This is a genomic window from Tatumella terrea, assembly GCF_039523755.1.
Lineage (GTDB): Bacteria > Pseudomonadota > Gammaproteobacteria > Enterobacterales > Enterobacteriaceae > Tatumella > Tatumella terrea.
The window spans coordinates 57,672-115,224 of the sequence record NZ_BAAAFX010000026.1 but is presented as its reverse complement, the minus strand read 5'-3'; the positions used below and the strand labels follow the sequence as shown (position 1 = coordinate 115,224).

53 protein-coding genes and 2 pseudogenes (1 of these 55 running past the window's edge) are annotated in these 57,553 nt (G+C 52.1%); 31 read left to right on the top strand and 24 right to left on the bottom strand.

The window, feature by feature from the left end:
* The first annotated feature begins 60 nt into the window (after positions 1–60).
* Together galU and ABD035_RS17250 are read left to right on the top strand one after the other, a co-directional pair.
* The gene (gene galU / locus ABD035_RS17255) at positions 61–957 is read left to right on the top strand and encodes a UTP--glucose-1-phosphate uridylyltransferase GalU (RefSeq protein WP_343871339.1); all 897 of its coding nucleotides are present in this window, start codon (positions 61–63) and stop codon (positions 955–957) included.
* Between the two features lie 225 nt (positions 958–1,182).
* The gene (locus tag ABD035_RS17250; RefSeq protein ID WP_343871338.1) at positions 1,183–2,190 is read left to right on the top strand and encodes an NAD-dependent epimerase; all 1,008 of its coding nucleotides are present in this window, start codon (positions 1,183–1,185) and stop codon (positions 2,188–2,190) included.
* A 79-nt stretch (positions 2,191–2,269) separates the two neighbouring features.
* Here the strand turns inward: ABD035_RS17250 and hns are convergent, their stop codons facing one another.
* Entirely contained in the window at positions 2,270–2,674 is a 405-nt protein-coding gene (hns, locus tag ABD035_RS17245) for a histone-like nucleoid-structuring protein H-NS (protein WP_343871337.1), read from the bottom strand.
* A 266-nt stretch (positions 2,675–2,940) separates the two neighbouring features.
* Between hns and ABD035_RS17240 the strand changes: the two genes are divergently transcribed.
* A complete protein-coding gene (locus tag ABD035_RS17240) occupies positions 2,941–3,561 on the top strand; it encodes a thymidine kinase (RefSeq protein WP_343871336.1) in 621 nt (206 codons plus the stop codon).
* A 55-nt stretch (positions 3,562–3,616) separates the two neighbouring features.
* Here the strand turns inward: ABD035_RS17240 and adhE are convergent, their stop codons facing one another.
* Positions 3,617–6,295 carry a bifunctional acetaldehyde-CoA/alcohol dehydrogenase gene (gene adhE / locus ABD035_RS17235; RefSeq protein WP_343871335.1) on the bottom strand — a complete coding sequence of 893 codons (2,679 nt, stop codon included), beginning with the start codon at positions 6,293–6,295 and terminating at the stop codon, positions 3,617–3,619.
* A gap of 386 nt (positions 6,296–6,681) precedes the next feature.
* Here adhE and ABD035_RS17230 point away from each other — a divergent pair, with 386 nt between their 5' ends.
* The 6 genes from ABD035_RS17230 to oppF all read left to right on the top strand — a co-directional run bounded on the left by ABD035_RS17230 (position 6,682) and on the right by oppF (position 13,395).
* Complete coding sequence (locus ABD035_RS17230) at positions 6,682–7,338, top strand: YchE family NAAT transporter (RefSeq protein ID WP_343871334.1); 657 nt, start codon at positions 6,682–6,684, stop codon at positions 7,336–7,338.
* A 480-nt stretch (positions 7,339–7,818) separates the two neighbouring features.
* The gene (locus ABD035_RS17225; protein WP_212712601.1) at positions 7,819–9,459 is read left to right on the top strand and encodes an ABC transporter substrate-binding protein; all 1,641 of its coding nucleotides are present in this window, start codon (positions 7,819–7,821) and stop codon (positions 9,457–9,459) included.
* A gap of 86 nt (positions 9,460–9,545) precedes the next feature.
* Positions 9,546–10,466, top strand: coding sequence for an oligopeptide ABC transporter permease OppB (gene oppB, locus ABD035_RS17220; RefSeq protein ID WP_212712602.1), 921 nt, complete (start codon positions 9,546–9,548; stop codon positions 10,464–10,466).
* Between the two features lie 15 nt (positions 10,467–10,481).
* Complete coding sequence (gene oppC, locus ABD035_RS17215) at positions 10,482–11,390, top strand: oligopeptide ABC transporter permease OppC (protein ID WP_343871332.1); 909 nt, start codon at positions 10,482–10,484, stop codon at positions 11,388–11,390.
* An 11-nt stretch (positions 11,391–11,401) separates the two neighbouring features.
* Positions 11,402–12,391, top strand: coding sequence for an oligopeptide ABC transporter ATP-binding protein OppD (gene oppD, locus ABD035_RS17210; protein ID WP_212712604.1), 990 nt, complete (start codon positions 11,402–11,404; stop codon positions 12,389–12,391).
* Positions 12,388–13,395, top strand: a complete 1,008-nt coding sequence (gene oppF / locus ABD035_RS17205; RefSeq protein WP_212712605.1) for a murein tripeptide/oligopeptide ABC transporter ATP binding protein OppF — start codon at positions 12,388–12,390, stop codon at positions 13,393–13,395. The genes oppD and oppF overlap by 4 nt, the downstream gene beginning before the upstream one ends.
* A 769-nt stretch (positions 13,396–14,164) precedes the next feature.
* Here the strand turns inward: oppF and ABD035_RS17200 are convergent.
* A complete protein-coding gene (locus ABD035_RS17200; protein ID WP_029990344.1) occupies positions 14,165–14,488 on the bottom strand; it encodes an HI1450 family dsDNA-mimic protein in 324 nt (107 codons plus the stop codon).
* A gap of 39 nt (positions 14,489–14,527) precedes the next feature.
* Complete coding sequence (gene cls, locus ABD035_RS17195; protein ID WP_212712606.1) at positions 14,528–15,988, bottom strand: cardiolipin synthase; 1,461 nt, start codon at positions 15,986–15,988, stop codon at positions 14,528–14,530.
* A 137-nt stretch (positions 15,989–16,125) separates the two neighbouring features.
* Here cls and ABD035_RS17190 point away from each other — a divergent pair, with 137 nt between their 5' ends.
* The 5 genes and pseudogenes from ABD035_RS17190 (at position 16,126) to ABD035_RS17170 (ending at position 21,079) form a co-directional block, all read left to right on the top strand.
* Complete coding sequence (locus ABD035_RS17190) at positions 16,126–16,323, top strand: YciY family protein (RefSeq protein WP_212712607.1); 198 nt, start codon at positions 16,126–16,128, stop codon at positions 16,321–16,323.
* A gap of 1,641 nt (positions 16,324–17,964) precedes the next feature.
* Positions 17,965–19,557 carry a rhamnogalacturonan lyase B N-terminal domain-containing protein gene (locus tag ABD035_RS17185; RefSeq protein WP_343871330.1) on the top strand — a complete coding sequence of 531 codons (1,593 nt, stop codon included), beginning with the start codon at positions 17,965–17,967 and terminating at the stop codon, positions 19,555–19,557.
* 510 nt (positions 19,558–20,067) lie between these two features.
* Complete coding sequence (locus ABD035_RS17180; protein ID WP_343871329.1) at positions 20,068–20,253, top strand: hypothetical protein; 186 nt, start codon at positions 20,068–20,070, stop codon at positions 20,251–20,253.
* A gap of 2 nt (positions 20,254–20,255) precedes the next feature.
* Positions 20,256–20,671 (top strand): annotated as a pseudogene (locus ABD035_RS17175) (terminase); the annotation flags it as partial.
* Between the two features lie 225 nt (positions 20,672–20,896).
* On the top strand, positions 20,897–21,079 hold the full coding sequence (locus ABD035_RS17170; RefSeq protein ID WP_343871328.1) for a hypothetical protein: 183 nt from the start codon (positions 20,897–20,899) through the stop codon (positions 21,077–21,079).
* A 133-nt stretch (positions 21,080–21,212) separates the two neighbouring features.
* Here ABD035_RS17170 and ABD035_RS17165 read toward each other — a convergent pair whose 3' ends face one another.
* The gene (locus tag ABD035_RS17165; protein ID WP_343871327.1) at positions 21,213–21,509 is read right to left on the bottom strand and encodes a YciI family protein; all 297 of its coding nucleotides are present in this window, start codon (positions 21,507–21,509) and stop codon (positions 21,213–21,215) included.
* Positions 21,510–21,660: 151 nt separating this feature from the next.
* On the opposite strand from ABD035_RS17165, the gene ABD035_RS17160 reads away from it, so the two are divergent.
* The gene (locus tag ABD035_RS17160; protein WP_343871326.1) at positions 21,661–22,461 is read left to right on the top strand and encodes a TonB family protein; all 801 of its coding nucleotides are present in this window, start codon (positions 21,661–21,663) and stop codon (positions 22,459–22,461) included.
* A gap of 103 nt (positions 22,462–22,564) precedes the next feature.
* Here the strand turns inward: ABD035_RS17160 and yciA are convergent, their stop codons facing one another.
* Genes yciA through ABD035_RS17145 form a run of 3 tightly spaced genes read right to left on the bottom strand, consistent with a single transcriptional unit; the run spans position 22,565 to position 24,344 of the window.
* A complete protein-coding gene (gene yciA, locus ABD035_RS17155; protein WP_343871325.1) occupies positions 22,565–22,984 on the bottom strand; it encodes an acyl-CoA thioester hydrolase YciA in 420 nt (139 codons plus the stop codon).
* Between the two features lie 36 nt (positions 22,985–23,020).
* Positions 23,021–23,557 (bottom strand): septation protein A, encoded by a 537-nt coding sequence (locus ABD035_RS17150; RefSeq protein ID WP_343871324.1) that lies wholly within the window; start codon positions 23,555–23,557, stop codon positions 23,021–23,023.
* A gap of 52 nt (positions 23,558–23,609) precedes the next feature.
* Positions 23,610–24,344, bottom strand: a complete 735-nt coding sequence (locus ABD035_RS17145; RefSeq protein ID WP_212712611.1) for a YciC family protein — start codon at positions 24,342–24,344, stop codon at positions 23,610–23,612.
* Between the two features lie 369 nt (positions 24,345–24,713).
* On the opposite strand from ABD035_RS17145, the gene ompW reads away from it, so the two are divergent.
* Positions 24,714–25,346 (top strand): outer membrane protein OmpW, encoded by a 633-nt coding sequence (gene ompW, locus ABD035_RS17140; RefSeq protein ID WP_212712612.1) that lies wholly within the window; start codon positions 24,714–24,716, stop codon positions 25,344–25,346.
* Positions 25,347–25,415: 69 nt separating this feature from the next.
* Here the strand turns inward: ompW and ABD035_RS17135 are convergent, their stop codons facing one another.
* The 6 genes and pseudogenes from ABD035_RS17135 to ABD035_RS17110 form a co-directional block, all read right to left on the bottom strand.
* Positions 25,416–25,730 (bottom strand): BON domain-containing protein, encoded by a 315-nt coding sequence (locus ABD035_RS17135; protein WP_212712613.1) that lies wholly within the window; start codon positions 25,728–25,730, stop codon positions 25,416–25,418.
* A 122-nt stretch (positions 25,731–25,852) separates the two neighbouring features.
* Positions 25,853–26,668 (bottom strand): tryptophan synthase subunit alpha, encoded by an 816-nt coding sequence (gene trpA, locus ABD035_RS17130; RefSeq protein ID WP_343871322.1) that lies wholly within the window; start codon positions 26,666–26,668, stop codon positions 25,853–25,855.
* Positions 26,668–27,858, bottom strand: a complete 1,191-nt coding sequence (gene trpB / locus ABD035_RS17125) for a tryptophan synthase subunit beta (protein ID WP_343871321.1) — start codon at positions 27,856–27,858, stop codon at positions 26,668–26,670. Before trpB ends, trpA begins: the two co-directional genes overlap by 1 nt.
* A 39-nt stretch (positions 27,859–27,897) precedes the next feature.
* The gene (trpCF, locus tag ABD035_RS17120) at positions 27,898–29,259 is read right to left on the bottom strand and encodes a bifunctional indole-3-glycerol-phosphate synthase TrpC/phosphoribosylanthranilate isomerase TrpF (RefSeq protein WP_343871320.1); all 1,362 of its coding nucleotides are present in this window, start codon (positions 29,257–29,259) and stop codon (positions 27,898–27,900) included.
* A 2-nt stretch (positions 29,260–29,261) separates the two neighbouring features.
* Positions 29,262–30,852, bottom strand: a pseudogene (gene trpD, locus ABD035_RS17115) (bifunctional anthranilate synthase glutamate amidotransferase component TrpG/anthranilate phosphoribosyltransferase TrpD).
* Positions 30,852–32,414 carry an anthranilate synthase component 1 gene (locus tag ABD035_RS17110; RefSeq protein ID WP_343871319.1) on the bottom strand — a complete coding sequence of 521 codons (1,563 nt, stop codon included), beginning with the start codon at positions 32,412–32,414 and terminating at the stop codon, positions 30,852–30,854. Before ABD035_RS17110 ends, trpD begins: the two are co-directional and overlap by 1 nt.
* Positions 32,415–32,650: 236 nt before the next feature.
* Between ABD035_RS17110 and rnm the strand changes: the two genes are divergently transcribed.
* The 4 genes from rnm to tnpA all read left to right on the top strand — a co-directional run bounded on the left by rnm (position 32,651) and on the right by tnpA (position 36,067).
* Complete coding sequence (gene rnm, locus ABD035_RS17105) at positions 32,651–33,592, top strand: RNase RNM (protein WP_343871317.1); 942 nt, start codon at positions 32,651–32,653, stop codon at positions 33,590–33,592.
* Positions 33,589–34,209, top strand: a complete 621-nt coding sequence (locus ABD035_RS17100) for an L-threonylcarbamoyladenylate synthase (RefSeq protein WP_212712621.1) — start codon at positions 33,589–33,591, stop codon at positions 34,207–34,209. The genes rnm and ABD035_RS17100 overlap by 4 nt, the downstream gene beginning before the upstream one ends.
* 169 nt (positions 34,210–34,378) lie before the next feature.
* Positions 34,379–35,314: a 23S rRNA pseudouridine(2605) synthase RluB gene (rluB, locus tag ABD035_RS17095; RefSeq protein ID WP_343871316.1), complete on the top strand. Its 936-nt coding sequence runs from the start codon at positions 34,379–34,381 to the stop codon at positions 35,312–35,314.
* Positions 35,315–35,632: 318 nt separating this feature from the next.
* On the top strand, positions 35,633–36,067 hold the full coding sequence (gene tnpA / locus ABD035_RS17090) for an IS200/IS605 family transposase (protein ID WP_343871356.1): 435 nt from the start codon (positions 35,633–35,635) through the stop codon (positions 36,065–36,067).
* 355 nt (positions 36,068–36,422) lie between these two features.
* Here the strand turns inward: tnpA and ABD035_RS17085 are convergent, their stop codons facing one another.
* Positions 36,423–37,184 carry a YciK family oxidoreductase gene (locus ABD035_RS17085; RefSeq protein ID WP_343871315.1) on the bottom strand — a complete coding sequence of 254 codons (762 nt, stop codon included), beginning with the start codon at positions 37,182–37,184 and terminating at the stop codon, positions 36,423–36,425.
* A 172-nt stretch (positions 37,185–37,356) separates the two neighbouring features.
* Between ABD035_RS17085 and sohB the strand changes: the two genes are divergently transcribed.
* A complete protein-coding gene (gene sohB / locus ABD035_RS17080; protein ID WP_343871314.1) occupies positions 37,357–38,403 on the top strand; it encodes a protease SohB in 1,047 nt (348 codons plus the stop codon).
* Positions 38,404–38,453: 50 nt separating this feature from the next.
* On the opposite strand, the gene ABD035_RS17075 is transcribed toward sohB, so the two are convergent.
* The gene (locus ABD035_RS17075) at positions 38,454–38,705 is read right to left on the bottom strand and encodes a DUF2498 family protein (RefSeq protein WP_212712950.1); all 252 of its coding nucleotides are present in this window, start codon (positions 38,703–38,705) and stop codon (positions 38,454–38,456) included.
* Here ABD035_RS17075 and ABD035_RS17070 point away from each other — a divergent pair.
* The 4 genes from ABD035_RS17070 to ABD035_RS17055 all read left to right on the top strand — a co-directional run bounded on the left by ABD035_RS17070 (position 38,704) and on the right by ABD035_RS17055 (position 43,146).
* Positions 38,704–38,976 (top strand): hypothetical protein, encoded by a 273-nt coding sequence (locus tag ABD035_RS17070; protein WP_343871313.1) that lies wholly within the window; start codon positions 38,704–38,706, stop codon positions 38,974–38,976. The two genes, ABD035_RS17075 and ABD035_RS17070, sit on opposite strands and share 2 nt — an antisense overlap.
* A 92-nt stretch (positions 38,977–39,068) precedes the next feature.
* Positions 39,069–41,666, top strand: coding sequence for a type I DNA topoisomerase (topA, locus tag ABD035_RS17065; RefSeq protein ID WP_343871312.1), 2,598 nt, complete (start codon positions 39,069–39,071; stop codon positions 41,664–41,666).
* A 201-nt stretch (positions 41,667–41,867) separates the two neighbouring features.
* Positions 41,868–42,842 carry an HTH-type transcriptional regulator CysB gene (gene cysB, locus ABD035_RS17060; protein ID WP_212712947.1) on the top strand — a complete coding sequence of 325 codons (975 nt, stop codon included), beginning with the start codon at positions 41,868–41,870 and terminating at the stop codon, positions 42,840–42,842.
* A gap of 139 nt (positions 42,843–42,981) precedes the next feature.
* Positions 42,982–43,146, top strand: coding sequence for a hypothetical protein (locus ABD035_RS17055; protein WP_343871310.1), 165 nt, complete (start codon positions 42,982–42,984; stop codon positions 43,144–43,146).
* Between the two features lie 115 nt (positions 43,147–43,261).
* Here the strand turns inward: ABD035_RS17055 and ribA are convergent, their stop codons facing one another.
* Complete coding sequence (gene ribA, locus ABD035_RS17050) at positions 43,262–43,864, bottom strand: GTP cyclohydrolase II (RefSeq protein WP_343871309.1); 603 nt, start codon at positions 43,862–43,864, stop codon at positions 43,262–43,264.
* A gap of 217 nt (positions 43,865–44,081) precedes the next feature.
* Between ribA and ABD035_RS17045 the strand changes: the two genes are divergently transcribed.
* From ABD035_RS17045 to yciH, 5 genes are all read left to right on the top strand, one after another.
* Positions 44,082–44,810, top strand: a complete 729-nt coding sequence (locus ABD035_RS17045; RefSeq protein WP_343871308.1) for a phosphatase PAP2 family protein — start codon at positions 44,082–44,084, stop codon at positions 44,808–44,810.
* A 147-nt stretch (positions 44,811–44,957) separates the two neighbouring features.
* A complete protein-coding gene (locus tag ABD035_RS17040; protein WP_212712944.1) occupies positions 44,958–45,266 on the top strand; it encodes a LapA family protein in 309 nt (102 codons plus the stop codon).
* Positions 45,267–45,272: 6 nt separating this feature from the next.
* Positions 45,273–46,442, top strand: coding sequence for a lipopolysaccharide assembly protein LapB (gene lapB, locus ABD035_RS17035; protein WP_343871307.1), 1,170 nt, complete (start codon positions 45,273–45,275; stop codon positions 46,440–46,442).
* Positions 46,443–46,622: 180 nt separating this feature from the next.
* Complete coding sequence (gene pyrF / locus ABD035_RS17030) at positions 46,623–47,345, top strand: orotidine-5'-phosphate decarboxylase (protein ID WP_212712942.1); 723 nt, start codon at positions 46,623–46,625, stop codon at positions 47,343–47,345.
* Positions 47,345–47,665: a stress response translation initiation inhibitor YciH gene (gene yciH / locus ABD035_RS17025; protein WP_212712941.1), complete on the top strand. Its 321-nt coding sequence runs from the start codon at positions 47,345–47,347 to the stop codon at positions 47,663–47,665. Before pyrF ends, yciH begins: the two co-directional genes overlap by 1 nt.
* A 50-nt stretch (positions 47,666–47,715) precedes the next feature.
* Here yciH and ABD035_RS17020 read toward each other — a convergent pair whose 3' ends face one another.
* From ABD035_RS17020 to ABD035_RS17010, 3 genes are all read right to left on the bottom strand, one after another.
* A complete protein-coding gene (locus ABD035_RS17020; protein WP_249213476.1) occupies positions 47,716–47,901 on the bottom strand; it encodes a glycine zipper 2TM domain-containing protein in 186 nt (61 codons plus the stop codon).
* A gap of 455 nt (positions 47,902–48,356) precedes the next feature.
* Positions 48,357–50,291, bottom strand: a complete 1,935-nt coding sequence (locus ABD035_RS17015; RefSeq protein WP_212712939.1) for an exoribonuclease II — start codon at positions 50,289–50,291, stop codon at positions 48,357–48,359.
* A 128-nt stretch (positions 50,292–50,419) separates the two neighbouring features.
* Positions 50,420–52,729 (bottom strand): FdhF/YdeP family oxidoreductase, encoded by a 2,310-nt coding sequence (locus tag ABD035_RS17010; protein WP_343871306.1) that lies wholly within the window; start codon positions 52,727–52,729, stop codon positions 50,420–50,422.
* A gap of 240 nt (positions 52,730–52,969) precedes the next feature.
* Between ABD035_RS17010 and ABD035_RS17005 the strand changes: the two genes are divergently transcribed.
* Complete coding sequence (locus ABD035_RS17005; protein WP_343871305.1) at positions 52,970–53,887, top strand: LysR family transcriptional regulator; 918 nt, start codon at positions 52,970–52,972, stop codon at positions 53,885–53,887.
* Here ABD035_RS17005 and ABD035_RS17000 read toward each other — a convergent pair.
* From ABD035_RS17000 to sapD, 4 genes are all read right to left on the bottom strand, one after another.
* A complete protein-coding gene (locus tag ABD035_RS17000) occupies positions 53,869–54,867 on the bottom strand; it encodes a hypothetical protein (RefSeq protein ID WP_343871304.1) in 999 nt (332 codons plus the stop codon). The genes ABD035_RS17005 and ABD035_RS17000 overlap by 19 nt on opposite strands.
* Before the next feature lie 193 nt (positions 54,868–55,060).
* Positions 55,061–55,849, bottom strand: coding sequence for an enoyl-ACP reductase FabI (gene fabI / locus ABD035_RS16995; protein WP_025903097.1), 789 nt, complete (start codon positions 55,847–55,849; stop codon positions 55,061–55,063).
* 141 nt (positions 55,850–55,990) lie between these two features.
* The gene (gene sapF / locus ABD035_RS16990) at positions 55,991–56,797 is read right to left on the bottom strand and encodes a putrescine export ABC transporter ATP-binding protein SapF (RefSeq protein WP_212712935.1); all 807 of its coding nucleotides are present in this window, start codon (positions 56,795–56,797) and stop codon (positions 55,991–55,993) included.
* 4 nt (positions 56,798–56,801) lie between these two features.
* Positions 56,802–57,553: the 3' portion of a putrescine export ABC transporter ATP-binding protein SapD gene (gene sapD / locus ABD035_RS16985; RefSeq protein ID WP_212712934.1), read on the bottom strand. 241 nt of this gene lie beyond the right edge of the window; only the last 752 of its 993 coding nucleotides appear in the window; its start codon lies off the right edge, out of view; its stop codon occupies positions 56,802–56,804.

Genomic DNA, 57,553 nt, shown 5'->3' with positions numbered 1-57,553 from the left:
ACTCCTTAACGTATAAATTTATAGAACTATTGGGTTCAGGCCCGCGAGTGAGGTAATTTGATGTCTGCTTATAAATCAAAAGTAAAAAAAGCGGTAATTCCGGTCGCCGGATTGGGAACCCGAATGCTACCGGCAACCAAGGCCATTCCGAAAGAGATGCTGCCACTGGTTGATAAACCACTCATTCAGTATGTCGTGAATGAATGTATTGCTGCCGGAATCCATGAAATTATCCTGGTCACGCATTCATCGAAAAACTCGATTGAGAACCACTTTGACACCAGTTTCGAGCTGGAAGCCATGCTTGAGAAACGTGTCAAACGTCAGCTGCTCGATGAAATTCAAAGCATCTGCCCGCCACACGTAACTATCATGCAGGTGCGTCAGGGGGTTGCTAAAGGACTGGGTCACGCAGTGATGTGTGCACACCCGCTGGTCGGCGATGAACCATTCGCAGTGATCCTGCCGGACGTCATCATTGATGAATACGAATCTAACCCGCAACAGGATAACCTGGCAGAGATGCTGCGTCGCTTCGATGAAACTGGCAGCAGCCAGATCATGGTGGAACCGGTTGCAGATGTAACTTCCTACGGTGTGGTCGACTGCAAGGGTGCAGAACTGCAACCTGGTGACAGTGCACCTATGGTCGGTGTGGTCGAAAAACCTAAAGCGCCAGAGGCACCGTCTAACCTGGCCGTTGTCGGGCGTTATGTGCTGTCGGCAGATATCTGGCCTCTGCTGTCGAAAACGCCTCCGGGCGCCGGTGGTGAGATTCAGTTAACAGATTCTATCGCCATGCTGATGGATAAAGAAACCGTGGAAGCCTACCACCTGAAAGGGCGTAGCCATGATTGCGGTAACAAGCTTGGTTATATGGAAGCCTTTGTCGAATACGGTGTTCGCCATCCTGTGTTAGGTGAAGACTTTAAAGCCTGGCTGAAAAAGACCGTCTGATAAGCTTGCGCTGATACGTTTTGCAGGCCATACAACCATGTTGTGTGGCCTTTTTTTTTACCCGGAGGGCGTGAAATGTTTTTTTTCACGGCAGTCCGGGGCGCGAATGAAAACAAACCGTGAACTTTCGCCACGGAAAGCTGTATCATTTGCCCGTCTGAAGAACAGGAATTAACGGTACCCCTGAAAAGGGAGGCCTTATTAGTGGTAAGAGTTGAGGATGATATGAATTATTTGGTCACCGGTGCAGCAGGATTTATTGGGTTTCATGTGAGTCTGAGATTACTCAAGGCCGGTTACCGGGTCGTCGGTATCGATAATCTGAACGACTATTACGATGTGCAGTTAAAAAAGGATCGGGTCCGGTTGCTGGAAGCCTATCCTGATTTCACTTTTCAGCACACCGATATCGCTGACCGTGCCGCAATGGAGCAATTATTTGACCGTTTCCGGTTTGACCGGGTGATTCATCTGGCCGCTCAGGCCGGTGTCCGTTACTCGATAGAGAATCCCCACGCATATGTCGATGCCAATATTGTCGGACATCTGAATATTCTGGAAGGCTGTCGTCAGCAAAAAGTCGGCCATCTGCTATTCGCCAGTTCGAGTTCTGTCTACGGACTGAACCGTAAATTGCCGTTTTCCACCGGGGACAGTGTGGACCATCCGGTTTCTCTGTATGCCGCGACTAAAAAATCGAATGAGCTGATGAGTCATAGTTACGCGCATCTGTATCAGTTACCGGTCAGCGGGTTGCGCTTTTTCACGGTTTATGGTCCCTGGGGCCGCCCTGATATGGCATTATTTAAGTTTACCCGCGCGATGCTGGCCGGTGAGGCGATTGACGTTTATAACTACGGTAAGATGCAGCGTGATTTCACCTATATAGATGATATCGTGGAAGCTATTTTCCGCTTACAGGATAAAGTGCCGACGCCGAAGAGCGACTGGAACGTTGAGTCAGGGTCTGCGGCGATGAGTTCAGCTCCGTACCGTATTTATAATATCGGTAACAGTCAACCGGTGCCGCTGATGGATTATATTTCCGCACTCGAGCAGGCGCTGGGAATGACCGCCAGAAAAAATATGCTGCCATTACAACCCGGGGATGTATTGGATACCAGTGCCGATACCCGGGAACTCTATGATCTGATCAATTTTACCCCGGAAACCCCGGTCATCACCGGCGTAAAGAAATTTGTCGACTGGTACAGAGACTATTATAAGGTATAAAAAAAGGGAGGATATTTATCCTCCCGTTAACAGGGTTATTACCGTTCAGGAAATAACCCTGATGAAACATGGCTCAGACTCAGAGTGCAAAATCTTCCAGTGTTTTTCCGGCTTCTATCGCTTTTCTGATCACGGCAGGTGTGCGTCCCTGACCGGTCCAGGTACGGACTTCACCTTTCTCATCGGTGTACTGGTATCTGGCAGGGCGCGCGGCACGACGGGTCCTGGTGGCAGGTTTGGCTTCTGCCACAGATTGCAGCAATTCACTCGGATCAATCCCGTCAGCGATTAACATTTCACGGTATTGTTCCAGCTTACGAATTTTCTCGGCATTGTGAGCGACAGCATGTGATTCTTCTTCACGGCGTTCGTTGACAATAACTTCAAATTTTTCCAGCATATCTTCCAGCGTTTCGATGCTGTATTCTCGGGCTTGCGCACGCAGTGTACGAATATTATTCAACGATTTAATGGCATCGCTCATTGTCCGGATCTCACAATTTAATTGGTTATTATGCGTAAGGATATAATCATAGTCTGCGGTAAAATTTACTGCAACTGAATACTATGCCGGCGTTTATAAATAAAGCGTAAAGACGTTTTACCGAAGGGGAGGACGGATGAGTCATTTATCCTCAGGCAGGTAATGTAAACCTGTCTTTTAATTACCGGTAAATGCATCATCACATTTTCAGTTGACGATTATGTTAATATAACCGCTATTATTCCTTCCTGATCGGGATCTTTCTGATGGCACAGCTTTACTTCTATTACTCAGCAATGAACGCCGGAAAATCGACATCGTTGCTGCAATCCTCTTATAACTATCATGAACGGGGAATGAAGACGGTTATTTATACCGCAGAAATCGATAACCGGTTTGGTCACGGCAAAGTCAGTTCACGGATCGGGCTGTCGGCAGAGGCGCTGTTATACCGTCCGGGGACAGATATTGCGGAGCAGGTCGCAGAAATACATGAGCGCGATAAAATCCACTGTGTGCTGGTGGATGAAAGCCAGTTTCTGACCCGTGATCAGGTCAGGCAGCTCACCATTGTCACGGATTCGCTGGATATTCCTGTGCTGTGCTACGGATTACGTACCGATTTTCGCGGAGAACTGTTCGAAGGCAGTCAGTACCTGCTGGCCTGGGCAGACAAACTGGTCGAGCTGAAGACCATTTGTCACTGCGGCCGAAAGGCGAGCATGGTACTTCGCCTCGACAGTCAGGGGAAGCCGTTTAAAGAAGGGGAGCAGGTGGTTATTGGCGGGAACGAACGGTATATCTCGGTCTGCCGTAAACATTACTGGCAGGCGATTGATGAGAACAGCACGGATGCGATTTATGGTAACGGGCAACCCCCGCTATAACGACTTTCCCGGTACTGTGCCAGGCTGCCGGTTTACCGGCAGCCTGTGAGCAGGGTTATTTCACTTTTTTACGGCTTTTAGCGGTGGCCGGCTTTTCTTCATTTCTTTGGTCATGATTGTCGGGGACTTCGCTGAATTCACGTCCGTAATAGCTATCCAGCATTAACTGCCTCAGTTCACTGATTAACGGATAACGCGGGTTAGCCCCGGTACACTGATCATCGAAGGCATCTTCGGCCAGCTTATCCAGACGGGCGAGGAAGTCAGCCTCCTGAACACCGGCATCGCGGATAGATTTCGGAATACCCAGGTCCGCTTTAATCTCTTCCAGCCAGTGCAGTAATGCCGTGATCTTGCCGGCAGTGCGATCACCGGGCTGACCTAAGCCCAGATGGTCGGCAATTTCGGCATAGCGGCGGCGGGCCTGCGGACGATCGTACTGGCTGAAGGCGGTCTGCTTGGTCGGGTTATCATTGGCGTTATAGCGGATGACGTTCGTGATCAGCAGGGCATTGGCGAGGCCGTGTGGAATATGGAATTCTGATCCCAGTTTATGCGCCATGGAGTGACATACGCCTAAGAAGGCATTCGCAAAGGCAATACCCGCAATGGTGGCGGCATTGTGCACGCGTTCACGGGCAATAGGATTTTTTGCTCCTTCATGATAACTGGCCGGCAGATTCTCTTTCAGCAGTTTCAGTGCCTGTAATGCCTGTCCGTCAGAATACTCGTTCGCCAGCACAGACACATACGCTTCGAGCGCATGAGTGACCGCATCCAGCCCGCCGAAAGCACACAGTGACTTCGGCATATCCATCACCAGATTCGCATCCACAATCGCCATATCCGGGGTCAGCGCATAATCAGCCAGCGGATATTTTAATCCGGTCGCATCATCGGTCACCACCGCAAATGGCGTCACTTCTGAACCGGTACCGGAAGTAGTGGTAATCGCCACCAGGCTGGCTTTTACTCCCATTTTCGGGAACTTATAGATACGTTTACGGATATCCATAAAGCGTAACGCCAGCTCTTCGAAGTGCGTTTCCGGATGTTCATACATCACCCACATGATCTTGGCGGCATCCATCGGGGAGCCTCCGCCCAGCGCGATTATGACATCGGGTTTGAAACTATGCATCTGTGCAGCGCCCTGGCGCACAATACTGAGCGTCGGGTCCGCCTCCACTTCAAAGAATACCTCAGTTTCCACGCCGTGCGCTTTTAAAACCCGGGTCACCTGATCGGCATAACCATGATTAAACAGGTAGCGATCCGTCACGATAAAGGCACGCCTGGCCCCGTCACTGGCGATCTCTTCAAGAGCAACCGGCAATGAGCCGCGACGGAAATAAATGGATTTAGGAAGTTTGTGCCACAGCATATTTTCAGCCCGTTTAGCGACGGTTTTTTTATTGATCAGGTGTTTCGGCCCGACGTTTTCAGAAATGGAGTTGCCCCCCCAGGATCCACAGCCCAAAGTCAGGGAAGGCGCCAGTTTGAAGTTATAAAGGTCACCGATCCCGCCCTGTGACGCCGGGGTATTGATAAGAATGCGCGCCGTCTTCATCTTTTCGCCAAACAGATTCACTCTTTCTGTCTGGTTATCCTGGTCCGTATACAGGCAGGAGGTATGGCCGATACCGCCCATCTCTACCAGTTTTTCTGCTTTGGTCAGGGCATCTTCAAAACCGGTCGCCCGATACATGGCGAGGGTGGGAGACAGTTTTTCATGTGCAAAAGGTTCGCTTTCATCGATATCCGCCACTTCGCCGATCAGGATCTTGGTATCGGCAGGCACGATAATACCCGCCATTTCGGCGATTTTCGGTGCTGGCTGGCCCACGATGGCGGCATTCAGCGCGCCGTTCTTCAGAATCACTCCACGGACGGCCTGCAGTTCCTCGCCCTGCAGCAGGTAACCGCCATGCGAGGCAAAGCGCTGGCGAACCGCGTCATAAATCTGCGTATCGACAATTACGGACTGCTCAGAGGCGCAGATAACGCCATTATCAAAGGTTTTTGACATCAGAATAGAAGCGACGGCACGTTTTATATCTGCAGTTTCATCGATGACCACAGGCGTATTCCCCGCCCCGACGCCAATGGCAGGTTTACCTGAACTGTACGCGGCTTTCACCATACCCGGCCCGCCGGTCGCCAGGATAAGGTTAATATCAGGGTGATGCATCAACTGGTTCGACAGTTCGACAGAGGGCTCATCGATCCAGCCAATAATGTCCGGAGGAGCACCCGCGGCAATGGCCGCCTGTAAGACAATCTCTGCGGCTCTATTGGTAGCGTTTCTGGCACGCGGGTGGGGGGAGAAAATGAGACCATTCCGGGTCTTCAGACTGATCAGTGCTTTGAAGATAGCCGTTGAGGTAGGATTGGTGGTCGGGACGATACCGCAAATAATGCCGATAGGTTCAGCGATGGTGATGGTTCCAAACGTATCATCGGTCTCGAGGATACCGCAGGTTTTTTCGTCTTTATACGCGTTATAAATATATTCGGAAGCAAAGTGATTTTTGATCACTTTGTCTTCAATGATCCCCATCCCTGATTCAGCAACGGCCATCTTTGCTAAGGGAATTCTGGCATCGGCGGCGGCGAGTGCCGCGGCACGGAAGATCTTGTCAACCTGTTCCTGACTGAATCCGGCAAAGATCCGTTGGGCATTTTTAACCCGCCCGACCAGTGCATTTAACCCGGCAACGTTTGTGACAGTCATGATTATCTCCTGAAGGAAAATTAAACTTTTTAGTAAACAAACGTGAGGGCTATGGGTGCTTCAGGGGTAATACGAATGTTTACTAAAAAGGTTTCACTTCAGCACTGTCGGGTCAGGGATAGAGTATCGGCATCTGCAGGGAGGCATACTGATACAGATCAAGTCAGTGCCAGGCTGATACCATTCAGCGTGAACATTCGCGATGGCCGGGAAGAGGGCGGTTCAGGGGGATAAAATCACGGAGGACAGAGCAGGCGTAACTCCGGTTTGAGGTCACAGAAAAAATAACAGAAGGGGTTGCCTGGCGCCTGTAATAGTGCTTTTCCTGCAGTGTCGACCTGTCTATACTTACGCATCGATCTTCGCCCCCCAGCCTGAGGTACACTTTGTCTTCTTTTCTTTCCGATCTGCCGACTTATATCAAATTCTACATCGGGTTATTTGCGTTGGTGAATCCGGTCGGCATCATTCCTGTGTTTATCACCCTGACCAGTACACAGGGAACCGTCGAGCGCCATAAAACCAACATGACGGCCAACTTATCGGTTGCCATCATCCTGTGGATTTCATTGTTACTGGGCAACAGTATTCTGGCCCTGTTCGGCATTTCGATCGACTCGTTCCGTATCGCCGGCGGTATTCTGGTGGTGACCATTGCGATGTCAATGATCAGCGGAAAAATCGGTGAGGATAAGCAAAATAAACAAGAGAAAGCACAAACCTCAGAACCGCATGAGAATCTGGGGGTCGTTCCGTTAGCCCTGCCTCTGATGGCCGGGCCCGGAGCCATCAGCTCGACCATTGTCTGGGGAACGCGCTATGACTCCTGGATCAATATTCTCTGCTTCTCGGTGATGATTGCACTTTTTGCCGCCAGCTGCTGGTTACTGTTCCGTGCAGCGCCGATGATGGCTCGTGTTCTGGGTCAGACAGGCATCAACGTGATCACCCGAATTATGGGGCTGTTACTGATGGCATTGGGTATCGAATTTATAGTGACCGGTATTCGTGCGTTGTTCCCCGGCTTATCTGTCCTGCATTAACTTAATTCGCGCCAATTTTACACCTCACCAAAATGGGGCACCCTTTTGGTGAGGTTGCACCATGACGCATCCTCGCCATTCCTGCCGGTAATAATTCTCCTGCTGTTATTAGCAGCGTTTCTGATTAAAGATTGTTCGCCTGGTTTTTTACACAAGTCAGAATGTCGGTCAGTTTCCTGACAGATTAGAAATTTTCATTACGGATAACATTTATTGGCATACTTCATGCATTAAATAGTTTTTTATTGTGAACTTTATCGCTTTGTAGTGATTATGTTTCATAATGTTGATTATGTTTCATTGTGTGAAGGTGAATCATTTCTCTGTGAAATTATCCTGCTATCAATACATCAGATTTATTCACGAGTAAAAAAAAGACAGACACAGTAACGACGGTAAGGAAATAATCAGTAAAACACTCCCTGTGTAAGGGGGGCCTGGCCGTCAGACAATAACAAATGCAAACAACGGAGCCGGAAAATGAGCAAATTACCTGGTAAAAAATTACTCGCAGCAGGGATTGTCCTTGCAATGAGCCAGATGGCTATTCAGCAGGCCCTGGCCGCGGACGTCCCGGCCGGGGTCACACTGGCCGCGAAACAGGAATTAACAAAAGGTAATGGCGGGGAAGTACAGTCCCTGGATCCGCATAAAATTGAAGGTAATCCGGAAAGTAATGTCAGTTATGATTTGCTGGAAGGGCTGGCGACTGTCGGAACCAACGGCAAAGTGATCCCCGGGGTGGCAGAAAGCTGGGAAAATAAAGACGGTAAAGTCTGGACCTTCCACTTACGTAAGAATGCCCTCTGGTCGAACGGTGCTCCGGTGACCGCTCAGGACTTCGTGTACAGCTGGCGCAGACTGGTCAACCCAAAAACAGCCTCGCCGTATGCCAGTTATCTGCAATACGGGCATGTGGAAAATGTGGATGACATCATTGCCGGTAAAAAATCGCCGGACCAGTTGGGTGTAAAAGCGCTGGATGATCATACACTGCAGGTGACACTGACCACATCGGTTCCCTTTTTCGATCAGCTACTGACGTATGCCGCACTCTCTCCGGTTTATCCGCCGGTAGTCGAAAAATATGGCGATCAGTGGACATTACCGCAGCATTGGGTCGGAAACGGTGCCTATACCCTGCAGGCCCATATCGTGAACGAAAAAATCGTCGTCGTGCGTAATCCGAAATACTGGGATAATGCCCATACGGTGATCAATAAAGTGACTTTCCTGCCTATCGATTCTGAAGTGAATGACGTCAATCGCTTCTACTCAGCAGATGGCAGTGATGTCAGCTATAACAACCTGCCTATCGAATTATTCCGTAAGCTGAAGCAGGATCACCCGAAAGACCTGCATGTTGACCCTTATCTCTGCACCTATTTCTATGAGCTGAATAATAAGTCTGCGCCATTCAATGATGCCCGCGTCCGTACCGCCATCAAACTCGGACTGGATCGCGATATCATCGTGAATAAAGTCCTGGCTCAGGGACAAACCCCGGCCTACAGCCTGACCGATCCTGCCACCAATGGAATCGATGTGACAAAACCGGCCTGGTTCACCGAAACCCAGGCGCAACGTAATGACGAGGCCAAAAAATTACTGCAGGAAGCCGGTTACGGTCCGGGACACCCGCTGACCTTTACGTTGCTTTATAACACGTCTGATCTGCATAAAAAGCTGGCCATTGCTGCCGCGTCCATCTGGAAGAAAAATCTGGGTGTAAATGTGGTGCTGGAAAATCAGGAATGGAAGACCTATCTGGACTCCCGACATCAGGGAACCTACCAGATGGCGCGTGCCGGCTGGTGTGCGGATTATAACGAGCCAAGCTCATTCCTGAACACTATGCAGACCGGTGACAGTAATAACACCGCGTTCTATTCAGATACCGCTTTCGATCAGGCGCTGAAAGATGCTGCCAATGCCGGCGATGCTGCACAGCGTGCGGCGGATTATCAAAAAGCTGAACAGATCATGGATAAAGATTCCGCTATCGTTCCGGTATTCTATTATGCCAATACCCGGCTGGTGAAAACCTATGTCGGTGGCTACACCGGTAAAGACCCGCTTGACCATGTTTACGATAAAAACTTATATATAATCAAGCACTAATTTATTTTACGGGTCCGGTCTGTGTCTGTGGCACAGGCCGGTTTTCCGGTCAGAAATGTCGGTAGCAATGGAATTAAGGTAATGCCATGTTGAAATTTATTTTGCGGCGGGTCGCAGAGGCGATCCCGACGCTGTTTATATTAATTACTATCTCCTTCTTTATGATGCGGCTGGCCCCGGGCAGCCCTTTTACCGGAGAGCGTAATCTCCCCCCGGAAGTCATGGCGAATATCGAAGCCAGTTATCACCTGAATGAGCCTATCGGCGAACAGTATGTTGACTATCTGGTCAAACTGGCCCACGGCGACTTCGGACCGTCGTTTAAATATAAAGATTTCAGTGTTAACTATCTGATAGGCCAGGCCTTCCCGGTATCTGCGTCGCTGGGGCTGGCAGCCTTCTGTTTTGCGATGGTGTGCGGTATCGGTGCCGGCATTATTGCTGCTCTGCGACAAAACACCTTCTGGGACTATGCTGTGATGGGGGTGGCGATGACCGGTGTGGTGATCCCTTCCTTTGTTGTCGCGCCGCTACTGGTCCTGATCTTCGCTATTACCCTGAAATGGCTGCCCGGCGGGGGATGGAATGGCGGACAATGGCAGTTCGTGTTATTGCCGATGCTGGCCCTGTCGCTGGCGTATATCTCCAGTATTGCCCGCATCATGCGCAGTTCAATGATTGAAGTGATGCATTCTGACTATATCCGTACGGCACGCGCCAAAGGCATGCCGATGCGCCGGATTGTCTTCCGTCACGCCCTGCGTCCGGCATTATTGCCGGTGGTGTCCTATATGGGGCCAGCCTTCGTGGGCATCATTACCGGATCGATGGTCATTGAGTCGATTTTCGGGTTGCCGGGCATCGGGCAGTTGTTTGTGAATGGTGCACTGAACCGCGATTATTCACTGGTACTCAGCCTGACGATCCTGGTCGGGGTGCTGACCATTGCTTTTAACGCCATCGTCGATATTTTGTATGCCGTTATCGACCCGAAAATTCGCTACTGATGGCGGGAGTTAACCATGATTTTATTTAAAAGAAATAAAGAGCTTACGCAAAGTTTACTGGGTGAGAGCCCAATTAAAGGACGCAGCCTGTGGCAGGATGCCGGTCGCCGTTTTATTCATAACCGTGCGGCACTGGTCAGCCTGTTTCTTCTGCTGCTGATCGTTCTGTTCGTGACTTTCGCGCCGCTGTTATCGCCATTTGCCTATGATGATACCGACTGGAATATGATGTCTGCTGCGCCCGATTTAAGTTCCGGCCACTGGTTCGGCACTGACTCATCAGGCCGCGATCTGTTGGTGCGGGTGGCGATTGGCGGGCGTATCTCGTTGATGGTCGGGATAGCGTCAGCGGCGATCGCCGTGGTTGTCGGGACGCTGTATGGGTCGATTGCCGGCTACGTCGGTGGCAAAACCGATGCCTTCATGATGCGTCTTCTGGAAATCCTCAATTCCTTTCCGTTCATGTTTTTCGTCATTCTGCTGGTGACCTTCTTTGGCCGCAATATCCTGCTGATCTTCGTCGCTATCGGGATGGTGTCCTGGCTGGATATGGCGCGTATTGTCCGCGGGCAAACGCTGGCTTTGAAAGGGAAAGAGTATATCGAAGCGGCACGGGTGGCCGGAGTCTCCACCAGCGGCATTGTTATCAGACACATTATCCCGAATGTGCTGGGGGTCGTCGTGGTGTATGCCTCATTGCTGGTGCCAGGAATGATCCTGTTTGAATCCTTCCTGAGTTTCCTTGGTCTGGGGACCCAGGAGCCACTGAGCAGCTGGGGCGCTCTGTTAAGTGACGGGGCAAACTCCATGGAAGTCTCCCCGTGGTTATTACTGTTTCCGGCCAGCTTTCTGGTGGTCACTCTGTTTTGTTTTAACTTTATCGGCGATGGCCTGCGTGATGCCCTCGACCCGAAAGATCGCTAAGGAGCACCGCAATGACTGTTGAACACATCCGGCCGCAGCCGTTACTGGCGGTAAAAGATTTGCGGGTCACTTTCTCGACCCACGATGGTGATGTTACCGCGGTGAATAACCTGAGCTTTGATCTGAACGAAGGCGAAACACTGGGGATTGTCGGCGAATCCGGTTCGGGTAAGTCCCAGACCGCGTTCGCGCTGATGGGCTTACTGGCCAGAAACGGCAAAGTCGCCGGGTCAGCACAATTTCGCGGCCAGGAGCTGCTGAACCTGCCCGAGAAACAGCTGAATCAGTTGCGTGCCGGACAGATTGGTATGATCTTCCAGGACCCGATGACTTCCCTTAATCCGTATATGAAAGTCGGTGAGCAGTTGATCGAAGTGCTGACGCTGCATAAAGGACTGAGTCATAAAACAGCATTTGAAGAATGTGTAAAAATGCTGGATGCAGTGAAAATACCGGCTGCACGCCAGCGTATGAAGATGTATCCCCATGAATTTTCCGGCGGCATGCGTCAGCGGGTCATGATTGCGATGGCATTGTTGTGTCAGCCGCGTTTGCTGATTGCCGATGAACCGACCACGGCACTGGATGTCACCGTGCAGGCGCAAATCATGACATTGCTGAATGAGCTTAAGCGGGAGTTTTCGACCTCAATCATTCTGATCACCCATGACCTGGGTGTGGTCGCCGGGGGCTGTGACAAAGTGCTGGTGATGTACGGTGGCCGCACAATGGAGTATGCCACCGCCAATGAGCTGTTTGCCCGTCCTGCTCACCCCTATACCCGTGGCCTGTTGAAAGCGGTGCCGCGGCTGGATCGTGAGGACAGTGAACTGCGCACCATCCCGGGGAATCCACCTAACCTGCTGAATTTACCTTCCGGCTGTCCGTTCCGTCCGAGATGTGAATTTGCGATGCCGGTGTGTGAAACCTCACCGGCTGCCGTCATGAGTGCAGAAGGCAGGATCAGAGCCTGCCACAGAAGTGTGGAGGAAGTACAATGATAACGGCCAATGAATCCCGGAACCCGTTACTGCTTGAAGTCAAAGGGTTAAAAGTCTGGTTTGATGTCAGACAAAAGAAGCAATGGTTCTGGCAATCTCCGCAAAGACTGAAAGCGGTGGACGGTGTCAGTTTCCGGCTGCATCAGGGAGAAACCCTCGGAGTGGTCGGGGAGTCTGGTTGCGGAAAATCGACGCTGGCACGGGCGGTGATCGGTCTGGTGAAAGCCACCGAAGGCAGTATCTGCTGGATGGGCAAAGAACTTAGCGGCCAGAATGCGGAAGAATGGCAAAAGGCCCGCGGGGATATCCAGATGATTTTCCAGGATCCGCTCGCCTCGCTTGACCCGCGAATGACCATCGGTGACATCATTGCAGAACCGCTGCGCAGCCGGCGTCCGCGGGTTTCCGGCGCAGAAATCAGGGAACGCGTGCAGGCTATGATGCAGAAAGTAGGTCTGCTGCCGAACATGATTAACCGCTATCCTCATGAGTTCTCTGGCGGCCAGTGTCAGAGGATCGGCATCGCCAGGGCGCTGATTCTGGAGCCTAAACTGATTATCTGTGATGAGCCGGTGTCGGCGCTGGATGTGTCTATCCAGGCGCAGGTCGTTAATCTGCTGAAAAAGCTACAACGGGAAATGGGGCTGGCGTTAATCTTTATCGCCCATGACCTGGCGGTGGTAAAACACATCTCCGATAAGGTTATGGTCATGTACCTCGGGCATGCGGTTGAAACGGGTGATGATGACAAAGTCTATACCACACCGGCACACCCCTATACCCGGGCACTGATGTCAGCTGTCCCGCTGCCGGACCCGGAACTGGAAAGGAACAAAACTATTCAGTTACTGGAGGGTGAGTTACCCTCACCGATTAATCCACCCCGGGGTTGTGTCTTCTGTACCCGCTGTCCGCTGGCGGAGGACCGGTGCCGGAATGAGCGACCTCAGATACAGGGCGATGCCACTCATACGGTAGCCTGCCTGAAAGCTGAAGCACTCTGAGAGCTAATATGACGGGTGGCTGATCAACACACTCATAGGAAGCCGGGGTTACCCGGCTTCTTTTCTCCCGATGATTCCATCCCTGACCGTCGGTTCTGTCATCCCCGGCACGACGCCCCCCGAAGAATCGTCCAAATCCTGAAAGAATAAAACCCTGTCATATACTGTACCGCGGGTCTGACGCGACCCGGACTTTGTGGGCCGTTATCAGTCCCTGCCAGCCGATTTCATGTCCCAGCTCTGCGTAAGCCATGCGATGGCGGGGGGACGGGCATGACCTCCCTGAGCGCGCACCCTGGCATTTCTCAGGTCAGACAGCCGAAAGGGCGATACCAGCGGCCATTTTCGGGAGGGCTAAGCGATGGCTCCCCGGGATAAAGGTGCTGCGGCGCCGGAAATCTGGTGACGGAGGCTGTCAGCCTCCATGCCCGTCCGGAACCCGCAGAATAACCGCAAAGACAGAGCCTGAATAAATCACTGGTAAACAGGGCGCAGTAACGCAGTGCCTGCCGGGGGGCTGAAAAAAGCGAACGTATCCGTCGGATGCAGGAAATAAACGTATCCGCTCCCGTATCGTACGTAGTTAACGGCCCGGTTATATCTTAATCGGCGGCGTCACGAATCTTTAAGGATAATAGCCGGAACAGACGGGAGGGCGTTACTGCTATAAACAGGACGGTATTGCGCAGTGTGTATGACACCGGGAGGGTGACACCGCCGGCGGAGCGGCGGTGACAGCGGGCTTATTGGCTGGCAGCCCGGAGAATCCTTACTCACGCCACAGAATATGGCACAGCTTATGATCTTTTTCACGGCAGAGCAGTACACGGGCAAAAATATCTGTCACAGGGTCTGCTTCAGTCTCACCGAGGCCAATAACCACCTCAGCAAAAAAATCAGGATTCAGATCGAAATCGACATGTTCCTGCCAGTCTTCAGCCGGGTCCAGTAATTCAGCGCTGCCACGCTCTTCGAACTGCAGGTTAAACAGAATGATATCTGCCGGTTCCAGGTTATCTCCGGCCAGCTCAAGAAAAATATCGTAAGCCTGCTCCAGCGTTTCATCTTCAGTAAGACGATTATTCAGATCCATATTTAGCCTGTACTTATCAAAAGTGTCTATGCGGCTTTTTTACAGCAAAGGACTAAAGAAGTAAAACAGTCGTTCCAGAATCCGCCGCCAGTATGAGCGTTTCGCCCATTCCGCACCGCTCAGCCGTGTTGAACGCTCAATATAATCCTGCTGTACCAGGTCGACATCATTACCAAAATCGCCATCATCCACCACCAGCGTGACTTCAAAGTTCAGCCACAGGCTGCGCATGTCCAGGTTGACGGTACCGACCAGACTCAGTTCGCCGTCGACGAGCACACTTTTGGTATGCAGCAGACCGTCAGAGAATTGATAAATCTTTACGCCAGCCTCCAGCAGTTCAGTAAAGAATGCGCGGCTAGCCCAGTCGACCAGCATGGAATCGTTCTTTTGAGGAACGATCAGGCGAACATCCACACCACGCAGGGCTGCGGTGCAGATAGCGTGCAGCAGGTCATCACTGGGGACAAAGTAGGGCGTGGTCATGGTCAGTTGTTCACGTGCCGAGTAAATCGCAGTGAGCAGCGCCTGGTGGATCATATCTTCCGGAAAGCCCGGTCCGGAAGCGATGACCTGAATAATGTGGCCGCTGGCTTGTTCAAACGGCATCACGACCTGGTCCGGTTGCGGAGGTAAAATCCGTTTACCGGTCTCTATCTCCCAGTCACAGGAGTAAACGATGCCCAGCGTGATGGCCACAGGGCCTTCCATGCGGGCCATCAGGTCGACCCACTGGCCGACACCGGCATCCTGCTTGAAAAAGCGCGGGTCCACCAGGTTCATACTGCCGGTATAAGCAATATAATTATCGATCAGTACGATTTTCCGGTGTTGCCGCAGATCCATGCGTCGCAGGAAAACCCTCAACAGATTAACCTGTAAGGATTCGACAACCTCGATACCGGCCTTGCGTAGTTTTTTTGGCCACGGGCTTTTAAAAAACTGGCGGCTACCGGCGGAATCCAGCATCAGGCGACAGTGAACACCCCGCTGAGCAGCATCCATAAAGGCTTCGGCCACTTCATCGGCCAGCCCGCCGGGCTGCCAGATATAAAAGACCATCTCGATATTATGGCTGGCCTGGCGGATATCTTTGACCAGCGAAGCCATCACATCATCAGGGTGTGTCAGTAACGTAAGCTGATTACCGCGGACACCGGCAATCCCGTGGCGATGCTCGCACAATTTAAACAGCGCACTGGCGACATCACTGGACCGGGTCGCGAAAATGTGTGAGGACTTTCTTAACTCCGCCAGCCAGCGGGCGGTGGAGGGCCACATCGTTCTCGCGCGTTCTGCACGGCGTTTACCCAGATAGAGTTCACCGAAGCTCAGATAAGCGATAATGCCGACCAGAGGCAGGATATAGATAATCAGCAACCAGACCATCGAAGAGGATACGGTTCTTCTCTTCATCAGGATCCGGAGGGTAACCCCTGCAATCAATAGCCAGTAGCCAAATAATATTAACCCGTTGAGCAGGGAATAGAATGTCGTCATTAAGTGGAAGTCCGGTTCACGCTTTCGTGTAATGAGTTTACGTTGAGTTACGTTATTGTGAAACCTTTTCTAATCGGTCATTGGATCGCCGGGCCATTGGCGTATAATGCCGTGATAACGTGGCAGAGGGTGGGACGATGAAGCGAAGCAGAAATGAAGTAGCCCGGTGGCGGATGGCCCGGCAGAAGAATCGCCGCAAGATACGCTGGCTGGAAGCGCAGTCACGGCGCTATACGCGCATTATTTCTATCCGCCATCAGTTAGCCAAAAAGCAGCGTAGTTCCCTGCTGTTTATCCTCACTCATCCGGCTTCAACGGATAAACATTACTTCTGAGTTTTATCCGGGTGGCAGGGACGTTCTGGCACCCTGACGGCCGGGGATTCCGGGTTAACCGGCCATGGGTCGTTGGTCAGATTTGCGGTATTCAGCATCAGTTAATCTGATATCAGTGCCTGCATCTCCCGGGCGTGATGATGACATTCCATACCAACGTCTGACATCGCTATTTCTCCTGCGTGATACGCTGCATCTCTGCGGACCACCGCGTTAAACATTCCCGCTATAACACCCCCTTAAAGCCCCGATAGGGAGGGAAAGAATTTACATGCTCAATCAGTGAGTAGAAATTACCGGTTCAGTCTGTTGGACAGGGGGTAGCCCACCGATGATAATCTTACAGTGACACACTGACTTTCCCGGGTAGTATTGCTCCGCGCAGCAGCACAACGGCGATGGATCTTAGTGAGAACGACAATCGTTAGGTATTTTAGTTACTGATCTAACATGGACTTAATCGCTTCCATAAGGTGGCTGCCTTATGAAACCTGAGGTTGAGGGAAAATGGTGTAAATTATGTCTTAATTTTATGGGCATATTCTGCTGCAACGCCCAGCGGCTGATGCAAAGAACGTCAAGGTAGCGGGCTGGCCTGTGCCCGGGAGAAGGAAGAAAAGAGCGGGTTACTTACGGAAAAGGAGTATAAGTTCCGGAGATGGCTACACTCGATGACCGGCCTTACCAAGTAACCAGGCGATAAAGTCCCATCTCATCAATAAGCAGTGGCGTTATAAGGTGAGGCTTTATTATGAATCACTGATATCGGATTAGACAAATTGAAAAGTCAGTTCAATAGCAGGTCTGCTCACAGCATCATATGAGTTATCAATAATATAACCCATTTTTACACTTTTTTTATGCCCGAATTTCACCCTTTACCAATCGACAACACGCTAAAACATCTTCTTTGAATAGTAGCGTCGCGTTAACTGCAGCGAGTGTATCCCCTACACCTCAATCCCCATTTGGGGTGACTATAACCGAGAGAAAGAGAAATGCCACAGTTCAATCTGTAGCAGAACAACCAGCCGCAGATGCAATAGCTGAAACTGAAGTGAAAACAGAAGCCGGCCGTGTAGCGACAGTTAAGCACGACCAGGGCCAGTAGTAATCTCACTCCCCAAAGCGGCTTTAACTTGTGGGATTTTTTTATCGAAGCTTAAGGAAGCTGTATCCCTAAATGACAAAGCTCATTACTCAAAAGCTACACCAATGTTAACACCGCAGTAAGTGTCTAATCCATGACCAGTCCAGGCAAGATAAAACTAAATTTACGCGAATATTATCGGTGGCTTTATGCTTTCCATTTTATAAGGTTTAATTCTGTAAGGCAGCATAATCCTGAAGATGAAATAATGACTTTCTTTTGTTTCTGGCGGGATACAACATCATATTAATGCGAGTATAAAAGATGACGTTATAATCTTACTATCTGAGTGTTATTGACTGGAACAAAAAAGATCAGCTTATAATATTTATTCATCTGCGTAGGTTAAAGTCTATGTCTGTATGTACAGGGCAGGTAGTTATTAAATCAATGAGTTTATGTTGAAATGCACTATCTTCTGTTTTTTTAAAGTATTTGGGCTTTCATTACTCTGTGTGTGAGCTCAGGATTATTTAATTTAGGAGTAATTTATGAGTGAGTTTGGTTTGGTTGAGTCAACGGACTTTTATACCATAAGCAATGGTTCTAATCTTACTTTTAAAGTCCGTAAGACTGATAATGGTTCACATTCACAGTCAATTGGTGATATCGCATCATTAAATTATAAAGGGGTTGAGTATCAGGATCAGAGCAGGGGTAGTCAAATCAACTCAGGTTTTGATTATTTGTATAAAGACACTAATAAAGTAATTATTGATGCTAAGGTTGTCAGTGATAGCCACATTAAAATAACTGTTCAGGCAGGAAATTTAACACACTATTATCTCTGCCAGGAAAATGATGATTCAATCTATATGGGGACAGTTATAGATAGTGAGCCAGAGACGCAAGCTCAGTTACGGTATATTGTCCGCTCTTTAGTATCTAAACTCCCTGATGGTCCGACACCATCAGATATTAGAAATAATACGGGAGCAATAGAATCTGGTGATATTTTTGGTTTAGAAAATGGAGAGACGAGGTCTAAGCATTACTCAAATATTCGTCTCTGTGACTGGACACACATTGGTGCCACCGGTAATGATGTAGGTCTGTGGGTGGTTCGTGGCAATTCTGAGGGCATGTCCGGGGGCCCATTTTATCGCTGCTTATTGAACCAGTGCGGAAATACCGACCAGGAAGTTACCTATATGATTAATTATGGGATGTCTCAAACGGAAGGTTATCGATTTGGTATTCTTAATGAGTATGCATTAGTATTCACCGATGGCTCAGAACCTGGAAGCATTGATACGAGTTGGTTTTCAGGTTTAAATCTTAAAGGTTGGGTTTCACCAGATAGCCGGGGAACTGTTTCAGGTACTGTGAGAGCAGTATTAAAATCCAGCTATTCTTACCGGGTTGGATTATCAAACTCAAATGCCCAGTACTGGACCGATGTTGATATTTCAGATAATAGTTTTATGTGTGGAAATATCTTGCCGGGAAATTATACTGTAAAGCTTTATAAAAACGAATTGGAAATTCTAACCACTACTGTTGCAATTACAGCAGGGAACTCTACAACCTTAAATTTGAGTGGCAGTGTTAATGATCCTTCCGATGATGTTGCGCTATGGAGAATTGGGGATTGGGATGGTACTCCCACAGGCCTTCTTAATGCTAATAAGGTCACATATATGCATCCATCGGATACTCGTATCTCCACGTGGGCGCCTGGAATATTTTCGGTGGGTGAGTCTGAAGCTGAAATTTCATTTCCTGCTTATCAGTGGCAGGATATCAATAACTCCCAGCAAATAAAGTTTACGCTCACTGAGGATGAAGTATATGATTACACATTGCGTATTGGAATTACAGTTGCGTACGCCGGCGCCAGACCATCTATCATTTTAAATGAGTGGAAAGGAACTCAAAGTTCAAAAACTCAGCCCGATAGCAGGTCTCTCACAGTAGGAACTTATCGCGGAAATAATCAGTCCTTCCAATTCGCCGTGCCATCAAGTGCGCTAGTGGTAGGTGATAATACGATCACTATCAATGTGAGTAGTGGGAGTGCAGGTGATGATTGGCTAAGCCCGAGCTATGCATTTGATGCTATAGATTTCATAAAATCAAATTGATAGGGTCAAAAATCAGGTATGTATAATACTCCGGTAATTACTCAGGAATAAAATAGTCATTAAATGCCCTGAGTCCGGTAGAGGACCTGGCTCAGGGGGCAGTTGATTCGGGCGGTTATTTTATATCGGCATCACACAGCGTCCGTCCGGATGTTGCTTAGCAATCAATAAGGAATAGAAATGGCAAAACCAGATAGGAGGATCATCGAATCGAATTACCGGGCTGGTTCGTTGTCTATCCGCGTAATAGCGGATGGCCAATAGTCGTATTAAAGACGTTATCCGCAATAGTTGCAAAGCAACACAGGTAGCAGAAAAATGTCACTGACAAGGTGAGAAAAGCGACCAAATAAAGTGTGGTATGCAATGAAATAGCAGAAATGGTACACAGATCGAAGTACGTACTGATGAAGATATTATCGAAGATACGTCAGATCAGATATAGCTGAGATAATTCCTATCCATTGAGAGGGTTTAGCTCCATGGCGCGGAATTACCAATAAGTTTCGTATGTTCCTGGAAGACGCCGAAATCTCCGAAGACAACCTTGTTGCCATGTACCGCTCAATCACCGCAGGTATTGACGCCCGGATTAAGCTCATCAAGGCAGAGTTCGAGGTATACGATACGTACAACACCGACAGCAGTAAGACAGATACGCTGTACGATCTGGTTGAATCATTATGCAGAAGATAGCCATGAAGCCGGAACGACTCACATTACTGTGGGATGAGTTCCGGTGCCTGAATCATCTCTACAGAATAACCAGGAAGGAGGGTAGGCCTGTTCTATTGACGATAATGCCGGAACCGTCCGAAAACTATGAATGGATACACACCCATACTTTCATTCTGAAAGCTCGACAGTCAGGATTTACAACCGAAGTCTGCATTATCCGGTTGGATGCCGCATTATTTGAGGCTGCCAGATAAGATCTGATAGTTCAGGCTCTGAATGATGCAAAACGCCAGTTCAGTGAAAAAATAAATCTGCCTGCGACCGGCTCCTAAATGGAACCAAGGCAGTAAGCCCTGCCAGCAATGACCTCGCCGGCAAACGGGTATTCAGTAAAGGCGCCTCACTCTATATAAGTACACCATTCCGTGGCGACACGGACTCATTGGGAAGTCATGATTCTTCATGTGAAGAAATGTTTTCGAGCGAAAATCAAATATGCTGACCGTCATATTTTTGTTGGCCGGTACTCTGTTCGATAGCTTCAGTTTAAAGACGAAAAAACTGAGTGTAAATCCTTGGACAGTGCCTGCTCTCAGAGACTTGAGTGGTAAAATGACTATCCGAATCATCAATCATTATCCCGACGGATGAACGTTATGCCGTGGCCGAGCCGGGCCTGCGGGCGAAGATCGGGAAGGTCGTTTTACTGGAAGTGTCCGGCCAGAAGTTATTCGCCATAGTGGGTGCCGGCCGGTTTATTACTGACGGTGGAATTATCGAAGGTGACGAACTGGACGATGCCAGGGTGATCGGAGTGGTGACATACTTCGTGGGGAGTGTGTGATGGTGTTAAGGGGGAAAGCCTCAAGGATAAAAATCGGGTAGAAAATATTTTGTGTACCTGATTGTGCACTTTTTTTATTTTATTCCCGATTATCTTTATTCAACCAATTGATTTTGATTGGGTTTATTTTAAATTAAAACACCTGCTTAAAGGGTTTTACGGTGACTTTCTGGTAGACATTCGCGGCAACATAAGGGTCATCATTGGCCCAGGATTCCGCTTCTTCCAGTGAAGTAAATTCAGCAATCACCGTTGAACCGGTAAATCCGGCAGCCCCGGGATCATTACTGTCGACCGCCGGCATGGGTCCGGCAATAACCAGTTTCCCCTCATCCCTAAGTAACTGCAGTCGTGCCAGATGCGCAGGTCTGACAGACTGTCTTTTTTCCAGTGAATCGAGGGTATCCTCTGCATAAATGACATATAACACGTTGATAATCTCTCAGGGCAACAGTTTGTAGCCTTAACGTTAAGCTAACTCTGCGGTCAGTGCAAATAAAATGGCAGGGGCAGGATGGTTATTACTTATTGAAACTGATTGCTATTTGCATTTAGAATGGGGACTTTCAAGAACTGACGCGATGGCTATGAGTACTTTGACCGAAGATTTTCCTAAACGTTTACCGCTGTCTATGCTGGTTTCTGTCGCTCTCCATGGCGCGGTGATTGCAGGACTCTTATTTGCGTCATTTCATCAGGTTATCAATGTGCCACCGCCACAGGCGGTGATCGATGTGTCTATGGTTGCCCCGGAAGTCCAGCCTGAAGCCGCAAAAGCACAGCCTCAGCCCGAACCCCAGCCTGAGACACCGCCGCAGCCGGTGCCGGAACCGCCACAGCCCGCGCCGGAGCCACGGCCAGAGCTTCAGGTCGATAAACCTGTGCCGGTAGAAAAACCCAAACCGGTGGTGAAACCTAAGCCGGTGGTCAGAAAACCACATGAAGTGAAGAAGCCGGTCGTTAAACCTCACCATGAAGTGAAACCGGTGCGTGAACCGGTGAGAGAGACCAAACCGGCACCGTCTGCGGCACAGAATCAGGATAACGCGTTACAGACCAAAGCACAGACGGCTCCGCAGAAATCGAATTCGAATCAGCACAGTATCTCTGACGGTAAGCCTCAGCCACAGAATATTTCCCTGCCGGCATATCCGGCCCGGGCACTGGCGTTCCATCTCGAAGGTCGTGTACAGGTACAGTTCGATGTCGATAATGACGGACGGGTCGTGAACGCCCGTATTATTGATTCCCAGCCGAAGATGATGTTTGACCGTGAGGTCAGGATGGCAATGATGCGCTGGCGCTATAAAAGCGGCAATCCGGGCACCGGTCTGAAGATGACCATTCTGTTTAAGCTTGATGGCAGCTCTTCTGTTCAATAACCGGGTTCGCGGAAATAACGGGTGTCCTCACCGGGAGCCAAAAAAAACGCCTGATGAAGTTATCAGGCGTTTTCACAGCTTCTGTCAGACAAGGGATAACGCGCTACGGAAACTGCTTATTGGCAATCATTTCATTCAGAGGACGCGATTTACCGCTCTCATCGACCGCGACATAGATAAAGACAGCCTCAGTGGTGCAGTAACTCTTACCGATAGGCTCTGAAGAAACTTTCTTTACCCAGACTTCGACGTTAACGGTGATTGAGCTGTTACCGGTGCGAATACAATGGGCATGACAACTCACCACATCACCGATAGCAACGGGTTTCATAAAGGTCATTCCGTCAACGCGTACGGTGACTACCCGGCCATTAGCGATCTCTTTCGCCAGTATGGCTCCGCCCATATCCATCTGTGACATCAGCCAGCCACCAAAAATATCACCATTAGGATTGGTATCTGAAGGCATGGCCAGGGTACGCAATACCATTTCACCCTGTGGCTGTCTAAGTGTATCGGTCATACTTTTCTCTTTTATCCTGTGGCCTGCAAGGCCCGGTTATTTTTCTTCACGAGGCAGGTGGCGCCAGATATACAATCCGCTAATCAGCGTAAACAGTAATGTCAGTGCTGTCAGGCCGAATACCTTGAAATTCACCCACAGCGATTCAGGCAGCCAGAAAGCCACATAAATATTAATCAGGCCACAGATAAAGAAAAACAGAGCCCAGGCAATATTTAACCGGCGCCAGACCGCAGAAGGTAGCACCAGTTCTTTACCCAGCATGGACTGAATAAGCGGGGTTTCCATCCACCACTGACTGAACAGCAGTGCTGCGGCAAACAGGGTGTAGATAACCGTCACTTTCCATTTTATAAAATCATCGTTATGGAAGATCAGCGTCAGGGACCCGAAGACGGTGACCAGCACAAAGGTGATAATGGTCATTTTTTCCAGTTTGCGGTACAGCAGCCAGCTGACAACCAACGCGATGGCCGTTGCTGCTATCAGCGCTCCGGAGGCAACAAAAATATTATAGAGCTTATAAAAGACAAAAAAGACCACAAGGGGCAGAAAGTCGAGTAATTGTTTCATAGCAGGTCCGGTAATACGGCTTAGCGGGTAAGCCGGAAATGAGAAACAGACATTATCGTAATAGCATATACGCACGGTAGAGATAGATAACCAGTGCAGCTGATAATAAATTGCCTAACGTAGTCACAATTAAGGAAGAGAAGGCGACAGGCAAACTGGTCATCGAAGAAAATAGAATAATCAGGATAACTTTCGCCAGTAACCAGCAAATCACCGCCGGAGCCAGTACTTTAAAATTCTTCCAGGCTAAAGGGACACTCTGTTTCATACTGCCGATAAGACCGGCCTGTTTCTGACTCAGTAGCACCGGGGAGAAGGCGAAAAGGATGGTTAAAATGATCCCCGGCACCAGCAGGACCATAAACCCGATCTGGACTATCAGCGTCACCAGAAACGTCTGGATCAGCAATGCCGGAAGAAAGCCCAGCGATCCGCCAATGGCCGCCAGGGCACTGAGGGGTTTACCTGCAGACACCGCTGGCAGCAGGATCAACATTCCTCCCAGTAACAGCGTATTGCCAATCAGCGCCGCGAGTGTGCTGACGGCAGAGCTATGCAGTAATATTTTTTGTTGTTCGGGTGACATCCCCTGCAGCAGACTGATCAGTGACCCGGTGCTGTCACTGTTCTGAGTCAGTGCCGACAATTCATCGGGGCCCGGAGCGAAAACAGTGCCCAGGATCACAGTAACAAAGGCACTGACCAGTGAAATCAGGACGATTGTTTTTGACTGGTGGCGCAAAAAATTTGCGGTATCACGGTATAACGAGCTGGCCGTGAGAGACATGAACACTCCTTTGGAAACAAATGGATTAACCGCCTGATTGTACATGTTTAGCTTCCTTTCTGGCACCCTGACTTACATAACTTTCGGATCTAATCATTACAGGAGAACCCCTGAAGTACTCCCGCACAGCATTGCTGAAAACGTTGCGGGTTTTCCGGTCCCGGACAATTTTTCTTCAAAAAAGGTCATTAAGAACTCCCTTAAAACTTGATCTAAATCAAGGCTTTGTTTTTTCAGGGATTTTTTGTGACGGAAACGAATGATTTTCTCCATGAATCACGATAAACATAGAAACCACAAAGGACAATTCAGACATTGTTCATATTTTCAAAACTAAAAAAGCAAAGCGCGTTCATGAGAGGAGTGGCTATGAAACTGGGAAAAATTGGCTTACTGATTGCTGCACTGTTACCTGCCGTGGCGTCTGCACATCAGGCCGGAGATTTCTTTATCCGGGCAGGCAGTGCAACAGTACGTCCGACCGGTGGATCTGATAATGTGTTAGGCATGGGTGGCTTCGATGTCAGTAATAATACGCAGCTGGGACTGACATTGACCTATATGGCGACCGATCATATTGGTGTGGAGTTACTGGCAGCCACGCCTTTCCGCCATAAAGTCGCTCTGGGACCTACCGGTACGCTGGCCACCGTTCATCAGCTCCCGCCGACGCTGATGGCGCAGTATTACTTCCTGGATAACAGTTCTAAATTCCAGCCTTACGCGGGTGTCGGCGTAAACTACACCGCCTTCTTCAATAACAAATTTAACGATACCGGTCGTGATAGCGGTTTAACGGATTTAAGCCTGAAAAATTCATGGGGTGTTGCAGGGCAGGTCGGTATGGATTATCAGCTGAACCAGCACTGGATGCTGAATGCCTCACTGTGGTATATGAATATCGACACCAAAGTCCGGTTTAAAGCCGCAGGCGAGCAGCAAAGTATCAATACCAATATCAACCCGTGGGTCTTCTTCCTGGGGGCAGGTTACACTTTCTGAGGATCCCGGGCGGGTCACAGACGGAAAAAAGGCCGTCAGACGGCCTTTTTTTATAGCAGCGGGTGAACGCTACTTAATCTGCATATTATTAACCACGGAGGTTACACCCGGTATTCTGCGTGCGACATCGACTGCACGACTGGCTACCTGAGGTGAGGACACAAAACCGCTCAGCTGTACACGGCCTTTGAACGTCTCAACATTAATCTCAGTTGATTTCAGTTCTTTAGTATCCAGCAGTTTGGCTTTAACTTTAGTTGTTATCACTGTGTCATCAATATAGCCACCGGTACCTTCTTTCGTCGGTGTTGGCGCACAGGCCGCGAGTGATAATGCGACCACGGATGCCATAACAGCACTGGCTAAAACTTTAGCAAACTTCATTTAATGCCTCCCTGTATCATGGTGATGATCTGCCGGAGTTTTTCCGGTATGAGTAAGTTTAACCGCATTCCCGGGAACTACCAATTTTAAACGTAATAAGGCACAGGAGTGCCTTTTACACGTCAGGACACGTTCTGTCGGGTCGCCGCTTTCAGTGAGCTGGCAAACCCGGTGAGTTTCTCCAGCATAACGGAGGACTCGTGCTGGTGGGCCTCGATAATTTTCACCACGGCGGAACCGGCAATGGCGCCGGCGGCGCCAGCCTGAATCACCTCACGCACCTGTTCTGCTTTGGAAATACCGAACCCCTGGATAGGGGGGGCCGCATGGTATTCTTTCAGTTTTACGATCAGATGCTCTAAAGGCACCGATGCACTGTTCTCAGCCCCGGTCACCCCGGCGCGGGAAAGCAGGTAGGTATAGCCGCGCCCGTGAGAAGCGATTTCACGCAATAAATCATCACTGGCGTTTGGCGGGCAGATAAAGATCGGTGCGATGTCATGGCGCATAGCCGCCTGACGGAAGGGCTGTGATTCCTCGACCGGCACATCGGCAACCAGCACAGAATCCACCCCGGCCTCGCGGCAGCGGGCATAAAAGGCATCGATGCCCGGACGGAACACCAGGTTGGCATAAATCAGCAAACCGATGGGCAGATCCGGGTATTTGCTGCGGACCTGAGTGATTAATGCAAAGCATTTTTCGGTATTCATGCCGGCACTGAGTGCGCGCAGGTTAGCGGCCTGGATAGTCGGACCGTCCGCCAGCGGGTCAGAAAACGGAAAGCCCAGTTCCAGAGCATCCGCTCCGCCCGCGACCAGGGCATCGATAATTTCCAGAGAAGACTCAAAGGAAGGGTCACCCAGCGTGACAAAGGGGACAAAGGCCCCTTCGCCTTGTGCGGAAAGTCGCTTAAAAAGTTCAGAATAACGGTCCATCAGAATTCTCCACGCTGCTTCAGAATGTCTTGCACAGTAAAAATGTCTTTGTCGCCACGTCCGGAAAGATTCACCACCAGTAATTGCTCTTTTTCCGGATTTTCTCTGGCCATTTTCAGGGCATGGGCGAGTGCGTGCGAAGACTCCAGGGCTGGAATAATCCCTTCGTGGCGTGATAATTCTTTAAATGCCTCAATAGCTTCATCATCGGTAACAGACACATACTCCGCGCGACCAATACTGTTCAGCCAGGCGTGTTGCGGACCGACTGATGGAAAGTCCAGTCCGGCAGAAATAGAATAAGACTCCTCTATCTGGCCGTCGTCGGTCTGCATCATCGGGGCTTTCATCCCGAAATAAATTCCGGTTTTCCCGTACTTCAGCGGGGCGCCATGCTGACCGGATTCAATCCCAAGACCGGCGGGTTCAACGCCAATCAGACCGACGGACGTTTCATCAATGAAATCGGCAAACATGCCAATGGCGTTAGATCCGCCGCCGACACAGGCAATGACCGCATCCGGCAGACGTCCTTCCTGCTCCTGGATCTGGACACGGGTTTCTTCACCGATCATCCGCTGAAACTCGCGCACAATGGTCGGGTAAGGGTGCGGGCCGGCGGCGGTGCCCAGCATATAATGAGCCGTCTCGTAGCTGCCTGACCAGTCACGTAATGCTTCATTACAGGCATCTTTCAGCGTGGCTGACCCGCTATGAACCGGGATCACTTCAGCACCCATCAGGCGCATACGGAAAACGTTCGGAGACTGACGTTCCACGTCTTTCGCCCCCATATAAATACGGCATTTCATCCCCAGCAGGGCGCAGGCCAGTGCCGAGGCGACACCATGCTGTCCGGCGCCGGTTTCGGCGATGATTTCGTTTTTACCCATCCGTTTTGCCAGCAGCGCCTGACCGAGGACCTGGTTAGTTTTATGAGCGCCGCCGTGTAGCAGATCTTCGCGTTTCAGGTAAAGGCGGGTACGTGTGCCGCGGGTCAGATTACGACACAGCGTCAGCGCGGTCGGACGACCGGCATAATTCTTCAGTAATCCGGTGAATTCGGCCTGAAATTCCGGGTCACGCTGGGCGCTGACAAAGGCTTCTTCAAGCTGGCTAAGCGCCGGCATCAGGATCTGCGGAACATACATTCCGCCAAATTCGCCAAAATAAGGGTTCAGTAACGTCATAACTCAATTTCCTGTGTCGTCAGAATGACGAGTCTTTATTTAGTAAGCCCGTAATTGCCGGAATACGTCTGCCAGTTTATCCGTATCTTTGATACCGGGGGCACGTTCGACGCCTGAATTCATATCCAGACCGGCACAACCGGTATCCGCGGCCGCGGCACAGTTCTCAGGGGAGATGCCGCCGGCCAGCATAACATTGCGCAGATCCTGGCCTTTCAGTAAGGACCAGTCGAAGCACTGACCGCTGCCACCGTTACCCTGATCAAACAGATAACGGTCCACACAGGGCAGGTCGCGTGCCGGTAAATGATCACTGATGCTGAACGCTTTCCAGATGGCTACGTCATCCGGCAGTTGCTGGCGCAGGCGGGCTATCAGGTCTGCATCTTCGTCACCGTGCAGCTGTACAGCACTCAGCCCCAGACGGCGGGCGATCCCGGCGATCTGTTCCGGGGTATCATCACGGAAAACGCCGACGAATTTCAGTGGTGCTGCACGGGTCAGCTCTGCAGCCCGGGCTTCGGTGACCTGGCGCGGTGAACCGTTCGCAAAAATCAATCCGCCGTAGACGGCGCCCTGAGTATAGGCCGCTTGCACATCTTCAGGCCGTGTCAGGCCACAGACCTTATTATCGCCGGTCAGGACGCGACGTACCGCCATGTCGAGATTATCTTCCGACATCAGTGACGACCCGATCAGGAAGCCCCCGGCATACTGCCGTAATTCACGAATTTGGGCGTAGTCGTAGATACCGGACTCACTGATAACGATAGCGTCTTCAGGCAGTTGCGGGGCCAGCTGACGGGTTTTATCCAGGTCAATCGACAGGTCGCGCAGGTCGCGGTTATTGATCCCGGCCACCCGGGGCTTCAGTACCCGTGCGCGTTCAAGCTCTTCCTGATTACTGACCTCGGTCAGGATCCCCATATTCAGGGAGTGCGCGACATCGGCCAGCTCACGGTACTGCTGGTCGTCCAGCACCGATAACATCAGTAATATGGCATCCGCCTGATAGTGACGGGCCAGGTAGATCTGATAAGGGTCAATAATAAAGTCTTTGCACAATACCGGCTGGGTAATGGCCTGACTGACGATCGGCAGGAAATCGAAGCTGCCCTGGAAATATTTCTCGTCGGTCAGCACGGACACCGCGGACGCATACTGACGGTAAACGCCGGCGATGGTGGCCGGGTCAAAATCTTCGCGGATCAATCCCCTCGACGGCGACGCTTTTTTACATTCCAGAATAAACGCGCTTTTGTCACGCTGCAGAGCCTGATAAAAATTGCGGGAAGAAGGTGTCAGTGTCTCCCGGAATGTTTCCAGCGGCTGTTGTTGCTTACGTTCGGCAACCCAGATGGCCTTATCGGCAACAATTTTTTCTAAAACGGTACCCTTCATGATTATCCTCTTGCAGCCAATGCGGTGACACAGTCATAAGCCCGCCCGCTACGCAGGGTCGCCATGGCATGTTCAGCATTGTGGCGTAAATCTTCATGACCAAACAGTTTCATCAGCATGGCAACATTGATAGCGATGGCATGTTCATGCGCTGTCTGCCCTTTACCCTGCAGCAGTTGACGCAAAATGTCACGGTTTTCTCCGGGCGTTCCGCCGGCCAGAGATTCCTGCGAATGAAAATCCAGACCAAAATCGGCCGGGCTGACCTCATAGCGGGTGATTTCCCCGTCCCGCAGTTCGGCGACCTGAGTCGTACTGTGGACGGCAATCTCATCCATTCCGCCGCCATGGACCACGGCTGCACGATGATATCCCAGCATCCGCAGGGTTTCAGCCACCGGCTGCAGCAGCTGCGGGCTGTATACGCCGATCAGAGCCAGCGGCGGACGGGCCGGGTTGATTAACGGTCCGAGGACATTGAACAATGTGCGCGTCTGCAGTTGTTTACGCACCGGCATCGCGTAGCGGAAGCCACTGTGATACTGCGGGGCAAACAGGAAGCAGAGATTGTCTTCATCCAGCGCCTGACGAGCGGTTTCCGGACTCATGTCCAGATCGATACCAAATGCAGCCAGTAAATCAGACGATCCGGATTTGCTGGAGACACTGCGGTTGCCGTGCTTGGCGACTTTCAGGCCACAGGCCGCCGCCACAAACGCACTGGCGGTGGAAATATTAATACTGTTGCTGCCATCGCCGCCGGTCCCCACGATGTCAGCAAAGGGGTAATCAGGGCGCGGGAAGGCACGGGCGTTGGCCAGCAGGGCGGTGGCGGCCCCGGCAATCTCCGGGGGCGTTTCCCCGCGGACTTTCATGGCGACCAGGGCGGCCCCCAGAGAGACCGGGTCCATTTCGCCGGTGACGATGGCAGAGAACAGTTGCTCGCTCTCGGCCTGGCTGATGATGTTGCCCTGATACAGTTGTTCCAGAATCTGTTGCATATCCTTGTCCTTAATCGCTGAGCGCCCATACCAGGGTTTGTTCCAGAAGTTTTGCCCCCTGTGTGGTCAGAATAGACTCAGGGTGGAACTGGAAGCCGCAGACCTTGTCTTTATCGTGACGGACTGCCATCACCATGCCGTTAAAGGTGGCATTAACCGTTACCCCTGCCGGGATGTTGCTGCCGACCAGTGAGTGGTAACGGGCCACCGTTAGCGGGTTCGGTAAGCCGCTGAACATATGCTGTCCGTCATGGCTGATGGCGGAAGCTTTACCGTGCAGGATCTCCCCGGCCTGACCCACTTCGCCGCCATAGCTTTCGACGATTGCCTGATGGCCCAGACAGATACCGATAATCGGAACCTTGCCGCGCATTGCTTTCAGCAGGGCGGGCATACTGCCGGCCTCCGCAGGGGCTCCGGGCCCCGGGGATAACATCAGCACCGGGTTTTCCATGCTACGCAGACGTTCTGTCAGCGTGTCGACCGGCAGGTTGTTGCGGTAAACCATCACCCGGTGGCCGAATGTGCGCAACTGGTCGACCAGGTTATAGGTAAAGGAATCAAAGTTATCCAGCAGTAAAATATCAGCCATCAGAAAATCTCCTTGCAGTGATGGGCTGTCGCGATGGCACGTAACACCGCACGTGCTTTATTACGACTTTCGTCCGCTTCTGCCTGAGGTATGGAGTCGAGCACCACACCGCCGCCGGCCTGAACGGTGGCGATACCGTCTTCAACATAAGCTGAGCGGATCACAATACAGGTATCAAAGTCCCCGGTGCCGGTGAAGTAACCTACGGCCCCGCCATAGGAACCCCGGCGGGTCCCTTCGGACTCAGCAATCAGCTGCATCGCACGGACTTTCGGCGCGCCACTCAGGGTGCCCATGTTCATCACCGCGCGGTAAGCATGCAGCACATCGAGATCTTCACGCAGTTTACCGATGACGCGGGAGACCAGATGCATCACAAACGTATAGCGGTCGACTTTCGTCAGGTCGGCCACATGCCGGCTGCCCGGTACGCAGATACGCGCCAGATCATTACGCGCCAGGTCGACCAGCATCAGATGCTCTGCCAGTTCTTTATGGTCGGTGCGCATTTCAAGTTCAATGCGGCTGTCCAGGTCCGCGTCCAGCTCTCCGGCCGCATTACGTCCGCGCGGACGGGTTCCGGCGATCGGGTAAATCTCAATCTGCCGTGTGGTGGCGGAGTATTTCAGTGAGCTTTCCGGCGAAGCCCCGAACAGCGTAAACTCACTGTCCTGCATAAAGAACATGTACGGGCTGGGATTACTGTTTTTCAGGGTCTCATACGCGGCCAGCGGTGACGGGCAGGGCAGAGAAAAGCGGCGGGACGGCACCACCTGGAAAATTTCGCCGATGCGGATAGCATGCTGAAGTTTAGTGACAACGTCACAATAGACTTCGTCGCTCTGATTACAGCTCAGGGTCATCCGTTCCACTTTTTGTGCCACCGGGGTGGCTGCAGGCTGTAACATTTGCTGATGCAGCTGGTGGACGCGCTGTTGCAGACGTTCAAATTCGCTGACCGACGGGGTAAACACACTGGCCTGAACCCGTGACGTCCGCGACTGGTGATCAATGACCAGTAAGGTTTCGGCCAGATAAAAACAATAGTCCGGACAGCGTTGTTCATTGGTCAGTTCCGGCAGGGTTTCAAACCCGGCGACCAGGTCATAGGCAAATAAGCCACCCAGCATCACCGCTTCGCGTTGTTTCGGGTCACTGTTTACCAGGGTCGGGATCAGGCGCAGAGCATCCAGGACAGAAACCGATTTCAGGCGCGAGTCTTCGTCCTGCAACGGGTCAATCGGCGGGAATCGTAGTTCGCGGCCATCGGGTCTGACACCGATCTCCACATCTTCCGGTAAAGCGGCATCCAGTAAAGGTAGCAGGCTGGCGCCGTTTTGAGACAGGGCCTGTACGGTCACGGTATCACCGAATGCGGTAATGCGTAAGGCGCTGTCAGTGATGAGCAGACTTTGCAGATTATTTTTACTGTCTACATCGGCAGATTCCAGCAACAGAGTTGCCGGACGTGCACCGCAGAGCTGGTTGAATAGTGCTGCCGGGTCATCACGGTACGGGGCATCACCGGTAATCAGTTTTAAATCGGGTTTTGCTGTAGCCATCGTTGTTTCTCTGAATTCTATCCAAAAAAAAGCCCGCGGTTAGCGGGCCCTGAAATCTGCACTGTGTCAACTGCCGGGTGCACGAAAACATCGCCCTGTTATGGGAGAGTCATACGCCACCAGCGGAGAGAAAGCATTGCAGTCATACACATGAGAAGTATCCTTATCTGAACTTGCGTACTAGTTAACTAGTTCACCGGCGGATTGTCAATACATCTTTTGCAGTTATTGCTAAAATGCCCGTTCAGTGCCCGGACAACAGATCACATGGAGTAAATTTGACAGACAGAACGGCGTTTAATTTGTATGACCTGCATAGCCACACCACGGCTTCCGATGGCCTGTTAACGCCGGAGGCCCTGGTTCTGCGTGCCCATGAGCGGGGGGTTAATCTTCTGGCGATCACGGACCACGATACCACGGAGGGGATTGCGCCGGCGAAAGAGGCCATAGCCCGTCACGGTTTACCTCTGCAACTGATCACCGGGGTTGAAATCTCGACCCGCTGGCAGAACCATGAGATTCATATCGTTGGCCTGGGGATGGATATTGACCATCCGGCCATCTGCGGGTTGCTGGACAGCCAGCGACAAAAACGCCAGCAGCGGGCAGAGGAGATTGCCGCACGGCTGGAGAAGGCCGGCATTCCCGGGGCGCTGGAGGGCGCACGCAGGCTTGCCGGTGACGGTGAGATCACCCGGGGGCATTTTGCCCGCTACCTGGTGGAGTGCAATAAAGCCGATACCATTGCCAAAGTGTTTAAAAGTTATCTGGCGCGCGGTAAAACCGGATACGTCCCTGCACAATGGTGTACAATTGAACAGGCCATTGAAGCCATTCAGCTTTCCGGCGGCAGGGCGGTGGTTGCCCACCCCGGACGTTATCAGTTATCCACTAAGTGGCTGAAACGGTTGCTGCAATTTTTTACCGAGGCTGGCGGTGATGCGATGGAGGTGGCGCAATGTCAGCAGCCCCCGAACGAACGCCAGCAACTCGCCCTGTATGCACAGGAATACGGACTCGCCGCCTCCCAGGGCTCGGATTTTCATCAGCCCTGTGCGTGGATAGAGCTGGGCAGAAACCTCTGGTTACCTGCCGGTGTTGAAGCCCTCTGGCTGCGTTTTCCGCACATTCAAAATAACGTACCGGCCCAGGCCGGTACCGGGAGTGAAGTATGAGTCAGTTTTTTTATATCCATCCGGAAAACCCGCAACCCCGGCTGATAAGTCAGGCGGTTGACTATCTGAACAAGGGCGGTGTGATCGTCTATCCGACCGATTCCGGTTATGCCCTGGGCTGCCGGCTGGAAGATAAATCGGCGATGGAGCGCATCTGCCGGCTACGTCAGCTGGACGGCAATCACCATTTCACCCTGATGTGCCGTGACCTGTCTGAGTTATCGGTCTATGCGCAGGTTGATAACAGTGCCTTCCGGTTGATCAAAAATAACACCCCTGGGTGTTATACCTTTTTACTGAAAGCCACCAAAGAAGTGCCGCGCCGCCTGATGAACGAAAAACGCAAGACCATCGGCCTGAGGGTAACGGCACATCCGGTGGCGCAGGCTCTGCTTGAAGCCCTAAACGAACCGATGATGTCGACCACACTGATGTTACCTGGTAATGAGTTTGCAGAGTCCGACCCGGAAGATATCCAGGACAGCATCGGTAAACAGGTGGACCTCATCCTGAACGGAGGCACTATCGGTCAGCAACCGACTACCGTGGTTGACCTGACGGGCCCGGCACCGGAAGTGGTGCGTGTCGGCAGTGGTGATCCGGCCCCGTTCAGTTAAGTGACGGACGGGGAGATCCGCGTCCGTGCCACAGGTACGGCCCGATAAATAACGTTACATTGGGGCCGTCATCCTGTATAATGGCAGTGATTTTCTACGTAAGTATTTGATTTTTATATTAAATATACCCTAACCCTGAGGCCTGGGAAGGCGACAGTGAGGCGGCTCAATGAGCGAAAAGTTACAAAAAGTTTTAGCACGTGCCGGGCATGGTTCCCGGCGTGAAATCGAATCTGTGATCTCTGCAGGTCGCGTCAGCGTAGACGGCAAAGTCGCCACTTTGGGTGACCGCGTTGATACAACGGCAGCGCTTAAAATTCGTATTGACGGTCACCTGGTGCGGGTAGCTGAAAGCGCGGCTCAGGTCTGCCGCGTTCTGGCGTACTACAAACCTGAAGGCGAACTCTGTACCCGTAATGATCCGGAAGGCCGTCCGACGGTGTTCGATCGTCTGCCACGTCTGAACGGGGCCCGCTGGATTGCGGTCGGTCGTCTGGATGTAAACACCTGCGGTCTGCTGCTGTTTACTACCGACGGTGAACTGGCTAACCGGCTGATGCATCCCAGCCGCGAAGTGGAGCGTGAATACGCGGTACGTGTCTTCGGTCAGATCGATGATGATAAAATTCGTCAGTTAAGTCTGGGCGTACAACTGGAAGATGGTCCTGCGGCTTTCAAAACCCTGAAGTTCGGGGGCGGAGAAGGGCTTAACCAGTGGTACAATGTGACCCTGACCGAAGGGCGTAACCGTGAAGTCCGTCGGTTGTGGGAAGCGGTGGGCGTGCAGGTCAGCCGTCTGATCCGTGTCCGTTACGGCGATATTCCTCTGCCGAAAGGATTACCCCGCGGTGGTTACACTGAGATGGATCTGACCTCTGTTAACTATCTTCGCCAGCTGGTGGGGATGCCGCATGAGACAGAAACCAAGCTGGCCGTGGAGAAGGATCGTCGCCGTACCAAAGCGAACCAGATCCGTCGTGCCGTGAAACGGCATACCCAGGTCAGCAGCAACGGCAGTGGTCGTCGTTCGGCCCAGGGGCGTCCCGGTGCGGGTCGTCCGGGGTCAGCTAAGCCGGTCTCTAAGCGTAATAAAGGACAGGGCTGACACACTCAGTTCTGCCAGACAAAGACCCCGCAGCAGCGGGGTTTTTTTATTGTATCCCTTATCCGGGAAACCCGTTTACGGGTCGTAAGTCATCCAACCTGCCAATGTCAGATTGCGATGCGCCTGTCAGGGCGCTGCGGGTAAGAGAGCCTGACAGGCACCTTTGAAAAGCCTCCGGCTCTGCCGGAGGCTATTTATTGTCACCCCTAAACCACCTCCTAGGGAGGTGGTGATTGATCCTGTAAGGCTATAGCCTGAAGAATGCCCATGCCGGAATATCTCTGCTTACTCACCACAAGTAAAAGGAGACAAACCAACATGGGGCTTTACAGGAGTTCATCACATGTATATTGGCGTTGCAAATACCACATAGTCTGGACACCAAAATATCGATTCAGGATCCTCAAAGACAAGCTGGGCAAGGAGCTTTACAGGACAATCTACATTCTCTGCGGAATCAAGGATTGTGAAGTTCTGGAGTTAAATATCCAGCCAGATCATGTACATCTGGTCATCATCGTCCCACCTAAAATCTCAATATCAACGCTAATGGGCCATTTGAAAGGTCGCAGTGCCATCAGGCTCTACAATCGTTTTCCACACATCAGGAAGAAGCTCTGGGGAAACCATTTTTGGTCGCGTGGTTACTTTATAGATACGGTAGGAGTGAACGAGGAAATAATCAGAAGATATGTGCGGCATCAGGAGAAAACGGAACAAACACATGAACAACAGATGGAATTGCTAGAGTAGTAAGCGGAAGGTGAAAGTAGCCCCCCTTACAGGGGGCATTCTCAAAAGCCACCTTCTAAGAAGGTGGTCTTTTACTGTATCCCTTATCCGGGAAACCCGTTTACGGGTCGTAAGTCATCCAACCTGCCAATGTCAGATTGCGATGCGCCTGTCAGGGCGCTGCGGGTAAGAGAGCCTGACAGGCACCTTTGAAAAGCCTCCGGCTCTGCCGGAGGCTATTTATTGCCCATCACCCCATGCCCGGTGCGGAGGATCATTCGTTCTGTCAGGCGATAGCCGGAAGAATCTCCCTTCCGGAACATCCCGGCTGATCAGTTGGGTGAAAAGAGACACGCCGCGACAGCGCTTTACCTGTCTATTCAGCCGGACCGGCTTTTCTGCCGGGCTGAGCATCAAAACTGTGACCTGTTTTCCCCAGACTTTCATCACTCATCAGATACAGATAGATCGGCATAATCTCGGCCGGGGTTTTTAGCCGTGCGGCATTTTCTTCCGGAAATGCGCTGGCACGCATTGAAGTACGGGTCCCCCCCGGATTAATACAGTTGACCCGCAGGGCGGTATCTTTATATTCGGCAGCCAGGATTTGCATCATTCCTTCGGTGGCAAATTTGGAAACGGCATAGGTTCCCCATCCGGCCCGACCTTCACGCCCGACACTGGAGGTGGTGAAAACCAGTGACGGTGCAGGTGACGTTAACAGTAGCGGCAGGAGGGCCTGGGTCAGAAAAAACGTCGTATCCAGATTGACCTTCATGACCTGAGACCACTCGGCGGGCGGGATCTCTGCCATCGGCTGGAGGGTACCGAGGATACTGGCATTATGCAGAACGCCGTCTAACTGCGGGGTGAGCGTGGCAACTTCTGCGGCAAATTGCCGGCAGTCTTCAGCGCTGGCGGTGGCAAAATCCAGTACCAGTACTGCAGCCGGAGTCAGTCCCGCGGCAGCGATATCGTCACGGACCTGATTGAGCTTTTGCCGGTTTCTGCCGGCCAGCAGTACCCGGGCGCCCTGGCGGGCATAGGTCAGGGCGGCTTCACGACCAATGCCGTCCGAGGCGCCGGTGACTAACAGTGTACGGTTTTTCAACAGGTTGCTTTGTTGCTGAGCATTCACAGGCGGTTCCTTTGTTTTAAAAATTTCATGCAGTTATGCCGCAAATTATCCTATGGTACACTAGAATAACATGCTGTTAATTTCCAGCTTAGCGGCCGGCTTTAGCGCCCCTCAGTACCTCAGGCCGGCCAGGAAAACATGCGTTTAACCGAAATTGACTAAGGTGGACTGAGTGAGTTTTATTGCAGAATATGGATTATTTTTAGCGAAAATTGTCACTGTTGTCGTGGCTATTATTGCGCTGGCAGTGGCCATTGTGAGCCTCTCTTCCCGTAAGAAAGGGGGACAGGGTCAGCTTCAGTTAGGGCACCCGGGGGAAGATTATCAGACCCTGAAACAAACGCTGGCGGTCGCAAAACTGCCGGAGCATGAACAAAAGCTCTTCCTGAAAGCGGAAAAGAAACAGCGTAAAGAGAAAGCGAAAGCCAGTAAGGCGAAGGCAAAACAGGGGATCAGTGAAGAGTGCAAAAACACTCTTTTCCTGCTTGATTTTAAAGGCAGCATGGATGCGGGTGAGGTAGCCTCATTGCGTAAAGAAATTTCTGCTGTCCTGTCGGTGGCCTCTGCCGGAGATGAAGTTCTGTTACGTCTGGAAAGTCCGGGGGGGGTGGTCCATGGCTATGGCCTGGCGGCATCGCAGCTGCAACGTCTGCGTGACCACGGTATTCCCCTGACGGCGGTGGTTGACAAAGTGGCTGCCAGCGGCGGTTATATGATGGCCTGTGTCGCTTCACGTATCATCGCGGCGCCGTTCGCGATCATCGGCTCTATCGGGGTGGTAGCCCAGGTGCCTAACTTTAATCGTCTGCTGAAACGCAATGATATCGATATTGAGCTTCACACGGCCGGACAGTATAAACGTACTCTGACGCTGCTGGGTGAAAACACTGAAGAAGGGCGCGAGAAATTCCGTGAAGATCTGAACGAAACGCATCTGCTGTTTAAATCCTTTGTTCATCAGATGCGCCCCGGGCTGGATATCGAGTCCGTCGCCACGGGCGAACACTGGTATGGTCGCCAGGCCCTGGAAAATGGCCTGGTTGATGAAATCGCCACCAGTGATGAAGTGATCATCCGCCAGATGGATAAGTTTAATATTCTGTCGGTCGGCTACAGTAAAAAGAAAAGCATCATTGAACGCTTTACTCAGAGCGGTGCGCAGGTCGCTGAACGTATGCTGCAGAAATGGTGGCAACGTGGAGAAAAACCGCTACTTTAACCACCGTCAGTGGCTCTGATGACAACCTCTAACCCCGGGATTTCCCGGGGTTAGTGTTTCAGACGGTAGCGTGATGATAAGTTCAGCGTCAGGAATTTAAAGACGTTAAACACCGCGGTCGTCTGGCGTGTCGGTAAACCCTGCGCATCGGTGAACAGCGGACCGCTGAATATCAGGTGTCCGTTTTTTTCATCAACACCGGTCACCTGCATTGCCGCAAAGTAGTCATCATGCCCGCGTATAAACTGATTCGCGATGTCGAGCAGCGCTGTTTTATCCATAAATTCAGGGTGTTCAGACATGGTTTTCCTCATCGTTGTTAAAGACATGACAGAGAGTGTGGGTATTGTAAGCGCTTTTCCCGGCTACCACAAAATTTTTGCCGGTGAAGCCGGGTGGAAATTCGTCAGGATGCTAATAAAGTTGCGTCTCAAATTTTATCAGGTAGAGTGTGGACGATTTGCGAATCAGGGAGCCCGCTTCACGGCCGGCCGGAAAACTAAAGTAAAAGATTATTTTAATCATACTGTTAATTTCCGGGCTATTATCAGTTATCAACCGATCATGGCGTGAACCGCGGGAGTCAGCAGCAAGTAGCGTTGTTGCAAATCAGGGGAGTTCTCCTCTCCCGTTCTTCAGGACGTTTTTATTAGGTAAAGTTATCTATGGGTAAAGCACTCGTTATTGTTGAGTCACCGGCAAAGGCTAAAACTATTAATAAATACCTTGGCAGTGGCTTTGTCGTTAAGTCCAGCGTGGGTCACATCCGGGATCTGCCGACCAGCGGATCCCTGGCTAAGAAGACGGCAGAAGCCGGCAAGGCCAAAACAGCAAAGTCAGGAAAAAAAGACGAGAAAGCTGCTCTGGTGAACCGCATGGGTGTCGATCCGTGGCACAACTGGAAAGCTAATTACCAGATCTTACCGGGTAAAGAAAAAGTCGTTTCTGAATTACAAACCCTGGCAGCCGATGCTGACCATATTTATCTCGCAACGGATTTGGACCGCGAAGGAGAGGCGATTGCCTGGCACCTGCGTGAAGTCATCGGTGGAGACGATTCGCGCTTCAGCCGCGTTGTGTTTAACGAGATCACTAAGAATGCGATCCGCCAGGCCTTTGAAGAGCCGGGTGAACTGAATATTGACCGTGTGAATGCCCAGCAGGCACGTCGTTTTATGGACCGTGTGGTGGGTTACATGGTCTCACCTCTGTTGTGGAAAAAAGTGGCGCGCGGTTTATCTGCCGGTCGTGTCCAGTCCGTGGCTGTGCGGCTGGTGGTCGAACGTGAACGTGAAATCAAAGCCTTTGTCCCGGAAGAATACTGGGAAGTGGATGCCCGGCTGAATACCCCGCAGGGGGTCGATTTGTTGATGCGTGTGTCGCATCATCACGACAAAGCCTTTCGTCCGGTCAATAAAGAGACCACCGCGGCGGCGGTCGCTGAGCTGGAAAAAGCGACCTATCAGGTCACTGAGCGGGAGGATAAACCGACCAGCAGTAAACCTGGCGCACCTTTTATTACGTCGACTCTGCAACAGGCGGCGAGTACCCGTCTGGGCTACGGTGTAAAGAAAACCATGATGCTGGCACAACGACTCTATGAGAGCGGCCACATTACTTATATGCGTACGGATTCCACCAACCTGAGCCAGGACGCGATCGAAATGGCCCGGGGCTATATTGACAGTAATTTCGGTAATAAATACCTGCCGGACAATGCCAATATCTATACCAATAAAGATAATTCTCAGGAAGCGCACGAGGCTATTCGTCCGTCTGATGTCAATATCCTGGCCGAACAACTGAAAGACATGGAAGCCGATGCGCAGAAGTTATATCAGCTGATCTGGCGTCAGTTTGTGGCGTGTCAGATGGTGCCGGCAAAGTATGACTCCACCACCCTGACGGTGATGGCAGGAGATTACCGGCTTAAAGCGAAAGGACGTACGCTGCGTTTTGATGGCTGGACGCGCGTTATGCCGGCCTTACGCAAGAACGATGATGACCTGACGCTGCCGGCTATTGAGGTGGGTGATGCACCTGCGCTGCTGGAAGTATTGCCGGCGCAGCACTTCACCAAGCCACCGGCCCGCTTCAGTGAAGCCTCGCTGGTCCGTGAGCTTGAAAAACGCGGTATCGGTCGTCCTTCGACCTACGCCTCCATCATCTCAACCATCCAGGACAGGGGGTATGTCCGGGTGGAGAGCCGTCGTTTCTATGCAGAAAAGATGGGGGAAATCGTCACCGATCGTCTGGAAGATAACTTCCGCGAGCTGATGAATTATGATTTTACCGCGCGGATGGAGGACAACCTCGACCAGGTGGCGAATAATCAGGCCGAGTGGCGTGCCGTTCTGGATCATTTCTTCACCGATTTTAGTGATCAGCTGCAGAAAGCAGACAAAGATCCGGAAGAGGGTGGCATGCAACCGAATCAGATGGTGCTGACCTCGATCGAATGTCCGACCTGTCAGCGGCATATGGGCATCCGTACCGCCACCACAGGGGTCTTCCTTGGGTGTTCCGGGTATGCACTGCCGCCAAAAGAGCGTTGTAAGCAGACGATTAACCTGATCCCGGAAAATGAAGTCCTTAATATTCTGGAAGGTGAAGATGCGGAAACTAACGCCCTGCGTGCGCGTCCCCGTTGCCGTAAATGCGGTACCGCCATGGACAGTTACCTGATCGATGAGAAACGTAAACTGCATGTCTGCGGTAATAACCCTTCCTGCGACGGGTATGAAATCGAAGAAGGTGAGTTCCGGATTAAAGGGTATGATGGTCCGGTCGTGGAATGCGAAAAATGTGGCAGCGAAATGCACCTGAAGATGGGGCGTTTCGGAAAATACATGGCCTGTACCAACGACGACTGTAAAAATACCCGCAAGATCCTGCGTAACGGCGATGTGGCTCCGCCGAAAGAAGATCCGGTGCCGTTACCTGAGCTTGCCTGTGAGAAGTCTGACGCCTATTTTGTGCTGCGTGACGGGGCCGCGGGTATATTCCTGGCCGCCAACACCTTCCCGAAATCCCGCGAGACACGCGCACCGCTGGTGGAAGAGTTACAGCGGTTCAGCGACCGTCTGCCGGAGAAGTTTACGTATCTGACTCAGGCGCCGGCCGTTGATCCCAATGGGAATAAAACGCTGGTCCGCTTTAGTCGTAAGACTAAACAGCAATATGTGTCTTCGGAAAAAGACGGTAAGGCGACCGGCTGGTCAATGTTCTTTATTGATGGTCAGTGGCAGGAAGTGAAAAAGTAGTATTTTTTGTCTCAAAGAAGCCAGCATTTGCTGGCTTTTTTAATTTAACGGATATAGCTATTTGTTCTGTTAATTATAAATTAATGCTATAGTGGTTATAGTTAACAGCAATAGATAGCCTGTTAATAAATATAAATTAATCAGATAACTTTTTTGCAGGAATGCAGGCAATAAGTACCTTTTGTCCCGAAAAGGTGGGCTATGAAATTACAGCAATTACGCTATATCGTCGAAGTCGTTAACCATAACCTGAATGTTTCCTCCACTGCGGAAGGGCTTTATACCTCCCAGCCGGGGATCAGTAAACAGGTTCGTATGCTGGAAGATGAGCTCGGTGTGCAAATCTTCTCCCGCAGTGGTAAACACCTGACTCAGGTGACCCCGGCCGGCGATGAAATCATTCGTATTGCGCGTGAAGTATTATCTAAAGTGGAAGCGATAAAATCGGTCGCCGGTGAGCATACCTGGCCGGATCAGGGATCTCTGTACGTCGCAACCACACATACCCAGGCACGTTATGCGCTTCCCCCCGTCATCAAAGGTTTTATCCAGCGTTATCCGCGGGTATCCCTGCACATGCATCAGGGGTCGCCGACGCAGATAGCGGAAGCGGTATCAAAAGGCAATGCTGACTTCGCTATCGCGACCGAGGCGTTACACCTCTATGATGATTTAGTGATGCTGCCCTGTTACCACTGGAACCGTGCCATCGTCGTTCCGCCGGGACATCCGCTGACCGAAAAAGCGCGGGTGACTATCCAGGACCTAGCCGAGTTTCCGCTGGTGACCTATACCTTTGGGTTCACCGGCCGTTCTGAACTGGATTCTGCTTTCAATCAGGCCGGTCTGACACCAAAGATTGTTTTTACCGCCACCGACGCAGATGTCATTAAAACCTATGTTCGTCTGGGACTGGGGATTGGGGTGATTGCCAGTATGGCCATCGACCCGGTGACGGAAACCGATCTGGTGAAGATCGATGTGTCTGATATTTTCACCTACAGCACCACTAAAATAGGTTTCAGGAGCAGCAGTTTCCTCAGAACCTATATGTATGACTTTATTCAGCGATTTGCCCCTCATCTGACCCGGGATGTGGTGGATGCGGCGATTGCTTTACGCTCGAATGAAGATATTGAAGCGATGTTTAAAGATATCCGTTTACCGGTTAAATAACCGGAACGTGACATCGGCCCGACGTGGCTGATGTTAACTTTGATCTTTATCATGCCGGTCATGGATGACCGGCGACAGAATAACTCCGCAAGTCCGATACGACCGCTGAAGTATTTTGTCAGGTAAACAGGGATGTATTATGCATTTTTCTTTTCGTACCCGCCCGCAAGGGTCTCCGGCTTCAGAAACCTCACGTAAAACGTCTCTCTGCCGTTATCGTTGCCGCGTCTGGGGGCTGGCATTACTCCTCTGCCTGGCCTTCTGGGCAGGGGTTACCTTCCTTATCCTGCAGCTGCTGACCTGACCCGCTAACGGTATTGTTTGCCGGTGGCTGAGGGTTGCCCGTGATCCGTATTGCTGCCGGGCAGCGGATCACGGGTAACGCAGAACGGACAGTGGCGGATTACTGCGGACGGGGATCAGTCATCATTGTGCGGATGCAGTAAATGCCCCATTTTTAAGGCTTTCGTATCCAGATAACCGCTGTTCTTCGGGTTTCTCCCGACTTCAAGCGGGACACGTTCGGTAATATTGATCCCGGCATCGGCCAGTACTCTGACCTTCCGTGGATTATTGGTCAGCAAGCGGACAGCGTGAACGTCCAGTAAACTGAACATATCGGCACACAGCGTAAAATCACGCTCATCGGCGGCAAAGCCGAGTCTGAGGTTCGCCTCGACAGTATCCAGTCCCTGATCCTGCAACGCGTAAGCACGGATTTTATTCAGCAGGCCAATATTTCTGCCTTCCTGACGATGATACAGCAGGACACCCCGGCCTTCGGTGGCGATGGCATTGAGTGCGGCTTCAAGCTGGAAACCACAGTCACAACGTAAGCTGAATAGCGCATCCCCGGTCAGACATTCAGAGTGAACTCTGGCAAGGACGGGCGTCTCGCCACTGATATCGCCATAGACCAGCGCGACGTGGTCTTTACCTGTTTTTATTTCTTCAAACCCCACCATCAGGAAATCGCCCCAGGGTGTGGGTAGTGTGGCCTGCGCCACCCGCTTAAGTTGCATGTAAACTCCGTTACTCTAAAACTGTATTATTATCAGCACTCTGAACGGCAGAGGTTATCTCCGTATTGTGCCATAATTGTGCATCGTAACGTAATATTATGCCGCTCATGCCGGCGCGAAAGCACAATCAGGCAAGCGGGGAGAATAACGTATTGCGGCAGGCGCAGAAAATGATAATTTTCACTAACGACAGGCAGAAAAAGGATATCCGATGTTTATGGTTTTAAAATCTGTCAGTGCCGGTGTGCTGATATTACTCTGTCTGCCTCTGCTGGTCTGGGTATCGGGCTGGCACTGGCAGCCCGGTAATACGCTGCCTCTTCAGCCGCTATTATTCGCCTTTACTGAGACGGTGACGAGGCCCTGGGGTATACTGACCACGTTACTGCTTGGCGGGTGGCTGCTGTGGTTACGTTATAGTGATGGTGCGGGCCTCCGTGAGCTCGCGCAGACGGCAGTGCTGGTGGTGCTGGTGGTCTGGGGCGGGCAGGGGGTCAACAAGCTTATCAAGCATTACGTGCAGGAACCCAGGCCTTATACCTTATGGATAAGCAAGGAGTCCGGTACCGCGGTCGGCAGTTTTTATCATCTTTCCCGTCAGCAGCGCGGACAGCTGGTCGGGCGGGTGGCCTGGCAGCAGCAGGTGATCCCCGGCTGGCTGCGGCAACATTGGGCTTATGAGACTGGCTACTCCTTCCCGTCAGGGCACAGTATGTTTGCGGCCTGCTGGGCACTGCTGATGCTGGTACTGGCAGGTGTTAAACGCCATTATATTACCGTCATTGCGACCTTTGTCTGGGCGATGGTGGTGATGTGGAGCCGGATGGCACTCGGTATGCACTGGCCGTGGGATGTGACAATGTCAGTGATTGTTGCCGGTATTACGCTGACGGTGGCCTGTACCCTATTCAGGCGGCTCCTGACCGGGCATGATCGGCAGGGGTAATTTATGTGACTAAGAGAAAAGTAATATTGTAAATACAGCCAGCATCCCCATAATAGAATGATGCGGTTAACCCGGAGTACTTTCCGTCGGTCGGGCGTCGCTGTTTTTACGGCTGATGAGAAAAAGAAGACGATAACAGGATGCATTGTGAAATATTTACTGATTTTTTTAGTCGTACTGGTCATTTTTATCATCTCCATTACCCTGGGAGCCAAAAATGATCAGATAGTGACCTTTAACTATCTGCTCGCTCAGGGCGATTTCCGTATTTCTACGCTGCTGGCAACGCTATTTGGTGCCGGTTTTATTCTCGGGTGGGTGATCTGCGGCTTGTTCTGGCTGCGGATGCGTCTGGCATTATCACACGCCCGGCGTAAGATTAAGCGTCTTGAGACGCAATTTACCCCGGCCACTTCTGTCACCACAGCCAGGGATAAATCCGTGGTGAAGGAATAATCGGCTATGCTCGAATTGTTGTTTCTGTTATTGCCTGTTGCAGCGGCCTATGGCTGGTACATGGGACGGCGTAGCGCGCATCAGGACAAACAACAGGGAGCCAATCGCCTTTCCCGGGACTACGTGACCGGCGTAAACTTTTTACTTTCAAATCAGCAGGATAAAGCGGTCGACCTGTTCCTGGATATGCTTAAAGAGGATAGCGGGGCGATAGAAGCGCATCTGACGCTGGGTAATCTGTTTCGTTCCCGCGGGGAAGTGGACCGGGCGATCCGTATCCACCAGTCCTTAATGGAAAGTACGTCTCTGGACTACGATCAGCGTTTGCTGGCGGTTCAGCAGCTGGGCCGGGACTATCTGGCGGCCGGCCTTTATGACCGCGCCGAGGATATGTTTGCCCAGCTCACGGATGAGACCGATTTCCGCGAAGGTGCCCTCACACAGTTATTACAGATCTATCAGCTGACCAGTGACTGGAGTCAGGCGATCGATACCGCTGAGCGGCTGGTGCGGTTGGGGCAGGATAAGCAGAAGCGGGTTATTGCGCATCTGTATTGTGAGCTGGCTCTGCAGGCGATGAGCAGCGACGATTTGGATAAGGCGCTCAGCCTGCTGAAAAAAGGGGAATCTGCCGATAAAAACTGCGCCCGGATCTCAATCATGATGGGACGGATCTTTATCGAAAAAGGGGATGACCAGAAAGCTGTACAGAGCATGCAACGTGTACTGCAGCAGGACCCTGAATTCGTTAGTGAAGTTCTGCCACTGCTGGAAGGATGTTATCAACGTCTGAATACGCCGGCCCAGTGGGTGGAGTTTTTGCAACGCTGTGTCGCCGCAAACACCGGGAACTCTGCGGAGCTTTATCTGGCCGATATCATCGATTCGACCGAAGGCACTGAACCGGCACAGCTGTTCCTGATGAAGCAACTGGACCAGCATCCGACCACACGTGGTTTCCATCGTCTGATCAACTATTATCTGCAGGATGCTGAAGACGGGCGGGCGAAACAGAGCCTGGCGGTGCTGCGTAATATGGTCGGCGAGCAGATCCGCACCCGACCGCGTTACCGGTGCGAAAAATGTGGTTTTACCGCCCATGCCATCTACTGGCATTGCCCTTCATGCCGCACCTGGGCTTCGGTTAAACCGATCCGCGGCCTGGACGGACAATAACCCCGGACAGAGCGCAGGCTCTGTTTTTTGATCTGACTTTTAGTTACAACATACACTGGGTTGTTAATACTTAGCCCGCGGCACCGTGCAAAAAAGGTGACAACGAAAGTCAGGCAGGTAGAATAAGCGCCGTTTATCAGCCAAGCCCGATGCTCTTTTGTTATTTAAAGGAAAACTGCCATGACTGCTGTATCGCCATCTTCTGTTACTTCACCGGTGCTGGTTGCACTCGACTTTGACGATATCAATCGGGCATTAGCGCTGACAGACCTTATCGACCCGCAACGCTGCCGGCTGAAAGTGGGTAAAGAGATGTTTACCCGTTTCGGGCCGGAATGGGTAAAGACCCTGCAATCACGGGGATTCGATGTTTTCCTCGATCTTAAATTTCACGATATTCCGAACACCGTCGCCCATGCCGTCGCTGCGGCAGCCGACCTTGGCGTCTGGATGGTTAATGTGCACGCCAGTGGCGGGGCAAGAATGATGAATGCTGCGCGTGAAGCCCTGATCCCGATGGGCAACGATGCGCCACTGCTGATTGCGGTGACCGTTTTAACCAGTATGGAAGCCAGTGATTTACGCGATATCGGTATAGATCGAACCCCTGCCGCGCATGCACTGCATCTGGCGGGACTGACCAAAGAATGTGGCCTGGATGGTGTGGTCTGTTCTGCACATGAAGCGGTCAGTTTCCGACAGCAGCTGGGGCATGATTTTGCTCTGGTGACACCGGGGATTCGCCCCGAAGGCAGTGCCGCACAGGATCAGCGCCGCATCATGACCCCGCCACAGGCTAAGCAGGCCGGGGTAGACTATATGGTAATAGGGCGTCCGATTACTCAGGCCGCCGACCCGGCGGCGGCGCTGGCATCGATTCTGCAATCTTTACAGGGGGTATAATGGCCCGGGATAATCTGGTGTATTCCACGGAGAGCGGACGTATCAGGCCGGCTGAAGCAGTGACAGAGCGCCCTAAAGGGGACGGTATTGTCAGGATCCAGCGTCAGACCAGTGGCCGTAAAGGCAAAGGAGTATGCATTATTACCGGCCTGGATTTGCCGGATGCCGAACTGGCTAAACTCGCCGCAGAACTGAAGAAGAAATGCGGGTGCGGGGGCGCGGTCAAAGAAGGCGATATCGAAATTCAGGGGGATAAGCGCGATTTACTGAAATCGCTGCTGGAAGCCAAAGGGTTAACAGTAAAACTCGCCGGTGGCTGATCTCTCTGCCATAAAAAAAGGGCCATGACTGGCCCTTTTTCCGCATTGGTTCAGTGCGTCTGATGGCCGACAACGCCACCTACGGCTGCACCCCCTAAGGTCCCCAGAGTACTCCCGCCCGTCAGTATATTCCCGCCGATAGCGCCGATCCCGGCGCCCAGAGCGGTATGTCTGTCCCGTTTTGACCAGTTAGAACATCCGGTAACACTTCCGACCAGCAGTGTGATAACAATCATCGACGTTATCGTTTTTTTTGTGATGATCACGGTCAGCTCCTCAGTTTATTGCCGTTGACGGCGAATAAAACGACTAAAATCTTGTAACCTGTGATGGACCGGATAACGGCCCGTCGCAGGGATGACGGCCGTCCGGCAGCCGATGACTGAGAGAGTACAGCGAAAACTGCGGACAGGAATAGCGTGAATATTCTGAATCTTTTTGCAAATACTGGTGAAGGTCTGCTTTTCGGAGGCGTCGGGGCTTCCCGGCCGTCATTCAGCGGCCCCATTGAGATCCGCAGTCATGCCTTGCCGGTCTTTTAACCGCCGGGTGGGCCAGCAACGCGGTAAACTGTTAAGGAGAATCACAGTAAAAGGCAACATCGAGGAAGTCACGGCAGGGCCGTTAACGGTCAGAGACAGGGAGCAAAGAAGAAAAGAGCATACTCCCCGCAGGGAGTATGCTGCGGTCATCAGACGACCGGACGGGCGACTACATTGCGGTTTTCCATACGGACTTCTGCAATGGTGACTTCAATAAGATCTGTCACGCGATAGCGCTCTTCACCCTTGATTTGTACGGTGCCGCTATCCTGGCTGCACACCAGTTCATCCCGCACACTATGGATAAACGGCGCCGGGATAAAGGCTACGGCACCAATGTCCGTCAGACGGACACGCATACCGCCGCGCGAAATATCAATGATTTCTGCCGCAAACTTCTGGTCGGTACCGGCATAGGGGGCCAGATAACGGGCATATAACCAGTCCCCGACATCCCGTTCCGCCATGCGATTCAGACGGCGACGCTCACCCATAATGGTGGTCAGCTCTTCTGCCGGCAATTCAGCCTGCTGGCCCAGAATAATCGCCTTCAGTAAACGATGGTTGATCATGTCACCATATTTACGGATAGGCGAGGTCCAGGTGGCATAGGCTTCCAGCCCCAGACCGAAATGGGGGCCTGGTTTGGTGCTGATTTCGGCGAATGACTGGAAGCGACGGATGCGGCTATCCAGATACTGGGTCGGCATACTGTCCAGCTCACGACGCATCACCTTAAAGCCTTCCAGGGTCGCGATCTCTTTAGGATCGACCGTAATGCCATGACCCGCAAGAACCCCGGTCACCTGTTCGGCATTTGCTTCATCAAAGCCCGCATGGACATTGTAGATACCAAAGCCCAGCGCCTCACCCAGCACGTTAGCCGCGCAGATATTGGCGGTGATCATCGCTTCTTCGATCATGCGGTTAGCAATGCGGCGTGGCTCTGCAACGATTTTCAGTACTTCGCCTTTCTCACCCAGAATAAAGCGGTAATCCGGACGGTCTTTGAATACCAGGGCATGCTTACGGCGCCATTCATTACGGGCCAGGCAAAAACGTTGCAGCAGGGTGATCTGCTGAGCTATCGCATCGCTGGCAGGCTGCCAGTCACCGCTATTTTCCAGCCAGTCGGAAACATCGTCATAAGCCAGTTTGGCTTTTGATTCGATCCATGCGGCAAAGAAACGGGTCTCCGCTTCCGGTGTACCGTCTTTATCAATAACGATATGACAGGCCAGTACCGGGCGGCGTACGCCGGGACGCAGTGAGCAGACATCATCAGACAGCTCACGTGGCAGCATCGGAATGTTAAAGCCCGGCAGATAGTTGGTAAATGCGCGCTGTGCGGCAAGTTTATCCAGCTCACTGCCTTGCGGGACGTAGGCGGTGGGGTCGGCAATGGCCACCGTCAGACGAAGCTTACCGTCCGGGAGTTCTTCGGTGTACAGGGCGTCGTCCATATCTTCCGTACTGGCACTATCGATGGTGATAAATTCCAGCGCGGTAAGATCTTCACGGGTCAACTGTTCATCGAGCATCTCACCGAAGCCAACGTCCGGCGCTTCACGTTCCAGATTGTGGCGTGACAGTGTCACCCACCACGGGGCCAGATGATCCTCAGCGAAGGTAATAAACCCGGTCAGTTCGGCATAAAAACTACGGTCACCTTTTAACGGGTGACGACGCATCTCAGCCACCGCCCAGTCTCCGGCCTGAAATTCATGTTCCAGGTGACGGGCGGGCCGGCAGGAAATGGCATCTTTCAGCAGCGGATGATCGGGAATAATCGATAACCGGTCATCTTTTTTCTGGACGCGACCGACAAAACGGCTCAGGAAGGGCTCCACCAGGGTTTCCGGTTCGGCACTTTCTTTTCCGTTATTGGTCTGGATGACAGCAACCACACGGTCGCCATGCATCACTTTTTTCATCTGCGGCGGCGGAATAAAGTAACTTTTCTGGGCATCGACTTCCAGGAAGCCAAAGCCTTTATCGGTACCTTTTACCACACCTTCCGCGCGGGGAGTTTGTGCATGAAGTGTTTCTTTCAGCTGCGACAGCAGCGGGTTATCCTGGAACATAATTTTATAGTTTCGTGGCCTAACAGCGGCTGACAGTTTTACGCGAATCATCGCTGCCGGGCAATAGCCAAACCGAGAAAGATAAAAAAAGCCGGACTCATCCCCCGGCTTTTCTGCGTGATTTTTCCTCAGGCGATACGTAATGACGGCTGCTGCCGGGTGAGGGCCAGTTTCACCGGTATCGACTTAGAGGTTGGCGTACCGCTGTCATCCCCGTAACTGGATAACGGGACCAGCGGGTTCGTCTCCGGATAATACGCCGCCAGGTTACCGCGGGGGATGTTATAGGGCACCAGCACAAAACCGTGCACCTGCCGGGTAATGCCATCATTCCACAGGGTTTCGATATCCACCTGGTCGCCTTCGTGCATCCCTTGTTCAGCCATATCTTCCGGATGAATAAATACCACCCTGCGCTGGCCGTAAACCCCCCGATAGCGATCATCCAGCCCATAGATGGTGGTGTTGTACTGGTCATGAGAACGGAGTGTCTGTAAAACAAAAGGCACCGTCGCGTCGCCAAGCTGCGGGAACAGTGTTCCCGGCAGAGGGGCAGCACTGAATTCGGCTTTCCCCGACGGGGTCCCGAACACATGCCGGGCAGCGGCATTCCCCAGATAGAATCCGCCGGGTTGCTCGCATTTCTGATTAAAATCGTCAAAACCCGGCAGGGTGGCGGCAATATGGTCACGGATAATCGAGTAGTCGTCGGCCATGCCTTGCCAGTCGGCTTTCTCTCTGCCGAGCACGGCATTGGCTATCCCGGCCACGATGGCGGTTTCGGAACGCTGATGCTCTGACAACGGAATACCGACCCCTTCAGAGGCATGGACCATGCTGAAAGAATCCTCAACCGTAATAAACTGAGAGCCGCTGCGCTGCATATCCCGTTCGGTACGGCCCAGGGTCGGTAATATCAGGCTGTTCTCATAGCCCGGGACCAGGTGTGTGCGGTTCAGCTTGGTACTGATATGTACGGTCAGACCGCAGCGTTGGATCGCTTCTTCGGTGCGCGGGGAGTCCGGTGCCGCCGCCGCCAGGTTTCCGCCGAGGGTGATCAGTACACGAATTTCATCACGCAGCATGGCTTCGATGGCTTCCACGGTGCTATGCCCGGCGCGGCGCGGCGGTTCGAAACCGAAATGCGCGCCCAGCGCGTCCAGAAACGGGGCTCCGGGCTTTTCGTCGATGCCCATGGTCCGGTTTCCCTGCACATTACTGTGCCCGCGTACCGGACACAGGCCGGCCCCTTTTTTCCCGAGCTGGCCGAACAACAGTTGCAGGTTGGCCATCTCACGTACAGTATCGACCGAATGTTTATGCTGAGTGATGCCCATCGCCCAGGTACAAATCACCCGTTCTGAGTGCTGATAGATAGCCGCCGCCTGGCGCAGCTCCTCTTCGGAAAGGCCGGACCCGGCAATAATCATCTCCCAGCCGGTCGCATCCACCGCCGCCAGATAGGCTTCCACCCCGTGGGTGTGTTCACTGATGAACTGCATATCGAAAATTCCCTGACCACCCTGCGCCAGCTGGCGGCGATGCTCTTCCAGCAGGGCTTTTACCATCCCGCGCACGGCCGCCATATCGCCGCCGAGACGGGGCTGGTAATAAGACGAACTGATCTTCCCGGCCATCGGGGTCACCACTTCCAGCGGATTCTGCGGGTCGGCAAACCGTTCAAGGCCACGTTCACGTAGTGTATTAAAGGTGACGATCTTAGCCCCGTGATCGGCGGCATGACGTAAGCTGTGCAGCATACGCGGATGGTTGGTGCCGGGGTTCTGTCCGAAAACAAAAATAGCATCCGCACTGTCAAAATCATCCAGCCGGATAGTGCCTTTACCGACACCAATACTCCGTTTCAGACCGGTACCGCTGGCTTCATGACACATATTGGAGCAGTCAGGGAAATTATTGGTGCCCAGCATGCGGCCAAATAACTGATATAACCATGAGGCTTCATTACTGGCGCGCCCGGAGGTATATAGCTCAATCTGGTTCGGATTATCCATGGCATGAATATGTTGAGCAATCAGAGTAAAGGCGTCTTCCCAGCTGACGGGTTCATAATGGTCGGTCTCCGGGTTATAAGAGAGCGGGTGGGTTAACCTTCCCTGATATTCCAGAAAATAGTCGCTTTCGGCATACAGGCGGCTGACGCTATGCTGTGCAAAAAAGTCAGGGTCAACGGTGCGGCGGGTAGCTTCCCAGGTCACTGCTTTGGCACCGTTTTCGCAAAAACTGAAGGTACTCTTATTATCATCGCCCCAGGCGCAGCCCGGACAGTCAAACCCGCGGGCTTTATTCATACGCATCAGGTTGCGCATATTCTTAAGTGCCGCTTTACTGTCGAAAACGAAGCGGGTCGTGGCTTCCAGCGAACCCCAGCCACCGGCTGCCGCATGGTACGGTTTAATCTGACGTTTAAATTTCATAGTGGATGCCGCTTCCGTTAGGTGATGTTGAATAATTGTACTCATTATATGAACAGAATTGTGCTTTTATGTTTTCGTGGTGTCTAATTGATTACAATTAACGAGCGATAGAGCCTGTTTATCGTGAGCCGCTTGCAAGCTGGCTTAAATGCGGCCACCCTTAACTCATACGCTCCCGGCTGCGCCCGGGGCCAGTCAGCGACGCAGATGATCGATGCTTTAGTACCGGAAGGACAGCACATGGATTTAAAACAACTGGTCTATTTGTGTAACCTGGAACAGGAAAAACATTTTGGCCGGGCCGCCGAAGCCAGTTTTGTCAGTCAGCCGACACTTTCCATGCGGCTGAAGAACCTCGAGCATGAACTGGGCGTTTCTCTGATTAACCGGACTAATACATTTTCCGGGTTCACGCCGGAAGGCGAACGGGTACTCTCCTGGGCGCGGGAAATGGTCTCTGTGTATCAGGGGCTGAAACTGGAAGTCGATGCCATGAAACATGGTATTCAGGGCACACTGCGGGTGGGCGTGGTTCCGCAGTGCAGTATTTCACTGACCGGGGTCTTACAGGCGGTATCGGCACGCTATCCTGAAATTAATTACCGGATTGATGTGATGAGTGCAGACCAGTTACTGGAAGCGATCAACGGTCACACCGTCGATGTGGCTTTTGGTTTTTTCGAACTGATCACCTTGCGTCAGTTACAGTTTCAGGCTGCCTTCTTTGCCGACGAAGGCGTGGTGGCGCTCTATTGCCGCAATACCTTTGCGCAACTGACGCGCAGTGAGCGGTTGCCGCTGGCAACAGTGGCAGCATTGCCGCTCTGCCTGGCCGAACAGACACGCTACTTCCGGCGTTATCTGGATAATGGCTTCCGGCAGGCAGGGTTATCCTTCCGCACCATTATCGAAAGTGCTTCCGTATCGCAACTGCTGGAAAGTGTTCATCGCGGTATGGGAGTGATGCTGGCCCCGAAAGGTCATATTTTGCCGGCGATGCTGAACGGGCTCGGGGAGAGCCCGGTCGATATGCCACCGATGAACCGCCAGGGAGCGATGGTCATCGCCAGCGCGGGTAAAGCCACGCCTCTGGTTCAGCACTTCTTCGATGAAGCGCGCGGGGCGCTGCCGGTCATGACTCACACGACGGCCAGCTGAATCAGCCGGTAATCCCAGATATTCATGGCGATCCTGCCCAGTAACGACAGCAGATCGTCAGCTTTCCGATCCTGACGTTTCAGTGCCTCCAGTTCACGGCAGGAAAGCGGGGAAGTCCGCCGGCGAAAATCAGGAGGCATGGCAGTACTCTCTGTAAAGAGGTGACCGGCATCGGCCGTCGGGCCGGATAACGCTCTCAGAATCAGCCAGGCACGGGCTGCCGCCGGGGCTTGACCGATAATCTCCGCGTTCAGCGATGGCTGGCCCAGTGTCCTGATGTCCCGCAACAGGTGACGCCGGGCGGTGACGGGCCCGGACACCTTAAGCCTGGCTAAAGGCTCTCTGATCCCGCCGGTGAGCAGGTCAGGATAGGGGGGGAGTGGGGGGTTACTGTAATGTGATGTGACTCCGTCAGCCGCCAGTGTCATCACTCCGCTAATCCACTGTGCCTGCCAGCCCACGAAACCGCATAACTGGTGCAGGGTAACGATATCCGCCAGAGTCAGGCCCGATTGCTGCAGGCCCGCCCGCTGCGGGGAGGGGGTTGCTGCCGAGGAGCAGGTCAGTAAACGGGTATATTCGGTGATCGTGGTCAGCCGAAGATTATTTTCACGGGTCCCTGCGGGGCCCGGTAAGGGGCTGAGCCACTCCGCGTAGAAGTCGCTAAGGGCTCCGGTTTCTGTCAGCTGAGCGACCGTCAGTGCGATGGTCAGACGTTCATAGAGGGTGAGGCTGCCGTGTGGCTCAGGACAGGGACTTTCCGGAAACAGCCTGCTGTAGATTGCCGCAGAGTGCTGGGATAAGGGCTGCAGTGGCTGGCGAAACTTTTTATCCGGCACCGGGTGCTGTGCCAGTCCGGCAAGAAGATCACGGTGCTGCCTGACGGCAGGAGATCGGTGACAGACGGCGGGGGTGGACGGGCGTAAGACGGGATCGCTGTTATCCCCTGCGGTGGGACGGTTATGACGTCGTAATTCCATACACAATCCTCTGATATCATGCCTGACCCGTGGGGGCCTGCGCAAAATCACTGCGCCTATAGTGACTGACAGAAGGTTCAGGGAGAAGGAATGTTACAGACTAACTAATAACGGGCAGATATATAAACAGGGGGGCGGTGGCAGAAAAAAGCAGGAAGAAAAACAGGCGGTTGATACCGCCTGCTGACAGAACTTATTTCAGTTCCAGTTCGTTCATTGCGGCGATGCTGAAGCCACCGTCAACGTGAACGACTTCACCGGTGATGCCGCCGGCCAGGTCAGAACACAGGAAGGCTGCAGAGTTACCCACATCTTCGATGGTGACGGTACGGCGGATCGGGGTGACCGCTTCACAATGCGACAGCATCTTACGGAAATCTTTGATACCGGAAGCCGCCAGCGTACGGATAGGGCCGGCAGAGACGGCGTTAACACGCACGCTTTCAGGACCCATCGCATTAGCCATGTAACGCACGTTGGCTTCCAGAGAGGCTTTCGCCAGACCCATCACGTTGTAGTTAGGGATAGCGCGCTCTGCACCCAGGTAAGACAGGGTTAACAGTGCTGAATTCGGGTTCAGCATCGCACGGCACTCTTTTGCCATCGCAACAAAGCTGTAGGCACTGATATCGTGGGCAATCTTAAAGCCTTCACGGGTCACGGCATTTACGTAGTCGCCATCTAACTGGTCGCCTGGTGCGAAACCGATAGAGTGAACAAAGCCGTCAAATTTTGGCCAGACTTTTTCCAGTTCGGTGAACAGGCTTTTGATGCTTTCATCTTCAGCAACATCGCAAGGTAACACGATGTCAGAACCCAGATCTTTGGCAAATTCTTCAACACGCGCTTTTAATTTTTCGTTTTGGTAAGTGAATGCCAGTTCCGCACCCTGCTTGTGCATTGCCTGGGCAATACCCCATGCGATAGACAGTTTACTGGCGACGCCAGTGATCAGAATGCGCTTACCGGAAAGAAAACCCATAGCTGTAATCCTTAAAAATAGTTATTGTGGCGGCGGCGATTGTATAATTAACAACCTGTCCGCGATGTTCAATCCGGGGATTCTAACACGACAATGGGTTATCAGGTAAAGTTACGGTGAAACAGGACGTAATTCTGTGAATTAACGGTCATTCCTTCGCCAGGCATCGGCGGTCAGAGCCTCGCCGAAATGACTCTGAATTAACCGTTTGGTCAGATCATGTAACGGAGAGGCCAGCACATCGGCTGTTCCGCCGCGCTCAACCACCTCTCCCTGGTGCATGACCATCACACAGTCACTGATGTGTTTCATCATGCCGATATGCTGAGTGACATAAATAAACGATAGCCCGTCCCTGTCCTGTAATTCCAGCATCAGGTTCACCAGCTGTGACCGCATGGTCATATCCAGTGAGGCCAGAGCTTCATCGGCAACAATGACCCGTGGTTGGAGGATCAGTGCTCTGGCCAGTGCCAGGCGCTGTTTCTGGCCCGGCGCCAGCATATGCGGGTAATAACCGGCATGATCCCGCAGCAGACCGACTTTACGCAGGGTTTCGATGATGCGTGCTTCCCGTTCCTCCGGGGTCAGGGACGTATTCAGCCGCAACGGCAGATCGAGGATCTGACTGACGCGTTGTCTGGGATTCAGCGAAGTGCCCGGGTCCTGGAAGATCATGCGAATGACCTGGCTACGGTAACCGTAATCCCCGAAGCTTAGCGGATGATTATTAATAATAATTTCACCCGCGCTGGGTTCGATCATGCCACTGAGCATTTTGGCCAGCGTCGATTTACCGGAGCCGTTTTCGCCGATGATGGCGAGGGTCTGCCTTTCACGCAGGGTAAAACTGACATTTCTGACCGCATCCACATGCTGAGGACGGAAAAGGCCGGTTTTATAGCGATAGGTTTTCGACAAATCGCGGACTTCGAGTAAGGTTTCCATGGAACTACAGCTCTTTATTTAATGGAAAGTGACAGGCGTATTTGTGGCTTTTGGTACCGGTCAGTGCCGGGGCTTCGATACATTTGCGCTGTGCATAAGGGCAGCGTGGACCGAGCCGGCAGCCCATTGGCAGATGTTCCAGCGAGGGTATCGCACCCGACAGGGTGTTCAGCCGGCTCTTATGCGGCAGTGAACGCCCGAAATCGGGCATCGATCGGATCAGCGCCTGAGTGTAGGGATGATGAGGGGCAGAGATCAGCTCCTCACTGACGGCCGTTTCGACGGTTTGTCCGCAGTACATCACATTAATCCGGTTCGCCCACTGGCCCAGGGTACGCAGGTCATGGCTTATCAGCAGAATGGTCGTATTGTTATTCTGGTTCAGCCGGCTGAGCAGCCTGAATATCTGTGCCTGGGTGGTCGGCTCCATGGCATTGGTCGGTTCATCGGCAATCAGCAGGCGCGGTTTGGTGGCCAGCGCGATGGCGATCATGGCTTTCTGACATTCACCTTCTGTCAGCTCATAGGGAAAACTGCGCATGATATCTTTGTGATCTTTAATACCGACCCTGTGCAGTAACTCTATGGCGCGCTTTTTACGCCAGAACCAGAAGCGCCGGTACCAGCGCCCTTTAAAGGTCCAGCGGGGGATGGCCTGCATCAGCTGACGGCCAATACTTTCAGACGGATCCAGACAGGACTGAGGTTCCTGAAAAATCATCGAAATATTATGACCGATGATTTTTCTGCGCTCGC

What these genes read in the sequence shown, in the direction of transcription:
- ABD035_RS17190 (WP_212712607.1), top strand. Translation starts at nt 16,126, where the DNA reads ATGAAGCGAAGCAGAAATGAAGTAGCCCGGTGGCGGATGGCCCGGCAG.
- hns (WP_343871337.1), bottom strand. Translation starts at nt 2,674, where the DNA reads ATGAGCGATGCCATTAAATCGTTGAATAATATTCGTACACTGCGTGCG.
- topA (WP_343871312.1), top strand. Translation starts at nt 39,069, where the DNA reads ATGGGTAAAGCACTCGTTATTGTTGAGTCACCGGCAAAGGCTAAAACT.
- ompW (WP_212712612.1), top strand. Translation starts at nt 24,714, where the DNA reads ATGAAACTGGGAAAAATTGGCTTACTGATTGCTGCACTGTTACCTGCC.
- adhE (WP_343871335.1), bottom strand. Translation starts at nt 6,295, where the DNA reads ATGACTGTCACAAACGTTGCCGGGTTAAATGCACTGGTCGGGCGGGTT.
- ABD035_RS17145 (WP_212712611.1), bottom strand. Translation starts at nt 24,344, where the DNA reads ATGTCTCTCACGGCCAGCTCGTTATACCGTGATACCGCAAATTTTTTG.
- rluB (WP_343871316.1), top strand. Translation starts at nt 34,379, where the DNA reads ATGAGCGAAAAGTTACAAAAAGTTTTAGCACGTGCCGGGCATGGTTCC.
- ABD035_RS17110 (WP_343871319.1), bottom strand. Translation starts at nt 32,414, where the DNA reads ATGGCTACAGCAAAACCCGATTTAAAACTGATTACCGGTGATGCCCCG.
- ABD035_RS17150 (WP_343871324.1), bottom strand. Translation starts at nt 23,557, where the DNA reads ATGAAACAATTACTCGACTTTCTGCCCCTTGTGGTCTTTTTTGTCTTT.
- yciH (WP_212712941.1), top strand. Translation starts at nt 47,345, where the DNA reads ATGGCCCGGGATAATCTGGTGTATTCCACGGAGAGCGGACGTATCAGG.
- ABD035_RS17135 (WP_212712613.1), bottom strand. Translation starts at nt 25,730, where the DNA reads ATGAAGTTTGCTAAAGTTTTAGCCAGTGCTGTTATGGCATCCGTGGTC.
- ABD035_RS17010 (WP_343871306.1), bottom strand. Translation starts at nt 52,729, where the DNA reads ATGAAATTTAAACGTCAGATTAAACCGTACCATGCGGCAGCCGGTGGC.
- oppB (WP_212712602.1), top strand. Translation starts at nt 9,546, where the DNA reads ATGTTGAAATTTATTTTGCGGCGGGTCGCAGAGGCGATCCCGACGCTG.
- ABD035_RS17055 (WP_343871310.1), top strand. Translation starts at nt 42,982, where the DNA reads ATGCATTTTTCTTTTCGTACCCGCCCGCAAGGGTCTCCGGCTTCAGAA.
- fabI (WP_025903097.1), bottom strand. Translation starts at nt 55,849, where the DNA reads ATGGGTTTTCTTTCCGGTAAGCGCATTCTGATCACTGGCGTCGCCAGT.
- trpA (WP_343871322.1), bottom strand. Translation starts at nt 26,668, where the DNA reads ATGGACCGTTATTCTGAACTTTTTAAGCGACTTTCCGCACAAGGCGAA.
- ABD035_RS17070 (WP_343871313.1), top strand. Translation starts at nt 38,704, where the DNA reads ATGGTTTTCCTCATCGTTGTTAAAGACATGACAGAGAGTGTGGGTATT.
- galU (WP_343871339.1), top strand. Translation starts at nt 61, where the DNA reads ATGTCTGCTTATAAATCAAAAGTAAAAAAAGCGGTAATTCCGGTCGCC.
- lapB (WP_343871307.1), top strand. Translation starts at nt 45,273, where the DNA reads ATGCTCGAATTGTTGTTTCTGTTATTGCCTGTTGCAGCGGCCTATGGC.
- ABD035_RS17075 (WP_212712950.1), bottom strand. Translation starts at nt 38,705, where the DNA reads ATGTCTGAACACCCTGAATTTATGGATAAAACAGCGCTGCTCGACATC.
- ABD035_RS17180 (WP_343871329.1), top strand. Translation starts at nt 20,068, where the DNA reads ATGTTCCTGGAAGACGCCGAAATCTCCGAAGACAACCTTGTTGCCATG.
- yciA (WP_343871325.1), bottom strand. Translation starts at nt 22,984, where the DNA reads ATGACCGATACACTTAGACAGCCACAGGGTGAAATGGTATTGCGTACC.
- cls (WP_212712606.1), bottom strand. Translation starts at nt 15,988, where the DNA reads ATGACGACATTCTATTCCCTGCTCAACGGGTTAATATTATTTGGCTAC.
- cysB (WP_212712947.1), top strand. Translation starts at nt 41,868, where the DNA reads ATGAAATTACAGCAATTACGCTATATCGTCGAAGTCGTTAACCATAAC.
- pyrF (WP_212712942.1), top strand. Translation starts at nt 46,623, where the DNA reads ATGACTGCTGTATCGCCATCTTCTGTTACTTCACCGGTGCTGGTTGCA.
- oppF (WP_212712605.1), top strand. Translation starts at nt 12,388, where the DNA reads ATGATAACGGCCAATGAATCCCGGAACCCGTTACTGCTTGAAGTCAAA.
- ABD035_RS17250 (WP_343871338.1), top strand. Translation starts at nt 1,183, where the DNA reads ATGAATTATTTGGTCACCGGTGCAGCAGGATTTATTGGGTTTCATGTG.
- ABD035_RS17160 (WP_343871326.1), top strand. Translation starts at nt 21,661, where the DNA reads ATGGCTATGAGTACTTTGACCGAAGATTTTCCTAAACGTTTACCGCTG.
- ABD035_RS17185 (WP_343871330.1), top strand. Translation starts at nt 17,965, where the DNA reads ATGAGTGAGTTTGGTTTGGTTGAGTCAACGGACTTTTATACCATAAGC.
- ABD035_RS17225 (WP_212712601.1), top strand. Translation starts at nt 7,819, where the DNA reads ATGAGCAAATTACCTGGTAAAAAATTACTCGCAGCAGGGATTGTCCTT.
- ABD035_RS17100 (WP_212712621.1), top strand. Translation starts at nt 33,589, where the DNA reads ATGAGTCAGTTTTTTTATATCCATCCGGAAAACCCGCAACCCCGGCTG.
- oppD (WP_212712604.1), top strand. Translation starts at nt 11,402, where the DNA reads ATGACTGTTGAACACATCCGGCCGCAGCCGTTACTGGCGGTAAAAGAT.
- ABD035_RS17000 (WP_343871304.1), bottom strand. Translation starts at nt 54,867, where the DNA reads ATGGAATTACGACGTCATAACCGTCCCACCGCAGGGGATAACAGCGAT.
- ABD035_RS17015 (WP_212712939.1), bottom strand. Translation starts at nt 50,291, where the DNA reads ATGTTCCAGGATAACCCGCTGCTGTCGCAGCTGAAAGAAACACTTCAT.
- ABD035_RS17005 (WP_343871305.1), top strand. Translation starts at nt 52,970, where the DNA reads ATGGATTTAAAACAACTGGTCTATTTGTGTAACCTGGAACAGGAAAAA.
- oppC (WP_343871332.1), top strand. Translation starts at nt 10,482, where the DNA reads ATGATTTTATTTAAAAGAAATAAAGAGCTTACGCAAAGTTTACTGGGT.
- ABD035_RS17045 (WP_343871308.1), top strand. Translation starts at nt 44,082, where the DNA reads ATGGTTTTAAAATCTGTCAGTGCCGGTGTGCTGATATTACTCTGTCTG.
- ABD035_RS17020 (WP_249213476.1), bottom strand. Translation starts at nt 47,901, where the DNA reads ATGATTGTTATCACACTGCTGGTCGGAAGTGTTACCGGATGTTCTAAC.
- trpCF (WP_343871320.1), bottom strand. Translation starts at nt 29,259, where the DNA reads ATGAAGGGTACCGTTTTAGAAAAAATTGTTGCCGATAAGGCCATCTGG.
- sapF (WP_212712935.1), bottom strand. Translation starts at nt 56,797, where the DNA reads ATGGAAACCTTACTCGAAGTCCGCGATTTGTCGAAAACCTATCGCTAT.
- rnm (WP_343871317.1), top strand. Translation starts at nt 32,651, where the DNA reads ATGCCCGTTCAGTGCCCGGACAACAGATCACATGGAGTAAATTTGACA.
- ABD035_RS17240 (WP_343871336.1), top strand. Translation starts at nt 2,941, where the DNA reads ATGGCACAGCTTTACTTCTATTACTCAGCAATGAACGCCGGAAAATCG.
- ABD035_RS17200 (WP_029990344.1), bottom strand. Translation starts at nt 14,488, where the DNA reads ATGGATCTGAATAATCGTCTTACTGAAGATGAAACGCTGGAGCAGGCT.
- trpB (WP_343871321.1), bottom strand. Translation starts at nt 27,858, where the DNA reads ATGACGTTACTGAACCCTTATTTTGGCGAATTTGGCGGAATGTATGTT.
- ribA (WP_343871309.1), bottom strand. Translation starts at nt 43,864, where the DNA reads ATGCAACTTAAGCGGGTGGCGCAGGCCACACTACCCACACCCTGGGGC.
- tnpA (WP_343871356.1), top strand. Translation starts at nt 35,633, where the DNA reads ATGGGGCTTTACAGGAGTTCATCACATGTATATTGGCGTTGCAAATAC.